The sequence below is a fragment of the Sinorhizobium sp. RAC02 genome (assembly GCF_001713395.1).
Classification (GTDB): Bacteria; Pseudomonadota; Alphaproteobacteria; order Rhizobiales; family Rhizobiaceae; genus Shinella.
The window spans coordinates 3,645,521-3,703,191 of sequence record NZ_CP016450.1 but is presented as its reverse complement, the minus strand read 5'-3'; the positions used below and the strand labels follow the sequence as shown (position 1 = coordinate 3,703,191).

The window sequence follows — 57,671 nt, the reverse complement described above, 5'->3', positions numbered from 1 at the left end:
CATGATCGCGGTGACCTGATCCTTCTGGTCGTAACCGATTTCGTAAGCCACCAGGCCGTTTTCCCGAAGATGATCGCCCGCCCCGGCGGCAATGGCGCGGTAGGCATCGAGCCCATCTTCGCCGCCATCCAGCGCCAGGATCGGATCGTAGAGCCGGACTTCATCGTCCAGCGTTCCGACCACCGAACGGACGATATAGGGCGGATTTGACACGATGATGTCGAACGCGCCGTCTATGCCTGCAAACCAGTCGCTCTCGACTGTCTCAAAGCGGTCGGCGACCCCATTTAGTTCGGCATTGCGCCTTGCCGTTTCAAGGGCGCCTGCCGAAAGATCGGCCCCAACGCCGGTCGCGCCCGGTACCAGGTCGAGCAGCGCGAGACAGATCGCACCAGTTCCCGTGCCGAGATCCAGGATGCGGCAGCGTCCCGTCTCGGCAAGGATGCGCTGTGCATGCGGCACGAGCGTATCGACGAGGATTTCGGTATCCGGCCTTGGCTCCAGCGTTTCGGACGAAAGCGCGAGGTCTAGCCGCGAGAAAGCCCGGTGGCCGAGGATGCGGTGCACGGGCTCACGCCTGATGCGCCGTTCGATAGCATCATCGATCACCTGCCGTTCCGCCCGATCGAGTATCCGGCCGCCTTCGGTTATGAAAGACGTCGATGTCAAAGCAAGCAGGCCCATGATCAAGGCCCGCGCATCTCCGGCGGCATCATTGACGCCCGCTTCGGACAGTCGGCGGCGCGCCGCCAACAGCACCTCGGCGAGCGTGTTGCCGCTCATCGGCCCTGTTCGCCAAGCTGCGCCAATTGACCGGCCTGATAGTCGGCGACCAGCGCATCGACGATTTCATCGATCTCGCCGATCATCATCCGGTCGAGCTTGTAGAGCGTCAGGTTGATGCGGTGGTCGGTCACGCGCCCCTGCGGGAAATTGTAGGTGCGGATGCGCTCCGAGCGATCCCCCGAACCGACCTGGCTCTTGCGGTCGGCGGAGCGTTCGTTGTCTGCGCGCTGGCGCTCGATGTCATAGAGCCGAGAACGCAGCACCTGCATCGCCTTGGCGCGGTTCTGGTGCTGCGATTTCTCCGAGCTCGTGACGATCAGGCCCGTCGGCAGGTGCGTGATACGCACGGCCGAGTCCGTCGTGTTGACGTGCTGGCCGCCGGCGCCGGACGAGCGCATCGTGTCGATACGAATGTCTTCCGGCCGGATTTCGATGTCGATCTCCTCCGCCTCCGGCAGCACCGCAACCGTCGCCGCCGACGTATGGATGCGTCCGCTCGCTTCCGTTTCCGGAACGCGCTGGACGCGGTGCACGCCCGATTCGAACTTCAGCTTGGCAAACACGCCGCGGCCGGTGATCGTCGCGATGATTTCCTTGAAGCCGCCGGCCTCGCCCTCGCTCGACGACAGAACCTCGACCTTCCAGCCATTGGCGGCCGCATAGCGCTCGTACATGCGGAAAAGGTCGCCGGCGAAGAGTGCGGCTTCGGAGCCGCCCGTGCCGGCGCGGATTTCGAGGATCGCGCTCTTCTCGTCGGCGGCATCCTTGGGGAGAAGCAGGATCTGCATCTCCTTTTCCAGCCCCTCAAGACGCTCCTTCAGCTCCGGCAGTTCCATGTCCGCAAGATCGCGCATCTCGCGGTCGGTCGTCTTGTCCTCGAGTAACGCCTCGAGGTCGGCAATCTCGCCGCTCACCTTCTGGTATTCGCGGATCTTCGTCACGACCGGCTGAAGCTCGGAATATTCCGAGGCAAGACGCACATAGGTCTCCGAATCCGGACCCGCCGACATACGCGCCTCGATCTCGCCGAAACGGCGTTCGAGTTCACGCATCTTTTCAACGGGAAGCTTCGCCACCGTTCAAACTCCAATCAAATCTTTAAAACGGGATGCCGTTCTCAGCCGCGAAATCGGTGAGAATCTGGCGGATCGAAGCCGTCGGCTTCAAATCGTCCAACGCCGGCATCAGCACCGCTTCGAGTTTTGCGGCATCAAGCGACAGCAGCATCGACTTCACCGGGCCGATCGCCGCCGGCGACATGGAAACGGAGCGGAAACCGATGCCAAGCAGCGCCATGGCGGAGATCGGCTTGCTCGCCATTTCGCCGCACAGCGTCACGGACGTATCGTTGCGCACGCCGGCGCGCACGATATCGCGCAGGATGCGCAGGAACGGGCGGCCAAGCGTATCGAAACGATCGGAGACGCGAGCATTGCCGCGGTCGACCGCCATCGCGAACTGGAAGAGATCGTTCGAGCCGACGGAAACGAAATCGACCTCGGCCATCAGCTCGTCGAGCTGCCACAGCAGCGCCGGCACTTCCAGCATCGCGCCGAATTGCAGCTTCTTCGGCAGCTGTTCGCCGAGCTTCGACTGCCGCTGGATTTCCTTCTGGAGAAGGTCGCGAACCTCCTTCAGCTCGGAGACCTCGGTCACCATCGGCAGCATCATGCGCAGATCAGCGCCCGCCGCGGCGCGCAGCATGGCGCGCAGCTGGGTGCGCAGCAGGCCCGGGCGATCGAGCGACAGGCGGATGGCCCGCCAGCCGAGCGCAGGGTTTTCTTCCTCCGCCGCGCGGAAATAGGGCACGACCTTGTCGCCGCCGATATCGAGCGTACGGAACGTCACCGGACGGCCGCCTGCCTGCTTCAGGACATTGCGGTAGAACGCTTCCTGCTCCTCTGCCTTCGGCATGGTCGAGGCGATCATGAACTGCAGTTCGGTGCGGAACAGGCCGATGCCGGAGGCACCTGATTCGTTAAGATGCGGCAGGTCGACCAGCAGGCCGGCATTCATCTGCAGATTGATCGCCTGCCCGTCCCGCGTCACCGGTTCGACGGCGCGTAGCGCGCGGTACTGCTCCTGCCGGCGGGCCCGGAAACGGACCTTCTCCTCGTAGGAGCGCTGGAGATCCTGCAACGGCCGCAAATGTATCCGTCCGTCTTCCCCGTCGACGATGATCGGATCGCCGTTTTCAGCAAGCGCCACCGCGCCCGCCGCCTGGCCAACCACCGGAATGCCCATGGCGCGTGCCACGATCACCACATGGCTGGTGACGGCGCCATCTTCCAGCACGAGGCCGCGCACATTCTCACGCGGATAATCGAGCAGTTCCGCAGCACCCATGGCACGGGCGACGACGATCGCATCGTTCGGGAAGTTGCTGGCGGAGAGTTTCGCGCCGTAGCCGGTCAGCTGCCGCAGCAGGCGGTTGGCCAGGTCGTCGAAATCATGCATGCGCTCGCGCAGATAGGGATCCGTCAGGCGGATCATGCGCGCCTTGGTCTCGCTCTGCACGCGTTCGACCGCCGCTTCCGCCGTCAGGCCGTTGCGGATCGCCTCTTCGAGCTTTCTGACCCAGCCGCGGTCATGCGCGAACATGCGGTAGGTTTCCAGCACCTCGCGATGCTCGCCCTCCATCGAAATTTCGCGGCGCGACAGCATGTCGTCGATCGAGATGCGCAGCGACCCGAGCGCTTCGGCCAGTCGACCGAGTTCGTGTTCGGAATCCTCGTTGAGCAGGTTGGTGACGACGATGCGTGGCTCGTGCAGCACGACATAGCCAAGGCCGATGCCCTCGCCAAAGCTCGAACCCTCGATCGAAACGGGGCGCGACAGGTCCAGCTCCAGGCCGGGCTTGGTGAGCTTCTTCAGCTCGCCGGTCGCCACCATTTCCGCAATCACCATCGCTGTCGTTTCGAGCGCCTCCACCTCGTCTTCGCGGTAGGTGCGGCTCGCCTTGTTCTGCACGACAAGCACGCCGAGCGCCCTGCCGGTTCGCAAGATAGGAACGCCGAGGAAGGAGTGGTAGATCTCCTCGCCCGTTTCCGGCAGATAGGTGAAGGCGGGATGGGACTGGGCGTCGGAAAGGTTCAGCGGCCGGGCGGATGCGGCAATCGTGCCGACGAGGCCCTGGCCCATTTTGAGCTGGGCCAGGTGAACGGCGCCGGGATTGAGACCTTCGGTCGCATAGAGTTCAAGGACACCGTCGGAGCGCAGCACATAGACCGAGCACACTTCCGCGACCATGTTCTGCGCGATCTGGCGCACGATCTGGTCAAGGCGCTCCTGTGGCTCGAGCGGCTCCGCCATCAGTTCGCGTAGCCGCTTGAGAAGAACGCGCGGACCCGCGGAGAGATCTCTCATCGCGTGGCGTCTCCCGAAAATGACGTTACCTCACCAGCGCTTGTCCGCGCTGGCGATCACAAGATCGGCGCCGACTCGGCTGGTCATTACTTCTTATCGAGACCGTACACGGAATGCAAAGTCCGAACAGCGAGTTCGGCATAGGCACCGTCGATCAGAATGGAAATCTTGATCTCGGAGGTGGTGATGGCCTTGATGTTGATGCCCTTGTCGGCCAGCGCCCGGAAGGCGGAAGCTGCGACACCCGCATGGCTGCGCATGCCGATGCCGATGACGGAGACCTTTACCAGGCCCGTCTCGTGCTGGATCACGTCGAAACCGACCTGTTCCTTGGCGCCTTCGAGAACCCTGAGCGCCTTCTCCATGTCGCCGGACGGCACGGTGAAGGTCATGTCCGTCTTCGAGCCGTCCTCGGAAATGTTCTGGACGATCATGTCGACGTTGATATGCGATTCGGCAAGCGGGCCGAAGATCGCGGCCGAAACGCCCGGCCGGTCGGCGACGCGGCGGAGCGAGATCTGCGCTTCATCCTTGGCATAGGCGATGCCGGTTACGACTTCCTGTTCCACGATCTCATCCTCATCACAAATCAGCGTACCGGGCGGGTTCAGAAGATCGCCCATGCCCGGCGCATCGGGGTCCTCGAAAGAGGAGCGAACGAAGGTGCGCACCTTGTGCACCATGGCGAGCTCGACCGAGCGCACCTGCAGAACCTTGGCGCCGAGGGACGCCATTTCGAGCATTTCCTCGAAGGCGATCTTCTTCAGGCGGCGGGCCTTCGGCTCGATGCGCGGGTCGGTCGTGTAGACGCCATCGACGTCGGTATAGATATCGCAGCGGTCCGCCTTGACGGCAGCGGCAATGGCGACGGCAGAAGTGTCCGAGCCACCGCGGCCGAGCGTGGCGACGCGGTTGTCCGGGCCAAGCCCCTGGAAGCCGGCGACGACGGCAACCTGGCCCTCGGCCATGCGGCGGATGATTTCCGTGCCGTCGATATCGAGGATGCGGGCCGCACCATGTGCGCTGTCGGTCTTGATCGGGATCTGCCAGCCCTGCCAGGAGCGCGCATTGATATCCATCGACTGGAGCGCGATGGCCAGAAGCCCGGCCGTCACCAGTTCGCCGGAAGCGACGATGGCATCGTATTCGCGCGCATCGTAGAAGGGTGAATTGGCGCCCGTGACCTTGGGCATGCCCTGCACCCAGCCGACGAGTTCGTTCGTCTTGCCGGACATGGCGGAAACGACGACGGCCACCTCGTGGCCGGCAGTGACTTCACGTTTCACATGGCGGGCCACATTGTGGATACGGTCGAGGTCAGCGACGGACGTTCCGCCGAATTTCATCACGATGCGTGCCATGAGTGTATACCGCTATTCCATATATACGCGCGAGCGCGCGGGAGAAACCGCGGGGTCTCTTAGCGGAAGACCCCGCGGTGTGCAATGCATGGAATCCGGCAAAAGATTTTGGGTCGCGCACTCAGGCCTTGCGGCCGATCCGGTAAACGAAGGCGGGCGGCACATTGCGCAGCGTGCCGCCGACCCTGACTGCCGACAATCCGAGACTATCGAGCACGGCGTGCGGCACCGGGCAGCGAAGACCATAGGTGAACTGATAGAGCGCCGCGCCCGCGCCGAGCCGGGCAAAGGTGCCCTCGAGGATCGCATGAACCGTCTGCGGCCGCATCGAGAGCAGCGGCAGGCCGCTGATAGCGGCGCCTGCATGATCCGGGCAGAACCGGGCGACATCCGTCGCGTCGATGCAGGCGATCTTCGCCTTCGGGAAACGCTGCTGGAGGAGAGCTGCAAACTCCGCCCCCTTCTCGACGAGCAGGATGTCCTCCTCCGCAACGCCACGCCGCAGCAATGCGCGTGTGAAAACGCCAGTGCCCGGGCCGAGTTCGATGACACGACCCGTTTCCGGTCCGATCTCGCGCACGATAAGGTCCGCCAGCGCCTTGCCCGACGGCGTGATAGAAGCGACCCGCAGCGGATCGCGGATCCACGCTCGGAAGAAATGGCAGCCATCCATCGTCAGTTCGGTCATTGCACGCGCTCCGGTCTCGCAGGGAAGGTCAAATGGGTCAGGTCTTCGGAAAGCCGCCAGAACCTTGCGGCGAGCTCGGGATCGGTCGCCGCGGGCAGCGGATGCACCAGGGACGGCGAACCGCGCATCTCGCGAAAACCATCCGGGCCGATGAATTCGCCGCCGAAAAGGCCCGCGGCGGTGGCCGCATAGAGCTGGTTCAGCACACCCTGCTCGGCATTCTGCGCGAGGAACCGGTTGCCGATGCGCATGAAAAGGCGCAGCACGCCAGAGGTCGCGTTGGTCTGGAGATTGGTATCGGAATAGCCGGGATGGGCGAGAAGGCTGATGATCGACAGGCCGGCCGCCTTCACGCGCCGGTCGAGTTCCAGCGCAAACAGCGCATTGGCGAATTTCGACTGGGCGTAGAAGGCCATGCGGCCGTAGTTTTTTTCGCCTGTCAGGTCCTCGAAATGGATGCGGCCCCGGCGGTGCAACTCCGAACTCACGGTCACCACCCGCGCATTGCTCGATGCGGAAAGCAATGGCAGAAGCCGCAACGTCAGGGCAAAATGGGCGAGATGATTGACGCCGAACTGGGTCTCGTGCCCCTGCCGCGTCAGCCCGTGCGGCGGCATCATGACGCCGGCATTGTTGATCAGGAGATCGAGCGGCCGGCCATCTGCGAGGACCGTATCCGCGAAGCCGGACACGTCGTCGAGGTCGGCAAGGTCGAGCCGCCGCAGCTCGACCGCTGCATCGGGTAGCTCGGCGCGGATACGGGCCAGCGCCAGCTGCCCCCTGCCCTCGTCACGCGCGGTCATTAGGACCCGCGCGCCCTTCCTCACCAGTTCCCGCGCCGTCAAAAAACCGAGGCCGCTGTTGGCCCCGGTGACGACGGCAAATCGCCCGGCCTGCTCAGGCATACCGGAGAGCGTCCACGGTTTCGTACCGGCCACGCGATCCGTGGTTGCCATGCCGTCTGTGCGCATTATGATACCTCGGACAAATCTGAACAGTGTTTACATTCTGCTAGCGCATAATCTTTACACTGTAAAGATAACAATCGCGTGAGACTGACGATGAACGAGAAAAAGACCGCCGAACGCGGCTATCACCACGGCGACCTGCGTGACGCGCTGATCAGGGCTGCCGATGCGCTTCTGGCCGAACGGGGCCTGGAGGGATTTACGCTGCGCGAAACCGCGCGCCGCGCCGGCGTCTCGCCCGCAGCCCCGTCCCATCATTTCGGCGGCACGGCAGGCCTGCTGACGGAAGTTGCAGCACTCGGCTATCAGGAACTCGCCAATCGCCTAGCCAGGGCGGGTAAAACGGGGACAGCCGCCGATCGTCTCAAGGCGCAGGGTGTTGCCTATGTGCGCTTCGCCGTGGATTTTCCCGGCCGCTTCCACCTGATGTTCCGCCACGACCTCCTGGTGAAGGAGCAGCCGTCGCTGGAACAGGCGACCGGACAGGCGTGGGATGCGCTGGAAAAGACCGTGCTGGCCATTCGTGGACAGCCCGAGGGCGCCGAACTCGACGCGGAGGGCGAGGCCATGCTGATCGGCATCTGGTCGACGGCGCATGGATTTGCCCACCTGACGCTCGACAAAAAACTCGCGCGCATCGACGCGTGCGGCGGCAGCGAAGCCGACATGCTGGAGACCATGTTCCCCGCCATCATCGATACGCTCTGGGTGAAAAAGCTCGGCTGAGACGAAAAGGCCCGCGCACCTTTCGGCACGCGGGCAAGGGATCGGATGATGATGGTTGCGGGCGCGCGAACGCCCGCTTACCGTCTTGCGTTACTTCTGCCAGCTCTTGACGAGTTCGTCATAGTTGACGGTGAGCGGCTTTTCCTTCTCGTTCTCGATCTTGAGCTGCGGCGCAATGTTGCCCTTTTCAGCGGCATCCTTGTTCCAGTAGGCAAGATCATGCTCTTCGGCGAGCTTCGGGCCGATATCGCCCTGGACGCCGGCGCGCTCGAGGCGTTCCAGCACCTTTTCCTGCTCGGCGCACAGCGAGTCCATCGCTTCCTGTGCGGTCTTGGCACCCGACGACGCATCGCCGATCGCCTGCCACCACAGCTGGGCCAGCTTCGGATAGTCCGGGATGTTCGTACCGGTCGGCGACCACTGCACGCGGGCCGGCGAACGGTAGAACTCGATCAGACCACCAAGCTTCGGTGCGCGTTCCGTAAACGACGGATGAGCAATCGAGGATTCGCGGATGAGCGTCAGGCCGGTATGGCTCTTCTTGACGTCAACCGTCTTGGAGACCACGAACTGCGCATAGAGCCAGGCGGCCTTGGCGCGATCGTCCGGCGTGGACTTCAGAAGCGTCCAGGAACCCACGTCCTGGTAACCGAGCTTCATGCCGTCCTTCCAGTAGACGCCATGCGGCGACGGCGCGAAGCGCCACTTCGGCGTGCCGTCCGCGTTGACGACCGGCAGACCATCCTTCACGAAGTCGGCGGTGAACGCCGTATAGGTGAACATCTGCTGGGCGATCTCGCCCTGCGAGGGAACCGGGCCGGATTCCGAGAAGGTCATGCCCTGGGCGGATGCCGGTGCATAGGCCTTCAGCCAGTCGAGATACTTCTGGATGGCATAGACCGAAGCCGGGCCATTGGTGTCGCCGCCGCGCGCAACGCACGAGCCGACCGGACGCGACTTCTCGTCGACCTTGATGCCCCATTCGTCGACCGGCAGACCGTTCGGCAGGCCCTTGTCGCCGTTGCCGGCCATCGACAGCCAGGCATCGGTGAAGCGCCAGCCGAGCGACGGGTCCTTCTTGCCGTAGTCCATGTGGCCATAGACCTTCTTGCCGTCGATCTCGCGGCCGGTGAAGAACTCGGCAATGTCCTCGTAAGCGGACCAGTTGACCGGAACACCGAGGTCGTAGCCGTACTTCGCCTTGAAGTCCGCCTTGTTCTTCTCGTCGTTGAACCAGTCATAGCGGAACCAGTAGAGGTTCGCGAACTGCTGGTCGGGCAGCTGGTAGAGGTCGCCATCCGGAGCGGTGGTGAACTTCAGGCCGATGAAGTCCTCGAGGTCGAGACCCGGATTGGTGACGTCCTTGCCTTCGTTCGCCATCCACTTGGTGAGCGAACGGGCCTGCTGGTAGCGCCAGTGCGTGCCGATCAGGTCGGAATCGTTGACATAGGCGTCATAGACGTTTTCGCCCGACTGCATCTGGGTCTGCAGCTTTTCGACGACGTCGCCCTCGCCGATCAGGTCGTGGGTGATCTTGATGCCGGTGATCGCGGTAAAGGCCGGAGCCAGCACCTTCGATTCGTATTCATGCGTGGTGATCGTTTCGGAGACGACCTTGATTTCCATGCCGGCAAACGGCTTGGCTGCGTCGACGAACCACTGCATTTCCGCTTCCTGGGCGGTGCGGTCGAGCGAGGACATGTCGCCGATTTCCGCGTCCAGGAACTTCTTGGCAGCATCCATGTCCGCGAATGCGGAGCCGGTAAACGCCAGCAGCATGGCCGCCGTCGTCGTCAGAAGTTGCTTTCGCATATTGATCCTCCCTTAGGGTTTTGCGATTGCATGCGATGAAGACCCCATTTCTCCCCGGGGCCTCCCTTCCCGATTGCCTAGACGAAGCGGAACACGCCGATGGCGTAGACCACGGACAAGGCAAGAGCCCACCACAGGTTGGCGCCGATCAGCCCCAACCATGCGAGATGAATGAACGCCGATCCGAGCAGCGACACGAACAGCCGGTCGCCGCGGGTCGTCTCGAAGCGCAGTATGCCGACGCGCGGATTGCCACCGGGGCTGGCATATTCCCAGACGCCCATCAGCGCGATCAGCGTGAAGATCGTCAGGAAGAACATCGCCGTCGGGAACGACCAGGCCATCCAGCCGCCGGTGATCAGCGGCGCGAAGAAATCGCGCTCGCCGTCCTTGACCGGAAGCCCCAGGAACAGGGCGCCGGCGATGACGACATAGAGGACGAGCACGGCAGCGAGTGCGACGGGCCAGCGCGTGTTGCGATTGACGATGGCAGTCATCAGACCCTCCCCAGGGCAAAGCCCTTGGCGATGTAATTGCGGACGAAGTAGATGACGAGCGCGCCGGGGATGATGGTCAGCACGCCGGCAGCGGCGAGCACGCCCCAATCCATGCCCGACGCCGAGACCGTGCGCGTCATCGTGGCGGCGATCGGCTTGGCATCCGTCGTCGTCAGCGTGCGGGCGATCAGGAGCTCGACCCAGGAGAACATGAAACAGAAGAAGGCGGCGACACCGATGCCGGACGCGATCAGCGGCACGAAGATCTTGGCGAAGAATTTGGGGAACGAATAACCGTCGATATAGGCGGTCTCATCGATCTCCTTCGGCACGCCCGACATGAAGCCTTCGAGGATCCACACGGCAAGCGGCACGTTGAACAGGCAATGCGCGATCGCAACGGCGATGTGCGTGTCGATCAGGCCGAAGGCCGAATAGAGCTGGAAGAAAGGCAGCGCGAAGACGGCCGGCGGCGCCATGCGATTGGTCAAGAGCCAGAAGAACAGGTGCTTGTCGCCGAGGAAACGGTAGCGCGAGAAGGCGTAGGCCGCCGGCAGCGCCACCGAGACCGAGATCAGCGTGTTCAAGACCACGTAGATGATCGAGTTGATGTAGCCGGAATACCAGGCCGGATCGGTGAAGATCACGGTGTAGTTCCGAAGCGTCGGGTTGACCGGCCAGAGCGAGAACGCCCCGGTGATTTCCGCATTCGTCTTGAAGCTCATGTTGACGAGCCAATAGATCGGCAGCATCAGGAAGACGATGTACAGCGTCGGAACCAGCCAGGACAGGCTGCGCTTGCTGTTGGCCCCGGCCCGGCTGCCGGCGCTGCTAGCAACGCTCGTCTGGATGGTGTTTGCAGTGGTTGCCTGTGAGGTCATGGTTTCCTCCCTCACGCCTGTTCGTCGCTGCTGGTCATGACCGTGTAGAAGATCCACGACAGCAGCAGGATGATCAGGAAGTAGATGATGGACATTGCCGCGGCGGGGCCGAGGTCGAACTGGCCGATCGCCATCTTGACGAGGTCGATCGACAGGAATGTCGTCGAGTTGCCGGGACCGCCGCCGGTGATGACGAAGGGCTCGGTATAGATCATGAAACTGTCCATGAAGCGCAGCAGGAAGGCGATCAGCAGCACGCGCTTCATCTTCGGCAGCTGGATGTAGCGGAACACCGCCCAGCGCGACGCGCCGTCGATCTTGGCGGCCTGGTAATAGGCCTCCGGGATCGACACCAGGCCGGCATAGCACAACAGCACGACAAGGCTCGTCCAGTGCCAGACGTCCATGACGATCAGCGTCATCCAGGCGTCGAAGACATTGTTGACGTAGTTGTAGCTGATGCCGAGCGCATCGAGCGTGCGGCCGAGCAGGCCGATATCGACGCGGCCGAAAACCTGCCAGATGGTGCCGACGACGTTCCACGGAATGAGAAGCGGCAGTGCCATCAAGACGAGGCAGACCGGTACGCCGAGACCCTTCTTCGGCATGTTCAGCGCAATCAGGATACCGAGCGGAATCTCGATCGTCAGAATGATGCCGGAGAACAGCAGATTGCGCCCGAGCGCCTGCCAGAAGCGGTCGGATTCCAGCACGTCGGAAAACCAGCCGACGCCGTTCCAGAAGAACTGGTTGTTGCCGAACGTGTCCTGGACCGAATAGTTCACCACCGTCATCAGCGGGATCACCGCCGAGAAGGCGACGAGCAGCAGAACGGGCAGGACCATGAACCAGGCCTTGTTGTTCCAGGTCTTGTTCATCGTCAGCCCTCCCTGCCGACACGCCAAGAATCGGCGTAGATGTTGATGGCGGTGGGATCGAAGGTCACGCGCGGATCGGCGGGAATTTCGCCATCCTCCGGCACGACGATGGCGATCGGCTTGCCGGCGAATTCGGCGCGCACGATCTTCTGCCGGCCGATGTCCTCGACCTTGTTGATCGAGACAGGCATGCCGTCACGCGAAAGCGCGATGAATTCCGGGCGGATGCCGAGCTCGGTCTTGGCACCGGCGGCGATCTGCGGCTTGTAGCCGAGGTCGAGCGTCTGCTCACCAACCTTGATGCTGCTGCCGTCGATGGCGGCCGGCAGCACGTTCATGCCCGGCGAGCCGATGAAGTAGCCGACAAAGGTGTGGCTCGGCTTCTCGAAGAGTTCGGCCGGCGTGCCGATCTGCACGATCTGGCCGTCATACATGACGACGACCTTGTCGGCGAAGGTGAGCGCTTCGGTCTGGTCGTGGGTGACGTAGACCATGGTGAAGCCGAACTGGCGGTGCAGCTTCTTCAACTGCGAGCGCAGTACCCACTTCATATGCGGGTCGATGACGGTCAGCGGCTCGTCGAACAGGATGGCGTTGACATCGTTGCGCACGAGGCCGCGGCCGAGCGAGATCTTCTGCTTCTGGTCGGCGGTGAGGCCGCGTGCGGTCTTTTTCGCCCAGCTTGCGAGATCGATCATCTCGAGGATTTCGCGCACCCGGCGGTCGACTTCCGGTTCCGCAACGCCGCGGTTGCGCAAGGGGAAGGCCAGGTTGTCGTAGACCGTCATCGTGTCGTAGATGACCGGGAACTGGAAGACCTGCGCGATGTTGCGCTGCTGCGTCGACAGGTACGTCACATCCTTGCCATCGAACAGGATGCGACCTTCCGACGGCTGCAACAGGCCCGAGATGATGTTGAGCAGCGTGGTCTTGCCGCAGCCGGAGGGCCCGAGCAGCGCGTAGGCGCCGCCATCGTTCCACTCGTGATGGACTTCCTTCAGCGAATAGTCCGCTTCCGACTTCGGCTTTTCGCCGTAGGCGTGGCGGATGTGATCGAGGGTGATGCGTGCCATGGTCTCCTCCTCAGGCCGCCGCGGCAGCCGGTTCGGCGATCGTCCTGCCATCCGTGCCGAACGCCATCAGGTGGCGCGTGTCGACATGGACGGTGATGATCGCGTCCGGCTCGATGTCGTGGATACCCGGCGAGAGCATGACCCAGCGGCTGCCCTCGAATTCGATGTAGATAAAGCTTTCCGAACCGGCGATTTCCGAGATCGCGGTGCGCACCTGAAGGTTTGCCGAGGTCGGATGCCGGCTCGTCAACGCCAGGTGATGCGGATGGAAGGCGATGGTGCAGGGGCCGTCCGGCAATGCGGCAAGATGCACCGGTACCGGCAGCACCGGTTTGCCACCCACTTCGAAATTGCCGCCGTTCTTCAGGACCTGCATGGTGTTCAGCGGCGGGTCTGCGAAAGTGCGCGCCGTGACGAGGTCGCTCGGATGACGATAGACGTCGATGGTGCGGCCGAACTGGGTGATGCGACCTTGCGACAGCGTTGCCGTGTTGCCGCCGAGAAGCAGCGCCTCGGAGGGTTCGGTCGTCGCATAGACGAAGATCGCGCCAGATGCGGCAAAGATCTTCGGCAGTTCGAGGCGCAGCTCCTCGCGCAGTTTGTAGTCGAGATTGGCGAGCGGCTCGTCGAGCAGGACGAGGCTGGCATTCTTGACGATGGCGCGGGCGAGCGCCGTACGCTGCTGCTGGCCGCCGGAAAGATTGAGCGGCGTGCGGTCGAGATAGGGCGTCAGCTTCAGCAGATCGGCCGCCTTGCGCACTTCACGATCGATCGTCGCCTTGTCCGCACCCTTGATGCGCATCGGCGAGGCGATGTTCTCGTAGACGGTCAGCGCCGGGTAATTGATGAACTGCTGGTAGACCATGGCGACGCCGCGCTCCTGCACGCGCACGCCGGTGACATCCTTGCCGTCGAACCAGACGGAGCCGGCGGTCGGCTTGTCAAGGCCAGCCATCAGGCGCATCAGCGATGTCTTGCCAGACAGTGTCGGGCCGAGCAGCACGTTGAGCGAGCCACGCTCGAGCACGAGGTTGGTCGGGTGGATATGCGTCTCCGCCCCCACCACCTTCGCGATGTTTCTGAGTTCAAGCATTCATAGTCTCCAATGTTCCTCCCAGCCACCGGATAAAGGGCGCTAGTGGGGAGCCGCCTGCGCGGCCACCATATAGTCCTCTAGCGCAGCCGCTTCCGCAGCCGAGAGATGCAATCCGCGTTTGGTCCGCCGCCACAGCACGTCCTCCGCGTGCCGGGCCCATTCTTCCTTCATCAACCAGCGCACTTCGCACTCGTAAAGGTCGCTGCCGAAATGCCGTCCAAGATCGTCGATCGTCTTCGCACCGTCCAGCATTGCCATCGCCCTTGTACCGTAGAGCCGGACAAGCCGGCGGGCATGGGCGGGCGCCAGAAAGGCAAAACGCGATGAAAGTGCCTTCACCTCGGCATCGAAACCATCGACCTTGAAGTCCCCGCCGGGCAGCCGGGACTGCGCGGTCCAACGGTCGCCCTTCGCGCCGATCGATTCCGAAATCTTCTCCAGCGCCGATTCGGCGAGACGCCGGTAGGTGGTGAGCTTGCCGCCAAAGATGTTGAGCAACGGCGCCTGGCCATCGCCACCCTCGATCTTCAGCACGTAATCACGCGTGGCTTCCTGCGCCTTGCTGGCGCCGTCGTCGAAGAGCGGACGCACGCCGGAATAGGTCCAGACGATATCCTCGCGCGTCACCGGCTCGGCGAAATATTCGCTCGCCGAAGCACAAAGATAGTCGATTTCCGCGTCGCTGATTCGAACATCTCGGGGATCGCCCTGATAGTCCCGGTCGGTCGTGCCGATCAGCGTGAACTCTTCCTGATAGGGAATGGCGAAGATGATACGCCCATCCGGGTTCTGGAAGAAGTAGGCGCGCGGATCGGAGAATTTCTTCTTCACGACGATATGGCTGCCCTGCACGAGGCGGACATTGTGCACATCGTTGCGGCCGAAGGCGGAGGAGAGAACCTTGTCCACCCAGGGACCGGCCGCGTTGACCAGCATGCGGGCGCGAAACGTCTCGCGGGTGCCGGTCTCGACATTCTCCGTCTCGACATTCCAGTGGCCGTTTTCGCGACGCGCGGTCACGACCTTGGTGCCGGTGCGGATGTCGGCGCCGCGATCGGCGGCGTCACGCGCATTCAGCACGACGAGGCGGGCATCATCGACCCAGCCGTCGGAATATTCGAAGGCCTTGCGGAAGAGTTTCTTGAGCGGGCCACCGGCGGGGTCCTTCGCGAGGTCCACCGTGCGGGTTGCCGGCAAAAGCTTGCGGCCACCGATATAGTCATAGAGGAACAGGCCGAGGCGGATGAGCCAGGCCGGACGCGGCCCGCCCTTCTGGAACGGCAGCACGAAACGCATCGGCCAGATGACGTTCGGCGCCATGGCCCAGAGCACTTCGCGCTCCATCAACGCTTCGCGCACCAGACGGAATTCATAATGTTCGAGATAGCGCAGGCCGCCATGAATGAGCTTGGTCGAGGCGGAAGACGTACCGGACGCAAAGTCCTTCATCTCGGCAAGCACGACCGAATACCCACGGCCCGCAGCATCGCGTGCAATGCCGCAGCCATTGATGCCGCCACCGATAACAAAAATATCGCGGATCACGTTGCCGTCCAAGTTCCCCTCCCATTTCGCATTGCACAATTCTGCGCAGTTGCGAAAGCATGAGGAGTTAAAACGAAAACATTTCGAATGTCAAACGAATGTAAGACTAATGCTGCTTTTGTGGTCTCATCCCTGCGAAGACGTTTCGATCAGGCGCACGTCATGCTCCTGGCAAATGTCGCGAATGCCCTCGAAGGGACAGGTATCGGTGATGAAGGTATGGACCTGCGACAGGTGGCCGATGCGCACCGGCGCGGTCCTTTCGAATTTCGTCGAATCCGAAACCAGGATGACATGGCGCGCATTCGCGATGATCGCCTGCGCCACCTTCACCTCGCGATAGTCGAAGTCGAGCAGCGCGCCGTCCTCGTCGATCGCCGAAACGCCGATCACCGCGTAATCCACCTTGAACTGCCGGATGAAGTCGACCGCCGCCTCGCCGACGATGCCACCGTCCGCACCGCGCACGACGCCGCCGGCAATCACCACCTCGATCGAGGGGTAGACGCGCAAGCGATTGGCAACGTTGATATTGTTGGTGATGACCATCAGTTCCTTATGGTCGAGCAGGGCCTCGCCGACGGCCTCCGTCGTCGTGCCGATATTGATGAACAGCGAGGAGTTGTCGGGGATCATGGTGGCGGCGGCGCGGCCGATCGCCTGCTTTTCAGGGGCTGCAATCGAGCGGCGCGCCTCATATTTCACATTCTCGTTGCCGCTCGGGAAGAGCGCGCCGCCATGAATGCGCGTCAACGCCTTGCTGTCGCAGAGGTCGTTGAGATCCTTCCTGATGGTTTGCGGCGTTACGGAGAAGCGCGCCGCAAGGTCCTCCACGAGCACGCGGCCCTCGACCTTCGCGAGATCGAGGATCTCCGCCTGGCGACCTGTGAGAAACATAGACCCCTCCCATTGCTTTCGTTTGGTTTCATAATATGCAAAAACGAAAGCACATCAATTGATCCGCTCTTCCTTCTTGGAGTGCGGGCATATTTTTGTGATACTGGCCGGGCATAGCAGACCACGGAGAGCACCGGGAGGACAACCATGTTTCATCCAGCCTTGTTCAAGGGCGCGAATGTCGTCGTCACCGGCGCAGGGCGCGGCATCGGTCTGGAGATCGCCCGGCAGTTCCTCGATTGCGGCGCCCATGTGCTGCTGCACGGCGGGCGCGCCGCTTCCGGCCCCCTGCCCGACTTTCTCGACATCGCGGTTGCTGAGGCCCGCGCCCATATCGTCTATTCGGATTTTCTCGTCGAAGGCGGCATCGGCGCGATCCTGCAGCGGGTGGACAGCCTCTTCCCGCATATCGACGTGCTCATCAACAATGCCGGCACCATGGTCGGACGCTTTCCGGCGGCGGACCTGACGGACGAACAGTACGACACCGTCGTGCGCCTCAACCAGACCTCCGTCGTCGAGGTGACGCGCGCGCTGCTGCCGTCGCTGCGCCGCGCGCCGCATGCCGCGATCGTCAACACGGTCTCGATCTCGGCGCTCACCGGCGGCAGCCCGGGCTCCGCCATCTATTCCGCCACCAAGGCCTTCGTCTCGACCTATTCCAAGGGGCTTGCCCGTGAATTGGCGCCGGACGGCATCCGCGTCAATTGCGTCTCGCCGGGTACGATCACCACCGACTTCCATGCGCGTTATTCGTCTGCGGACAAGCTGGAGGCGACGCGCAAGACAATCCCGCTGCAGCGCCTCGGCACAGCGGAAGACTGCGCGCCCGCCTATCTCTTCCTCGCTTCTGAGGCGCTGTCCGGCTACATCACCGGCCAGGTGCTGGAGGTCAACGGCGGTCAGCTCATCTGCTGAACGGCTCGCCCCGCACCCTCCCAGTCGATTCGCGCGGCGAAATTCAGCACCGGCTGCATCCTCGCCCCGATGTGTTGCGCGCTTGCGCCACACGCCCTTAACTGCGCTTAAAATCCGAGCACGCGCGCAATTTCCCTTTAAAAATTAACGTGTCGCGACACGTCGCCTTCGCCTGCAAATCCAGCCGTTTGCCGCATGCTCACAACACGTTTTGACGCGGCATGCCTCGCGCCAGCCAGGCCTGCAATTAACCCTTTGTTAACCATTTCTTCGATACACCGAAGCAACCGAAAATTAACCAAGATGACCGACGTGTTAACACAGCCACGGCCTATCCGCCTCAAGGGGCGATCCTTCCTTGCACTGTCCCTGACCCCGGAGCTTCCCTTCGAGGACTGGCTGGCACGGCTTGATGATCTGGCCCGGCGCTCCGCCGGTTTCTTCCTGCGCCGGCCGGTGATTCTGGACGTCGAAGGACTGGATATCGACCGCCAGCAGCTGCGCGACCTCGTTGGCGAACTCAGCGTCCGCAACGTGCGCGTCATGGGCCTCGAGGGCGCACGCTCCGCCCTGCTCGGTCCGGACCTGCCGCCGGCAATGACCGATGGCCGGCCGGCCGCGGATATCGAAGCGCCCGTCAGCGACCAGGCAGACCGGAGCCAGCACGTCGAAGCCGTAGCGCCCTCCAGCCCGCCCCCAACGCAGGCACCGGCACCGCAGGCCTCGGTCATGCCGTCGATGGTCGTCAACCGGCCGGTGCGCTCGGGACAGTCCATCTTCTTCCCCGAAGGCGACGTCACCATCGTCGGCTCGGTCGCATCAGGCGCGGAAATCGTCGCCGGCGGCTCGATCCATGTTTACGGCCCGCTGCGCGGCCGGGCGATGGCCGGCACGACGGGCAACGCGTCGGCGCGCATCTTCTGCCGCAAACTCGAAGCGGAACTGATTGCCATCGACGGGTTCTACAAGACCGCCGACGACCTGGAGCCGGACCTGCGCGGCAAGCCCGTGCAGATCTGGCTCGATGGCGAAACGATCAAGGCAGCGACACTCGGCTGAACCGAAACACATACACAGAACTGGAGAGGTCCATGGGCAAGGTAATCGTGGTCACATCGGGTAAAGGCGGCGTCGGTAAGACGACGTCGTCAGCCGCACTCGGCGCCGCGCTGGCACAGAGCGGCGATAGGGTCGTGGTCGTCGATTTCGACGTCGGCCTGCGCAATCTCGACCTCGTCATGGGGGCCGAGCGCCGCGTCGTCTATGACCTCGTCAACGTCATCCAGGGCGAAGCCAAGCTGACGCAGGCACTGATCCGCGACAAGCGCGTCGAGACGCTCTACCTGTTGCCCGCATCGCAGACCCGCGACAAGGACAACCTGACGCCGGAAGGCGTCGAGCAGGTCATCGCCGCCCTGAAGAACGCTTTCGACTGGGTCATCTGCGACAGCCCGGCCGGCATCGAACGTGGTGCCACGCTGGCCATGCGCCACGCGGACGTCGCGATCGTCGTCACCAATCCCGAAGTCTCTTCCGTGCGCGATTCCGACCGCATCATCGGCCTGCTCGATTCCAAGACACTGAAGGCGGAGAACGGCGAACGCGTCGAAAAGCACCTGCTGCTCACACGCTACGACGCGGCCCGCGCCGAGCGCGGCGACATGCTGAAGGTCGACGACGTGCTCGAAATCCTGTCGATCCCGCTGCTGGGCATCATCCCGGAAAGCATGGACGTGCTGCGCGCGTCGAACGTCGGCGCGCCCGTGACGCTCGCCGACGGCCGTTGCGCCCCCTCGCTCGCCTATTTCGAAGCGACACGCCGCCTCAAGGGTGAAAACCTCCCGGTCACCATTCCCGGCGACAAGCGCAGCTTCCTGGGCAAGATCTTCGGAAGGAAAGCGGCATGAACCTGTTCCGTTTCTTCTCCCGCACCCAGTCGGCCCCGGCCGCCCGTGAGCGGCTGCAGGTGCTGCTCGCCCATGAGCGCGCCTCCACCGGCGATTCGGACCTCGTCAACAAGCTGCGCGACGAGATCCTCAAGGCCATTTCCAAGCATATGCAGATCGACGACGAGAAGGTCAGCATCAAGATGGAACGCGGGGCCCAGGTCTCGACGCTCGCCGTCGATATCGAAATCCCGTTCAACGGGAACAAGAAGGCGGCCTGAGGGCCGCCTTTCCCATAGATCCGCATAGGGTGCCGCCTCGTTGCGGCCCACCGCGCACCACATCCCGGCGCGCGACGATGATCATGCGAATCTGCTCGCGCTTCCTTTCGCGCGAGCATTGTCGCCAGGGGCAGCAAAACCACAGTCAAAGGTTGCATTTTTTCACGATTGCTGGTTAACTCTCTCCTAATGTTGGGAGGTGGGTCATGGCAGTTGCAGAGGTTCTCGGCGCAGTCTTCCTAGGCGGCGTCATGGGGTTGATCGGCCAGGGTGCGCGAACAGTCATCGGCCTCAAGAAGCTTCACGACGAAAATGCCGCGAAGGGTCCCAACGAGCAGGATAGCTTCATTGCCAGCAGGCTGGTCATCAGCCTGTTCATCGGCTTCATCGCGGGCGTGGCAGCCGCGCTGCTGCTCGATCTGGGCAAGCTTGCCGCCATCACAGTCAACGACATCGACCTGCTGCTCGGCCTGGCGGCAGCCGGCTATGCCGGCACGGACATCATCGAGGCCTTCGTCGCCCGCCTGCCGACGCCGGCCGGTGGCGGCTCTCCGGGGGGCGGTGAAGGCGCGGCAACGGGCACTACGCCGACAAAGCCGCCATCGACCGTTGTCGTGAACGTCGCCGGCCAAACGCCCGCTGCCGACGTGCTTACAACTGCTGCGGTCACGGAGGCCGCCTTCAAACTCGACCTGGCCGACATCAAGACCAAGCTCGGTTCGATCACATCGATGATAACCGCTCCGGCGGTGGGAACGGGTGCCGCCGCCGCGGATGACGACAGCACCGATCTCATCAGCCCGACCCTGGTCAAGAGCATTTTCAACCCGGCGACACCGCTCGCCAATATCAAGACGCACCTGCCGTCCGTGCTTGCCGGCCTGCGCGAAAAGGGACTTGTCGACCGGGAAATGGTGCTGATGGCACTGGCGACCATTCGCGCAGAGACCGAAGGCTTCGTGCCCATCAACGAATTCGTCAGCAAATACAACACCAGCACGGTTCCGTTCGATAAATACGAACCGGGCACGAGCGTCGGCAAGAATTTGGGAAACACCCAGCCCGGCGACGGCGCACGTTTTCGCGGCCGTGGCTTCGTGCAGTTGACGGGCCGCTACAACTACAATCGAATCGGGGCCCAGATCAGCGCCAATCTGATCGTGACGCCGACATTGGCCAATGATTCCACGCTGGCCGGCCTCATCCTGGCGCAATTCCTGTTCAACAAGCAGGACGTCATCCGCAACGCCCTGTCGAGTGGAGACCTGAAGGCGGCGCGCCGGGCCGTCAACGGCGGCACTCATGGGTTCGATCGTTTCGAGGACACCTATACCAGGGGAGACGCGCTGCTTCCGGAGACCGCCACGGCGTGAGCCATCCAGCCGCCCTCGCGCGGTGACTTGCCGCCGGCGCCCCAATGCGCATATTTCACCTCGTCAATGATGAGGACTATGCGGCATGGCTGTTACCGATATTGCGACCCGTACCCATGATCACAATTTTCGGCTGGACCCTATCGTCCGCAGCCTGCTCGATACCGATTTCTACAAATTGCTGATGCTCCAGATGATCCGGCAGCTGCACCCGGACGTCGAAGCGACGTTCTCGCTGATCAACCGGACGAAGAGCGTGCGGCTGGCCGACGTCATCGACGAGGGTGAACTGCGTGCCCAGCTCGACCATGCCCGCAGCGTACGGTTCACCAAAAAGGAGCTGATCTGGCTGGCCGGCAACAGTTTCTACGGCAAAGCACGCATGTTCGGCCCGGATTTCATTGCCTGGCTGGCGGCATTCCGCCTGCCGGACTACGAACTGCGCAAGATCGACGGGCAATACGAGCTGCATTTCGACGGGCCTTGGACGCACACCACGATGTGGGAGATTCCGGCACTCGCTATCATCAACGAACTGAAGTCGCGCGCCGCGATGCGCGACAGGGGCCGCTTCACGCTCGATGTGCTCTATGCCCGCGCCAAGGCCCGGCTCTGGGAAAAGGTCGAGCGGCTGCGCCAGCTGCCGGATCTCGTCATCTCGGATTTCGGCACGCGGCGGCGACATGGTTTTCTTTGGCAGCGCTGGTGCGTGGAAGCCCTCAAGGAAGGTTTGGACGATCGTTTCATCGGCACGTCCAACGTGCTGCTTGCCATGGATGCCGATCTGGAAGCGATCGGCACGAATGCACACGAACTGCCGATGGTCGCCGCCGCACTCGCCGATGGCGATGCAGCGCTGGCCCAGGCGCCCTACCAGGTGCTGGAAGCATGGCAGCAGCACTATAACGGCAATCTGCTGATCGCGCTGCCCGACGCCTATTGCACGACCGCCTTCCTCGCCAACGCGCCGGACTGGGTTGCTGACTGGACCGGTTTTCGCCCGGACAGCGCGCCACCGATTTCCGGCGGCGAACAGATCATCCGCTGGTGGAAGGAGAAGGGCCGCGATCCGCGCGAAAAACTGCTGATCTTTTCCGACGGCATGGACATCGACACGATCGAGGAAACCTACCGGCATTTCCACGGCCGCGTGCGCATGAGTTTCGGCTGGGGCACCAACCTGACCAATGATTTTCGCGGCTGCGACCCGGACGGCGGCAATGGTCTCGACCCGATATCGCTGGTCTGCAAGGTGACAAGCGCCAATGGCCGGCCGGCGGTCAAGCTCTCCGACAATCCCGCCAAGGCGACCGGGGACCCGGCCGAGATCGAGCGCTACCAGCGCGTCTTCGGCGTGACGGACCAGGAAGCGCGACCGGTGCAGGTCTAAACCACATGGGCTGCCGGAATTGCCCTAAGCGCGTACATCGACGACGACGCGCCCCTTGACCTTGCCGTCGAGAATGGAGTTGGCCAGTTCCGGCAGATCCGAGAGCCGATGCTCGACCACCATGGATTCCAGCTTGTCCATCGGCAGGTCGGAGGCGATGCGGTTCCAGGCGTCGACGCGCTGGTCGTAGGGCCGCATCACGGAATCGATGCCGAGAAGGCTGACCCCGCGCAGCAGGAACGGAATGACCGTAAAAGACGGCACGGCAGCACCCGCCGCAAGGCCGACAGAGGCAACGGCGCCGTCATACTTCATCTGCTTCAGCACACGCCCCAGCATCTCGCCGCCAACCGCGTCGATCGCACCGGCCCAGCGCTCGGATTCGAGCGGCTTGCTGCTTGCCTCCGACAATTCGTCACGGCCGACGATCGTCTCCGCGCCGAGGCTCCTGAGATAGTCCGCCGTTTCCGGACGGCCTGTGACGGCGGCGACCGAATAACCAAGCCGTGCCAACAGTGCGACGCCAACTGAGCCGACACCGCCGGCGGCCCCCGTCACCAGCACATCGCCTTTCAGCGGCGAAAGCCCGGCCTTTTCCAGCGCGACGACGGAGAGCATCGAGGTGAGCCCCGCCGTGCCGATCGCCATCGCATGGCGCGTCGAAAGCGTGTCCGGCAGCGGCACCAGCCAGTCGGCCTTGACCCGGGCACGCGTCGCATAGCCGCCCCACCAGACCTCGCCGACGCGCCAGCCGGTCAGCACCACCCGGTCACCGGGGCGGTAGCGCGGATCGTCCGAGGCTTCGACGGTGCCGGCGAAATCGACGCCCGGCACATGCGGAAAGGCGCGCACCAGCCCGCCCTTGCCGTTGATGCAGAGCCCGTCCTTGTAGTTGAGCGTCGAATATTCCACCGCGACGGTGACATCGCCATCGGGAAGCCGCGAATCGTCGAGTTCCTGGATGGCTGCGGAGACTGCGCCATCCGCTCCCTTCTCGACCAGCAATGCTTGAAACGTCATGGCGTCCTCCTCGTGATCCTGTCGCTACGCCAGATATAGGGCGCGGGGCATTGGTGTCGCCACTGTTCTTTTGTATCAAGAGCAGGGAGGCGCGGTTCGCACATGATAGACAAGCTTGAATATTTCATCGCGCTCGCCCGCGAACGGCATTTCGCCCGGGCCGCGGAGGAGCTCGGCATTTCGCAGCCGACACTTTCGGCGGCAATCCGCCAGCTGGAGGAGCAGCTCGGCGTAATGCTTGTTGTCCGCGGTTCCCGCTTCCAGGGCCTGACACCGGAGGGCCAGCGTGTGCTCGAATGGGCGCGCCGCATCGTCGGCGACACCCGCACCATGCGCGAGGAAATGCGCGCCGCGCGAAAGGGCCTTTCCGGGCATATCCGCCTTGCCGCCATCCCGACGACGCTCGCCATGGTGCCGCACATCACCGCGCCGTTTCAGGAAAAGCACCCCGACGTCACCTTCTCCATCCTCTCGACGACCTCGATCAAGATTCTCGGCCTGCTGGAAAACCTCGAGATCGATGCCGGCCTCACCTATCTGGAAAACGAGCCGCTCGGCCGCGTCACCAGCGTGCCGCTCCTGCACGAGCACTATTGCCTCGTCACCGCCAAGGGTAACGCCTTCGCTGATCGCGAAACCGTGACCTGGCAGGAGGCCGGCAATATTAGGCTTTGCCTATTGACTGCCGACATGCAGAACCGTCGCATCATCAACCGCCACTTCGCCGAAGCAGGCGTTACAGTCGAGCCGTCGCTCGAAGCGAACTCGATGATCGTGCTGTTCTCGCATGTGCGCACCGGACGCTGGTCCAGCATCATGCCGAGAAATGTCGCAAAATCATTTGGATTTCCTGACGAAATAAGTATAGTTTCTCTTGTCGACCCTGAACCGCACCACACTGTCGGTCTCGTCGCCACCCACCGTGAGCCTTTCACGCCGCTCGTTTCCGCCTTGCTGCACGAAGCCCGTGTGCTGGCGGAAAAAGGGATCGATTGATAGGATTTTCCTATCAGCCAACGGCTTTGCTTTATTGACCCGCCGCCTCCGGACTGAGAAGCTGTCCGGATAGTCCGCGTGGATCGACAGGGTTCCGGTCTTCGCCGAGCAGTTTCAATGGTATCGGCGCGCCAGAACCCGTATAATCCTTGCGGTTCATTCGTGTCGGTTGGGAGGCCTGACCATGAATGTGCACGTGACCGGCGATATCGGAGCGAGAACGCTGGCAATTGTCAGCGACCTAAAGGGGCTCGAAGGGCCGCTTCTTCCCATCCTGCATGAAATCCAGGCCGAGTTCGGCTATGTCCCGCAGGAATGTCTGCCGGTCATCGCGACCGAACTGAACCTGTCGCGCGCCGAAGTGCATGGCGTCGTTACCTTTTATCACGATTACCGCGACCACCCGGCCGGACGCCATGTCCTGAAGCTCTGTCGCGCCGAGGCCTGTCAGTCGATGGGCGGGGACGAAATTGCCGAGCGCGTCAAATCGCTGCTCGGCATCGATTTCCACCAGACCACGCTGGATGGCGCCGTGACGCTCGAACCGATCTACTGTCTCGGACTCTGTTCGTGCGCACCCGCCGCGATGCTCGACGGCGAGGTGCATGGGCGGGTCGATGCGGACCTTGCCAGGGAACTTGTTGCGGAGGCACGCCGATGACCGTTCGCATCTACATTCCCCGCGATGCCGCCGCCCTTGCGCTCGGCGCCGACCGCGTCGCCAAGGCGTTGGCCCGTGAGGCGGATGCCCGCAAGCTCGACATCAAAATCGTGCGCAACGGTTCACGCGGCATGCATTGGCTGGAGCCGCTGGTCGAGGTCGAGGCCGCCGAAGGCCGCATCGCCTATGGGCCGGTAAAGCCATCCGATGTTGCCTCCCTGCTCGATACCGGCCTCCTTGAAGGCAAAGCCCATGCGCTCTGTCTTGGCGGAACGGAAGACATTCCGTTCCTGAAAAACCAGACCCGCCTCACCTTCGCCCGCTGCGGCGTCATCGATCCCGTCTCGCTGGACGACTACAAGGCCCATGGCGGCCTGAAGGGCCTGGAAAAAGCCATCACCATGGCCCCGGTCGAGGTCGTCAAGGAAGTCACCGACAGCGGCCTGCGCGGTCGCGGCGGTGCCGGCTTCCCGACGGGCATCAAGTGGAAGACCGTGCTCGATGCACCCGGCGACAGAAAATACATCGTCTGCAATGCCGACGAGGGCGACAGCGGCACCTTTGCCGACCGCATGATCATGGAGGGTGATCCCTTTGTGCTGATCGAGGGCATGGCGATCGCCGGCCTCGCGACCGGTGCCACCAAGGGCTACGTCTACACCCGCTCGGAATATCCGCACGCCATCGCCGTCATGAACGAAGCCGTCACCGTCGCGCGCGCCGCCGGCGTGCTCGGCCCGTCGGTGCTTGGCTCGGGAAGAGCCTTCGACATGGAAATCCGCGTTGGCGCGGGCGCCTATGTCTGCGGCGAGGAAACCGCTCTGCTCAACAGCCTCGAAGGCAAGCGCGGCATCGTGCGTGCCAAGCCGCCGCTGCCCGCGCTCCAGGGTTTTATGGGCCGTCCGACGGTCGTCAACAACGTCATCTCGCTCGCCTCCGTGCCCGTCGTCATGGACAAGGGTGCCGCCTATTACCGTGACTTCGGCATGGGCCGCTCGCGTGGCACGATCCCGCTCCAGATCGCCGGCAACGTCAAACATGGCGGCCTCTACGAAACCGCCTTCGGCCTGACGCTCGGCGAGATCGTCGATACGATCGGCGGCGGCACGGCCTCCGGCCGCCCGGTTCGCGCCGTGCAGGTGGGTGGCCCGCTCGGCGCCTATTTCCCGCGCGCGCTGTTCGACACGCCCTTCGATTACGAGGCCTTCGCGGCCAAGGACGGCCTGATCGGCCATGCCGGCATCACCGTGTTCGACGAAACGGTCGATATGCTGAAGCAGGCGCGCTTCGCCATGGAATTCTGCGCCGTGGAAAGCTGCGGCAAGTGCACGCCCTGTCGCATCGGCTCGACGCGCGGCGTCGAGACCGCCGACAAGATTGCCCAGGGCATCGAGCCGGAGAAGAACCGCGCGCTGCTCGCCGATCTCTGCAACACGATGAAGTTCGGCTCGCTCTGTGCGCTGGGCGGTTTCACGCCCTATCCGGTGATGAGCGCCATGACCCATTTCCCGGAAGACTTTTCGCCGGCCCCCCTGGTGGAGGCTGCGGAATGAGCGAGACAGAAAAGGTCAAAGGCCCGGCCTCCTACTTCCCGGCCATCGAGAAGAAGTACGGCCAGCCGATCGAACACTGGAAAGCGATCGTTCGCGCGCAGGACGGCAAGGCTCATATGCAGATCGTGGCGCTCCTCAAGGAAACGCACGGTCTTGGCCATGGCCATGCGAATGCACTGGTTGCGGCAACCCTCGCCGAGAAGACGTCGTAGAAACAACCCAAGTCGCCCGAACCCCTTTCGTGGCGCAAGAATTGACTGGAGGTTCCCATGTCCCTCGTCCCCGAAATCGACTACGGCACGCCCGCCTCTCGCGCGGAAAAGATGGTGACGCTCACCATCGACGGGAACGAGATCACCGTTCCGGAAGGCACCTCCATCATGCGCGCCTCGATGGAGGCTGGCATCAAGGTGCCGAAACTCTGCGCCACCGACATGGTGGATGCGTTCGGCTCCTGCCGTCTCTGTCTCGTCGAGATCGAAGGCCGCAACGGCACGCCTGCCTCCTGCACGACACCCGTGGCGCCCGGCCTCGTCGTCCACACCCAGACGGGCCGCTTGAAAGATATCCGCAAGGGCGTGATGGAGCTCTATATCTCCGACCACCCGCTGGACTGTCTCACCTGTGCTGCGAACGGCGACTGCGAATTGCAGGACATGGCCGGCGCAGTCGGCCTGCGCGACGTGCGCTATGGCTATGAGGGCGACAACCACGTCAAGGCCCGCAATAGCGGCGAGATCAACGCCAAGTGGATGCCGAAGGACGAATCGAACCCCTATTTCACCTACGATCCGTCGAAATGCATCGTCTGTTCGCGCTGCGTGCGCGCCTGCGAAGAGGTGCAGGGCACCTTCGCGCTGACCATCGAGGGCCGCGGCTTCGGCAGCCGCGTGTCGCCAGGCATGCATGAACATTTCGTCGAATCGGAATGTGTGTCCTGCGGCGCCTGCGTGCAGGCCTGCCCAACGGCGACGCTCACCGAAAAATCCGTCATCGAGATCGGCCAGCCCGAACATTCCGTCGTCACCACCTGCGCCTATTGCGGCGTCGGCTGCTCCTTCAAGGCCGAGATGCGCGGCGAAGAACTGGTCCGCATGGTGCCGTGGAAAGATGGCCAGGCCAATCGCGGCCATTCCTGCGTCAAGGGCCGCTTCGCCTATGGCTATTCGACCCACAAGGATCGCATCCTCAATCCGATGATCCGCGAAAAGATCTCGGATCCGTGGCGCGAAGTGACCTGGGACGAAGCCTATGCCCATGTCGCCGCCGAATTCCGCCGCATCCAGTACCAGTATGGCCGCGATTCGATCGGTGGCATCACCTCGTCGCGCTGTACGAACGAAGAGACCTATCTCGTCCAGAAGCTGATCCGCGCCGGCTTCGGCAACAACAACGTCGATACCTGCGCCCGCGTCTGTCATTCGCCGACCGGTTATGGTCTCGGCCAGACCTTCGGCACCTCCGCCGGCACGCAGAATTTCGATTCGGTCGAGCACACGGATGTCGTCATCGTCATCGGCGCCAACCCGACGGACGGCCACCCGGTCTTCGCCTCGCGCCTCAAGAAGCGCTTGCGCCAGGGTGCCAAGCTCATCGTCATCGATCCGCGCCGCACCGAGCTCGTCTCCTCGCCGCACATCAAGGCCTCCTATCACCTGCCATTGAAGCCCGGTACGAACGTTGCCATCGTCACTGCCCTTGCCCATGTCATCGTGACGGAAGGCCTTTATGACGAGCGCTTCATTCGCGAGCGTTGCGACTGGTCGGAATTCGAAGACTGGGCCGCCTTCGTCGCCGAACCACGGCACAGCCCCGAGGCGATCGAGCAGTTCACCGGCGTGGAGCCGGAAGCGCTGCGCGGTGCTGCACGTCTTTTCGCCACCGGCGGCAACGGCTCGATCTATTACGGCCTCGGCGTCACCGAGCACAGCCAGGGTTCGACGACGGTCATCGCCATCGCCAACCTCGCCATGGCGACCGGCAATATCGGCCGCGAGGGCGTGGGCGTGAACCCGTTGCGCGGTCAGAACAACGTGCAGGGCTCGTGCGACATGGGCTCCTTCCCGCACGAACTGCCGGGTTACCGCCATATCTCCGATGACGCGACCCGCGAGATCTTCGAAAAACTCTGGGGCGTCAAGCTCAACAACGAACCGGGCCTGCGTATTCCCAACATGCTGGACGCCGCCGTCGAGGGCACGTTCAAGGGCCTCTATATCCAGGGCGAGGACATCCTCCAGTCCGATCCGGACACCAAGCACGTCTCCGCCGGCCTCGCCGCCATGGAATGCGTCGTCGTGCAGGACCTCTTCCTCAACGAGACGGCGAACTACGCCCATGTCTTCCTGCCGGGCTCGACCTTCCTGGAGAAGGACGGCACCTTCACCAATGCCGAGCGCCGCATCAACCGCGTTCGCCGTGTGATGACGCCGAAGAACGGCTATGCCGACTGGGAGGTCACGCAGAACCTCGCCCAGGCAATGGGCCTCAACTGGAATTATACCCATCCGTCCGAGATCATGGACGAGATCGCCGCGACGACGCCGAGCTTTGCTCTCGTCTCCTACGACTATCTGGAGAAGATGGGCTCCGTGCAGTGGCCGTGCAACGAGAAGAACCCGCAAGGGTCGCCGATCATGCACATCAACGGCTTTGTGCGCGGCAAAGGTAAATTCATACGAACGGAATATGTCGCAACCGACGAGAAGACCGGCCCGCGCTTCCCGCTGCTGCTCACCACCGGCCGCGTGCTTAGCCAGTACAATGTCGGCGCGCAGACACGCCGTACGGAAAACGTCGTCTGGCACGAGGAAGACAGGCTGGAGATCCATCCGCATGACGCCGAAAACCGCGGCATCCGCGATGGCGACTGGGTGCGGCTTGCCAGCCGCGCCGGCGAGACGACGCTGCGCGCATTGGTCACCGACCGCGTCGCGACCGGCGTCGTCTACACGACCTTCCATCATCCGACGACGCAGGCAAACGTCATCACCACCGATTTCTCCGACTGGGCGACGAACTGTCCGGAGTATAAGGTGACGGCCGTGCAGATCTCGCCGTCGAACGGCCCGTCCGACTGGCAGATCGAATATGACGAGCTGGCACGCCGATCGCGCCGGATCGCCGGCAAGCTGGAGGCGGCAGAATAGGAACGCGCGTGCCGGAATTTTCCACCACGACCAAGGTTTCCGAGATCGCCCGCCGCAACGGGCGACTTGTCGAGGGAGAGCGTTTTGTGCCGGAGGAAACCCCGGTCGCCTTCTCCTATCTCGGCTCGACCCATGCCGTGATGATGGCGACGCCCGCCGATCTCGAGGATTTCGCCGTCGGCTTCAGCCTGACGGAAGGCATCATCAGCGATCCCGGTGAGATCGAAACCATCGAAGTGCTGGCGGAAGACAAGGGCATCGACGTGCAGATCCGTCTTGCCGATGTGCAGAACGATGCATTGACGGCCCGCCGCCGCCACATGGCCGGCCCTGTCGGCTGCGGCCTGTGCGGCATCGAATCGATCGAACAGGCAGTTCGCGTGACGCCATCCGTGCGTGCGTCAGAACTTACGCTCAGTGAGGATGAAGTGGCCGAGGCCGTGCGCCTGCTGAATGGCCAGCAGCCGCTGCACATGGTGACGCGCGCCGTGCATGGCGCCGGCTTCTACGTGCCGGGCACTGGACTGATTGCGGTACGCGAGGATGTTGGGCGGCACAATGCGCTCGACAAGCTCGTCGGTGCCGCGCGACGCGCCGGCCATGCCGGCAGCACGGGTGCTGTCGTCGTGACGAGCCGTGTGTCCGTCGAGATGGTGCAGAAGACGGCGATCATCGGCAGCCCCTTCATCATCGCCATTTCCGCACCGACGGCGCTCGCCATCCGCACCGCGGAAGAGGCGGGCATGACGTTGATCGCGCTGGTGCGCGGCGAGGAATTCGAGATTTTCACCGGTGCGGAACGCATCGTGTCCGGCGCCGGGCGGCGCATGGGCAACGCTTAGGAGATCAGCATGTCGGAAGGCAACAAACTCGTCAGGATGGCGAACCAGATCGCCACCTTCTTCCACTCGCAACCCGCCAGCGAGGGGCCGAACGGTGTGGCCACCCACATCAACAAGTTCTGGGAACCCCGTATGCGCCGACAGCTTTTCGATATCGTCGATAACCACGGTGGCGAAGGCCTCGATAGTCTCGTCCTGCAGGCCGTGCCGCTGATCCGGCGTCCAGCGCCTGCGGAAGTGCCGCCCGCTTTGGCCAACAGCGCGCCCGCTGCACACTGAGGCCCTGCCCTGAAACACCAACGGCCGGCATTGCTGCCGGCCGTTTTTTCATGCCGCGGTTCGCGCTCAGAACTCTTCCCAGTTCTCCGCTGCCGACGCCGTGGAGCCACGCGGCGCCCGCAGGGTGCGCGCTACGGCATGAAGCTGTGTTACGTGTGCCGGCGCTGAGGCTCGATGCGTCGGCTGCGCATTGCCGGCAAGTTTGAACCGGCGAATGAGCCCATGCAGTGCATCCGCCTCGCGGGCCATGGCGTGGCTTGCCGCCGTGCTTTCCTCAACCATCGCCGCATTCTGTTGCGTCGCCTGGTCCATCGAGTTGACCGACTGGTTGATCTCGCGAAGCCCGGTGGATTGCTCGCGCGAGGCCACGACGATCGCCGCCACATTGGTATGCACGTCATGGACCTGCGTCAGGATTTCCTGCAGGGCCCGCCCCGTCTCGTCGACCAGGGCGACACCGCTCTTCACTTGCTCGCCGGAGGTGGTGATGAGCGCCTTGATGTCCTTCGCAGCACTTGCGGAACGCTGTGCAAGCTCCCGCACCTCCTGCGCCACGACGGCAAAGCCCTTGCCGGCCTCGCCCGCCCGGGCCGCTTCCACGCCGGCATTCAGCGCCAGAAGGTTGGTTTGGAAGGCGATGTCGTCGATGACGCCGATGATGTTGGAGATTTCGCGCGAGGACTGTTCGATCTGCCCCATCGCGCCGATCGCCTTCTTGACGACCTCACCGGATTTCTCCGCACCCACCCGGGTCTTGGTGACCAGCGAACCGGCCTCGTCGGCCCGCCGGCTCGAATCGGCAACCGTCGTGGTGATCTGGTCGAGCGCCGCTGCAGTCTCTTCCACGGAGGCGGCCTGCTGTTCGGTGCGCTTGGCAAGGTCGTCCGCCGCCGAGCGGATTTCCTGCGCGCCGGACGCGATGGCATTGGCGTTGGTTTCGACTGTCCGCATGGTCTCGTGCAGGCCGGCGACCGCTTCGTTGAAGTCCCGGCGCACGGCTTCCATCGAGGGCACGAAGGGCGTGGCAAGGTTTTGCGTGAGGTCGCCTTCCGACAGCGCCTTCAGCGCGCCGCCAAGCGCATTGATCGCCGACATGCGCTCGGTGACATCCGTCGCGAACTTGACCACCTTGTAGACCCGGCCATTCAGGTCACGGATCGGGTTATAGGCGGCCTGGATCCAGATTTCCCGTCCACCCTTGCCGTAGCGCACGAATTCATTGGAGATGAATTGCCCGGCGGCGAGGTTCTTCCAGAAGTCCGAATAGGCCTGTGTCTGCACATAGGCGGGATCGCAGAACATACGGTGGTGCTTGCCGCGAATTTCCGAGAGATCATAACCGAGCCCGGCACAGAAATTCTCGTTGGCGTTCAGGATTTCGCCGGTCGGCGTGAACTCGATCACGGCCTGCGAACGGGAGATCGCATCGAGCTTGCTGGCATCCTCCGCCGCCTGCATCTTCGCTTCGGTGATGTCGGTGGCGAACTTGACGACCTTGTAGGCCTTGCCGCGACGAAAGATCGGATTGTACGACGCCTGGATCCAGATTTCTCCGCCATCCTTGCGCAGGCGCTTGTAGCTGGAGGCGTCGTATTCACCGCGCCCGAGGCGCGCCCAGAACTGCCGGTATTCCTCGCTCGCCGCGTAGCCCGCTTCGCAGAAGATGCGATGATGTTTGCCGACAATGTCCTTCAGGTCGTAGCCGAGTGCCCGGCAGAAGTTTTCATTGGCAGTGAGGATGTTGCCGGTAAGATCGAACTGGATCACGGCCTGCGAGCGCGACAGCGCGTCGATGATGTGGCCCGCATCCATGGATTTCGCGATTGAAAGCATGACCTGTCCCCTTGTGTGACAGCCACGGACCGCGTGGCGATCGTCGGTTGATGCGTTGGGGCACGGTCCGTGGCGAGGACCGTGTCTTGACTCTCAGAGATTCAATCCATGCGGGAGGTTTTTTGCCGGCCGCCGAAATGCGTGTCTACAATCCAAGATGGAGTGGCAGCCTTAACAATTGATGAAAGCCAGATGGCGAGTTTTAGATCTATTACATAACAATAACTTACAGAGTACGCTGGATAATAACGCTAACGTAACGTCAGGGAGACGGTTCTTTTCCGGTACGCTAATTCACTAAAAAGTTGCACTCGCTTCGGACAGAAAAAAACCGCCGTGCACAGGCACGGCGGTTTTTTCTCAAGCGAAACGGATGATTGCGTAGGGCGATCAGGCCGCCATGTCTTCCATGTCGCGTTCCTTGAACATGCGCGAAAGATTGAGGAAGCAGATCATGCCGTTCTCATGGGCAATAATGCCTTCGGCATAGGCCTTGTCGAAGGAGGTCGTTACCTCCGGCACCGGCTGGAGCTGCTCGCTGCGGATGGTCAGGATGTCGGAGACCCGGTCGACGACGAGGCCGACGACCATGCTGTGCACTTCGGCCACCACGATGGCGCTGCGCTCGTTGGCTTCCGTGCTCTTCATGCCGAGCTTGTGGGCAAGGTCGATAATCGGGATCACCGTGCCGCGCAGGTTCATCACGCCGATGACGTCCGGCGGCGAATGCGGGATCGGCGTGGACGGCGCCCAGCCGCGGATTTCGCGGATCGTCGTCGTCTTCACGCAGAATTCCTGATCATGCAGGCGGAATGCGATGATTTCGAGGGTGTCGCCGGCAAAGCTGGCCGTATTGATGGAGGTCATCGGGATCTTTCCAGGTTGGTCTGCGTCTTGCTCCAATCCTATGCACGCCCTGGTTAAAATCTTTCAAACGCCCGAACGATTGTTACGCCCCGAACGAAAGAAGGCCCCGCAATGCCGCGGAGCCCCCGGTTTTTCCAACCTCTGCAAACATCAGGTCCGCAGCACGGCCTCGAACTGTTCGAGCGCCCAGTCCACCTGGTCGCCGGTGATGACGAGCGGCGGCGCGATGCGGATCGTATCGCCATGGGTGTCCTTGGCAAGGATGCCACGCTCCTTCAGCGCCTCACAATATTTCCGCGCACCGCCAGCAGCCGGGTCGAGTTCCACGGCCAACATCAGGCCGCGGCCGCGCACGCCCTTGATGAGGTTGGAGCGGATGCCCTTGAGGCCGCCCTGGAAACGATCGCCCATGCGCTCCGAGTTGCCGATCATGTCTTCCTCGACCAGCACCTTCAGCGCCGCACGGGCAATGGCGCAGGCGAGCGGGTTGCCGCCGAAGGTCGAGCCGTGCTGACCCGGCTTCAGCACACCCAGCACTTCGCTGTTCGAAAGCACCGCCGAGACCGGATAGAAGCCGCCAGACAGCGCCTTGCCGACCAGCGTCATATCCGCCTCGATACCCTCATGCTCTTCGGCGAGCAGTTTCCCCGTGCGGCCAAGGCCGGTCTGGATCTCGTCGAGGATCAGCGTGATGCCATGTTGGGTGCAAAGTTGACGCACGGACGAAAAATAGCCGGCCGGCGGGATCAGCACACCCGCCTCGCCCTGGATCGGCTCAATGAGGAAGGCAACCGTATTTTCGTTGATCGCATCGCGGAAAGCCTCGAGATCACCGAACGGCACGTGGCGGAAGCCCGGCGCGAAGGGACCGAAGCCGGTGCGCGCATCCGGATCCGTCGAGAAACCGACGATGCCCATGGTGCGACCATGGAAATTGTTGTCGCAGACGATGATCTCGGCCTGGCCCTCCGGCACGCCCTTCACCTCGTAACCCCACTTACGCACCGCCTTGACCGCGGTCTCGACCGCCTCGGCGCCGGAATTCATCGGCAGCACCTTGTGCGAACCGGTGAGTGCGGCGATCTCTTCGTAGAAATGTGCGAGCTGGTCGTTGCGGAAGGCCCGCGAGGTGAGCGTCAGCTTTTGAGCCTGCTCGACCATCGCTGCAAGAATCTTCGGGTGGCAATGCCCCTGGTTCACCGCCGAATAGGCCGAAAGGCAGTCCAGATAGCGGTTGCCATCGATATCCCAGACATGGACGCCCTCGCCGCGCGCCAGCACCACATCGAGCGGCTTGTAGTTATGGGCACCGAGACGGTACTCGGTTTCGATCAGGCTTGCAGTCGACGGCGTCATAAAATCCTCCAGGGTTCAGGCGCTGCGGGTCGGCCGGTCGAGAATGCGGCGCCCGAAAAGGCTTGCGGTCAGTTCGACGAGAATGCGGGCGCTCTTGCCGCGGTCGTCGAGGAAAGGGTTCAGCTCGACCACGTCGAGTGAGGAGACGAGGCCGCTGTCGCAGAGCATCTCCATGATGAGATGAGCCTCGCGGAACGTCGCGCCGCCCGGAACGGTCGTGCCGACGCCGGGCGCCAGTTCCGGATCGAGGAAATCGACGTCGAGGCTGACATGCAAGAGGCCGTTCGCCGCTTTGATGCGCGCGATGATGTCGTGCATGATATGCGCCATGCCGGTCTCGTCGATCGAGCGCATGTCATAGACATTGACGCCGTGCTCGGCGATCTCTTCGCGCTCCCGCGCATCGACGGAACGGATGCCGACCTGGAAAACGTTCTTCGGATCGACCATCGGGCGACCGGCTTCGAGGATCGGCGCGAATTCGGCCTGGCCGCAGAAGAAGGCGACCGGCATGCCATGCATGTTGCCGGAGGGCGAGGTCGCCGGCGAATTGAAATCCGCATGCGCATCGAGCCAGAGAACGAAGAGCGGACGACCCTGATCGGCCGCATGCCGCGCCATGCCGGAGACGGACCCCATCGAAAGCGCATGGTCGCCGCCAAGTATCAACGGGAACTTGCCGCCACGGGCCGCATCATAGACGGCCGCGTCGAGCGCGCGCGTGAAGGCGGCGACGATCTGTAGATTGTTCGCCTTGGGATGGTTGGCAAGGTCACGCGCCGGTACCGGACGCAGATCGCCTTCGTCCGTCACCGTGTGCCCAAGCTCGATCAGGGTTGAATCGAGACCGGCGATACGTAGCGCCGTCGGCCCCATCGCCGCGCCGCGGCGGCCGGAGCCTTCTTCCAGAGGTGCGCCGATCAGCGCGATATGCTTGTTATTTTCAGCCATGGTTTCCCCGCAGATGCGTGCGTGCCGGTTTTCCGGTTTTGACCGATTATTGCCGGTCTCCTTGTTGGCAAAAAGATGAAAAACTGACAGATAGACGGTCGAATTCAGCAATTTGCAAAGCACTGGGGGACACAATGGTAAGTCTCGACGACCTAGACCACGCATTGATCGGCGCGCTGCGCCACAATGCCCGCACCCCTGTCTCCTCCCTTGCCGCGCTGACGGGCGCCTCGCGCGCGACGGTGGCGGCGCGGATCGACCGGCTGGTCACCTCCGGCACCATCGCCGCCTTCACCATCAAGACAGGTTCGGAACTGACGGGCAGTGGCGTGCGCGCCATTGTGATGATCGAGGTACACGGCAAGATGGCCGACCGGGTGGCTGTGCAGCTTCGCGGCCTGCCGCAGGTGCGCGCCCTTCACTCCACCAACGGCCGCTGGGATTTCATCGCCGAACTGGAAGACCGCGACCTCGGAACCTTCGACGAGACGCTACACCGCATCCGCCTCATCGACGGCATCACCGTCACCGAGACGAATATCTTGCTGAAGACGACGAAGAACGCGCTGACTTAAGCAAACGCCCCGGCTTAGGTCGCTCCCTCTCCTCCGTCATCGTCGGGCTTAACCCGAGGATGAGGCTACGTGCACGTGCACGGCCGCCTCAATATTCCTTCTCATAGAAGATACCCGCACCGGCGCTGCCGCCGCTGCCGGCCTCGCCGCGCAGCTTGAGTCCGCGGCCGACGTCGAGGTTGATCACCGCCTTGGCGCCGTTCGTCTCCGGATCCTGCTTCAGTTCGATATAGGTTCGCTCATTGAGATATTTTCCCGCCGAAACCGCCGCCCGGCCTTCCGAATCCGTCGTGATGTCGAGATCGTCGACGCCGAGCTTGCTGCGCAGGCTGTCGAGCAGGCCGGTCGAGCTGCCGCCGGCAAGCTGGCTGGCAGCCGAGGCGAGCTGGGCGATCTGTATCGCCGAAAGGTTCGACATCGACCGGTTGAAGATGAGCTGTGCCAGGATTTCATCTTGTGGCAGCGATGGCGATGAGGCGAAGGTGACCGTCGGATTGTTGGCCTGGCCCGCCACCGTCACCGTGATTTCCGTCGTGCCTGCCGAGCTGCCTGCAACGAGGTTGACCGTCGGCACCAGACCGCCGGCAAAGCCGATATGCGCGCTGGTGAAATCGAGGCGCCGCGTCAGGATTTCCATGCGCCCGCGCTCCAGCTCGAAGCCGCCCGACACGACGGGCGACGAGGACGTGCCGGTGATCTTCAGGCTGCCGCCGAGTTCCGCGTTGATGCCGCGGCCGCGCACGAAAAGCTGCCCGGGGGCTTCTATGGTCAAATCAAGCGCAATGCCACGCGAGGCGCCCCCGCCGCCGCCCTGATCGCGCTGGACGTCCGCGGTCATGCGCTTGACGTCGGCCGGCGCATTGCGGTGCTTGATGTCGATCTCGGAGAGCGAGGCCGGCAGTTTTTGCGGAATGGTGATGTTCGCCTTGTTGATACGCACATTGCCGCCCAGCGCCAGCGCGGCCACAGGCCCCTTTAGCGTCAGGTCACCGGCGACATTCGCCGTCACCAGCGTGCCATCGACATAGGTAATGTCGCCGAGCTTGACGGCCACATCGACCGGGAAGCCGCTTGCCGGGTCGATGCCGACGCGGCCACTCGCCGAAAGCTGGCCGCCGCTCGCAAGCTTGCCGGAAACGGTTTCGATCACCGCCTGGCGCCCGTCCATGGTGACGCGGATCGTCAGGTTTTCGACCGCGAGGTTGCGACGCACATCGACAAGGCGTGCGCCGCCCGCCGTGATGCTGCCGGTGATGGAAGGGGCTGCCGCCGTACCGCCGATGGAGACATCGACATTGGCATTGCCTGTCAGCACGAACCCCTGCGCGGACAGCTGGCCCTGCAGCAGGCCGAACGGCACCGTGCCGTTGAACTTGAGCCCGAGCGGCGTTGCACCACCGATGCCGACCGTGCCGCCGCCGCGGAAGGACAAGCCGCCACCCCCGGTGAGCACCGTATCGAGCCGCACCTGATTGTTGGCGAACTCACCCTTCGCATTGATTTTCAGTGCGCCGATGCCCGCGCCGCGGGTCTGGCTCGTGACGGCGCCGTCCCAGTCGAGCGCATAGTTGACGACGGGTGCCGCCGCCTTGCCCTTGACCGTCACTGTGCCGCCGATCGAGCCATCGGCCCCCAGGCCAGCCGCGAAATTGTTGACGAGCGCCGCCGGTAACGCATTGAGCCGCAGCGACAAATCAAGTGTCTCGCCCGCACGGCCGGAGATGGCGACGGAGCCGCGGCCCGCCTGGATGGTCAGCCCATCAAGCGCCGCAACGCCGTTGGTGACTTTGATCGTCGTCGGCTTGGCAAGCTTCAGCGCAATGCGCCGGGGTGCCGCCTCGACCGTCTGCAAGGCGATATCAAGGCCGCCGTCACGTTGGAGGACCTTACCCTTCGTCACGAGCGGCGCGCCATCGAGCCGGCCGGTCAAATCGAAATTGGTCGCCTGTCCTTCGCGCGAAAAATCGAGGCGCAGGGCCTCAATGCGGTTTTCACCCGAGGCAACACGTTCGGCGCGAACCGAGCCGGTGATCGCGGCGGTGGCAAGGTCGGCAATCTCGAGATCGACCGCGGGTTTGGTGATGCTCACTGCATCGCGCCGGATGGCGGAGCCCGAGGCCTGCACTGTGGCCGAGGTCTTGCCGTTCGTCGTCGCGATTTCCACGAGACCGGAAAGATCGCCGGCCGCCTGCTGGCCGGCCATCGCCGCGAGCAGGCCGAGATCCGGGAAGTCGAAGCGGATCGTACCATCGGGCATGAAATTCTGCGCGAGCGCCAGAGAGCCCTTCAGCGTGTTCGGGCCAATCTCAGCCTCAAGCACCGGTACGGAAATGCGACCGCCTTCCGATGTGATGCTGGAGCGCACGTTGATCGGCTGCCCATCGAGCGCGCCAGTGGCCGTCAGTTCACCGGAGGGGCTATCCGCAACGGCCTTGCCGGTCAGCGTCACCACGAGGTCACTCAGGGTGCGGCCGGACAGCGTCGCGCCGCTTGACGTGACCTTGGCCGAGACGTCGAGCCCCTGCACGGGGCCGGTGACCGACAGCTCGAAGGCTGCCTCGCCGGCGGCATCGGCAAGCAGCTTGCCAAGGTTCAGCACCTTGCCGGTCAGCGCAGCCTCCAGATTGCCCTTGCCGAGCGACACGGACCCCGCCGTTTCCAGCGTGCCGGACTTGACCTGGAGGCCTGAGACCTGAACCGCGCCATCGCTCGCCAGCTGAACCCGGCCTTCCATCGCAATCGTCGTATCGAACTTACCGGAAAGCGCCGGCGGCAGCACTGCAGGCAGTGCAAAGAGACGGAAATTGACGTCCGCCTCACGGCTTTCGATGCCGTAACGACCGGACAGCGTGCCGCCGATGCTGGCGCTTTCAAGCGTCGCGGGATCGAAGGCGATCTCGCTGGGCGAGACGTTCAGCGTGGTCACTAGCTTTACAGGCCCCTTCACCATGCGGTCGACATTGGCATTGGCAAAGGTCGTCGTGCCGGTTTCCAGCGTCGCGTCGATGCGGCCGGACTGGCTGGCCACATTGAAGGCGTCGCTCTTCGCCGAAAGCCGGATGTTTTCGATACGGCCGGCCGGCAGCTCCGCCGAAACGACGGTTGCGTTCGCCTCCAGCGCTGCGGCCGTCGCCTCGCCGGTCAGAGAAATATCGGCGCCCTCGATCAGCACGCGCGCATCGCCATCGGCAAGCGGCCAGCGGAAATCGATCGGGCCATCCTTACCGGCAAGCTTGACGTCGAGATCGTTCGCGCCCTTGGCGCTGACCGTGCCCGAGGCACCGAGCGTCATGGCGCCGGTCGAGATCGACCCTTTTTCGATGCGCAGCATGTCGGAACCGTCGAAGGCCGCGACCACGTCGATGCCGGTCTCGCCGGCAAACAGCGGGCGAAGCTGCGGCGGCATGAGGGCGTCGAAGGTGCCGCCGCCATTCAGCGCAACCGTATGCAGGCCCTCAGTCGAAAGATCGTGGCGGCCGTCGACCCGCAACATTTCGGTGCCGTCGAGGGATGCGGCAAGGCGCCCCGTCCATCGCGAGAGCGGACCATCCCCCGTCAAGCGGATCGCCACGGCAGGATCGTTCGGCAGCTTGAGCAGGGCGGCCAGCAGGCCCCCTTTCGGCTCGGCGACATCCGCTTCAAGCCGCAGCACGTTGTCGGCCGGATTGAACACGATATCCGCCACGACACGCGCATCCGGTCGCGCCATTTCAGAGGCGGAAAGTTTTACGGCGACGCTATCGGCCGTCGCGTTGCCGCTGCCGGTCACGACGAGGCGCTGGTCCCGTTTCGCGACCGTGCCGGAGACGAAGAGTTCCGGCACTTCCAGCCTGCCGATATGCACTTCGACCGGCAGGGTGAACGGCGTGTCGGATTTCTCAGTGTCGGCCTTCGGCTCCGGCAGGCGCAGCAGGGAAATGGAAGAGGCCGAGACACGCGTCGCATCGAAGCTGAAGAACAGCAGCTGGAGCGGCGACCAGTCGACGGCGAGGTCGCGGATCTCCGCATAGGTGCCCTTCGCGTCGCCGACGGTGATGGTGCCGGCCCGCAGCCTGCCTGTCAGCAGTCCGGACGGTTCGCTGATCGAAATGACCTGCCCGCTCGCCGCAGCGATCTTCTCCGCATAGGACACCGCAAACCGCGCGCCGGCATCGGTAAAACCGACAAAGCCGATGAGCGCGACAAGAACAACCAGAAGAACGGCAAGGCCGTAGCCGATATAGCGGAGCGTGGCGCGGAGAATTCGGGACAGCCTGTTCATGCTTCATCCATTTCGCGTGTGGGGAGCGCTGGGAATCGCTCCTCAACGTCTTGAATCCGAATCGCGCAGACGATCAAGAGTCTAGACGAAAATTGGGGCGGCAGTCAGAAGGACTGACCGATGCCGGCATAGATCCCGAACGAGGTTCCGCCGGGGTACTTGTTCAGCGGTACCGCCACGTCGAGCCGGAGCGGGCCGAATGGCGTCGCGTAACGCAGGCCGATACCGGCGCCCGCCCGGATGTCGCTGAAATCCGGCACTTCGTCCGTCGAGACCGTACCGACATCGATGAACGGCACCACGCCGATCGTCTCGGTCACGCCGATGCGAACCTCTGCCGAGGCCGCCACATAGGAGCGCCCGCCGAGCAGCTTGTCATCGCTGTTGCGTGGCGAGATCTCCTGGTAGCCGTAACCGCGCACCGTACCGCCGCCGCCGAGGAAGAAGCGCCGCGTCGCCGGAATGTCGGAAAGCTCGTTGCCGCCGATGATCGTGCCACCGGCGAGCTTGCCGGCGAGAACGACGCGATCTTCCGCACCGAGCGCCTGGTAGCCGGTGATCGCGCCTTCGAAGCTGGAGAAGAAGGTGCCGCGATAGGTCTCGTAGCTCGGCTTGGCGTTGAGCAGCAGCCGGTAGCCTTCGGTCGGGTTCAGCTTGTCGTCGCGGGTGTCGCGCACATACTCGATCGGGATGCTGGCCGTCAGGTACTTGTTCTTGCCGAAGGCGTCCTCGACATCGCTCCACATGAGCTCACCACCGGCACTCACCGTATCCCTGTCGGACAGCTCGACGCTGACACCAGCGGCAGCCGTGGTGGTGAACGCCTTGTAGGCGTCGGGATCGACGATCGAAGCCTTGAGGCTCGCATTGAACGTCGAGGCCGGGCCGAAGGCGCCGGGCTTGGAGAAGAGGATGGCCGTCGAATAGTCGAGATTGCCCAGATCCGACTCGCCGATCCGGTTGACCGATCCCTCGAGACGCAGCGACTCGGCTTCGCCAAACAGATTGCGGTGGCCCCAATAGCCCTGCAGGCCGATGCCGTCCGTGTTCGAATATTGCGCGCCGACACCGAAATAGCGGTGTTTGCCTTCCGAAACCTCGATGGTCATCGGCAGCGAACCGTCCGGCGCGAGCTTGTCGGCTTCGCGGATCGTCACACTGGAGAAGACGCCGAGCGTACGCAGCCGCTCCGCCGCTTTAGTCAGCGCCTCCGGCGAATAGGGTTGGCCGGCATTGATGCGGGAATAGCGCTGCACGAAATTCGCATCGACCGTCTTGGTGCCGGTGACACCAACCTCGCCGACGGGCGCCACCGGCCCGCCTTCGGCGGCGATGACGACATCCACCGTCTGCGTCTTGTGGTCTGCGGTCGCGTTGCGTTCGATCAGCTTGGCAAGCGGCCGTCCCTCGGCCTTGAGGTCCACGACGACCTTCTCGCCGGCCTTCAGGATGATGGTAGAATCTGCACGCGCGCCCGGCACCAGGCCGTAGTCCGCCGGATTGCGTCCCTCGGCATCGCCGGAAAACGCGACATCGCCGAAGGTGAAGACCGGGCCGGGCTCGACGCTGATCGTCACGGGGATTGCCCCACGCTGGCCGAATTCCGGGCTCGGTGGCAGGGAATCGAGGTCCTGTCCGTCGATGGTGACATTCACCACGCCGCCATAACGGGCGTTTTCGTAGAGGGCGGCGAGGATCCGGTCGCGATCATCACGCGCCTTGATGACGAGGCCGAGATCACCGGACACCGGCGTGCCTTCATCCTGCTTGAGACGCGCTGTGTTCTCGATGGCCTTCTTGAGGTCGTCGTCGTCGGTGCCGGGATTGAGCGTCAGCGTATAGTTGACCGGATCGATGACCGAGGTCGTCTCTTCCTCGTCCTCGAAGAACTTCATGCCGAAGATCTCGAAAGCCGACACCTGTCTAACGGATATCGGGCCGAACGCAAGTGCTGCAGCAACCGCGAGGGCGGTGCCAGCTCTCAGAAACGCAAAACTCTTTTCCGGCCGGTTCACTTTATCCCGCATCCGCAGCTATCCGTCGCCTTTTCCTTGGGTGCGGTGCGCGCGGCAGACCGACATGCTTCCGTCACAGACTTCAGGCGCTCCGATTCATCCGGAGCTCTCAGGCTAGAAAAGACCCTAACGCGTTAGGTTTTCTGTAATGTTAACGGCGGTTTTACACGGGCGGGAACGAGATTTGAAGCGCTTATCGGGATTTTCTGCTCCCGCGGAAAAGCAAAAGCCCCGGAACATGCCCGGGGCTTCGCATAGGTTGCGTGTATCGGGTTTCAATAACCCGACGGGCAACGGTCGATATAGCGACGGCCGTAGCGGTCACGATAGTAGCACTGGCCGGGCTGCTCGGAGACGCTGCCGATGACAGCACCCGAAACACCGCCGATGGCTGCGCCGACGGCCGCACCGCGAACGTCGCCGGTGATGGCGCCACCGATGATCGCGCCGGAGACAGCGCCGATACCCGCACCCTTTTCCGTCTGCGTGCAGCTGGCGACGGCCAGGCCGACCAGAACGAGCGCAATGACTTTCTTCATGAAGATGTTCTCCAAAGTTGAGTGGCGGCCGCGTTTTCCGGGGTCCGCACTATCCCCTTCTACTCAGATAACATACCGGGGCCGTCGTCGACGGTCAGGTTTGTCCGACGTTGAAAATATAGCCGGAAATAGGGAAGTCCATGGCGTACAACTATTTTTTTGCAGGTCGAATAAATATCGTTTCCGCTTCGTTTGCTTAGCCCCGGCAAAACCGGTCACGAGAAATTTCGCACCTGCCTGAAAGTACCGGTTGATCGGCGCGGCAAAACATCAAATGATATGACTGTTGAGGTTGCGCTGGCGGTGGAGGAACTGTCGTCGCATCCCTCGTTGCCGGAATGCAATGCACGCGAATTGAGAATGCTGGTGTCGTCTGATCCCCAGCCCGCGTCGTGAAGGCGCCCGCTGCATACTACCTTCGGATCGATCGACCCCAGCGGACAGGAACCGCCAGGGAGGAACGAATGGCGAAAGTGGCAATGACCGTCAATGGCCGGAAGGTGAACAAGGAGTGCGAGGACCGCACGCTGCTTGTCCACTTCATCCGCGACAATCTAAGCCTCACCGGAACCCATGTCGGCTGCGATACCTCCCAGTGCGGAGCCTGTGTCGTGCATATGGATGGCAAGGCGGTGAAAAGCTGTTCCATCCTCGCGGCCCAGGCCGCGGGGTCCGACATCCTGACCATCGAAGGCTTGGCTGCGAACGGCGAGCTTCACCCCGTCCAGGCCGCCTTCAAGGCCAATCACGGCCTGCAATGCGGCTTCTGTACGCCCGGCATGGTGATGACCGCGGTTGACATGATCAACCGCTACGGTGCGGAGCTCGACGAGAAGACGGTGCGCGAGAACCTCGAAGGCAATATCTGTCGATGCACCGGCTACCATAACATCGTGAAAGCCATCCTTGCTGCCGCCCAGGAAATGGGTGCGGCAGGGCGACAGGCTGCGGAATAACGCGCCGACGGCGGTCTCGCCGATGGCCGTGGCTGTGACGCAAGCGCCCGGCACCATTCGGCAGATCGCCTTCAGCAGGCCACGCAAACGATATCTCGGAGGAGATCAAGATGGGTGTCGAAGGCATCGGCGCGCGCGTCGCGCGAAAGGAAGACAAGCGGTTTCTCATGGGCCAGGGCCGCTATACGGACGATATGTCCGTGCCGGGCATGCGCTATGCCGCATTCGTGCGCTCGCCGCACGCCCATGCGAAGATCAGGAGCATCGATGCGTCCGCGGCGGAAGACATGCCGGGCGTCATCGCCGTGCTCAACGGCAAACAGATGCTGGACGACGGCATCGGCAACCTGATCTGTGGCTGGATGATCCACTCCAAGGACGGTTCGCCGATGAAGATGGGCGCCTGGCGTCCGATCGCGCATGAAACGGTGCGCTATGTCGGTGACGCCGTCGCCGTGGTGGTGGCCGACACGATGGGCGAGGCGCGCGACGCCGCCGAAGCCGTCGTCGTCGACTACGACGTGCTGCCCGCCGTCACCAGCGCGGTCAAGGCGCTCGAAGCCGGCCAGCCGCAGCTGCACCCGGAGGCACCCGGCAACCTGATCTACGACTGGCAGATCGGCGATGCCGACGCAACGGACGCAGCCATTGCCGCGGCAGCCCACGTCACCGAGATGAAGATCGTCAACAACCGGCTGGCGCCGAATCCGATGGAGCCGCGTGCCGCACTTGGCATCTACGATTCCGCCGAGGACCACTATACCTGCTACACGACGAGCCAGAATCCGCATGTCGCCCGCCTCGTGATGAGCGCCTTCTACAATGTCGCGCCGGAAAACAAGCTGCGCGTCATCGCCCCGGATGTCGGCGGCGGCTTCGGCTCGAAGATCTTCATTTATCCGGAAGAAATCGTCTGTCTCTGGGCCTCGAAACGCTCGGGCGTTCCGGTGAAATGGACCTGCGATCGCACTGAGGCCTTCCTGACCGATGCGCATGGACGCGACCATGTCTCGACGGTCAAGATGGCCTTCGACGCCAACAACCGCATCACGGCACTGAAGGTCGACACGATCGCCAATTTCGGCGCCTACATGTCGCTCTTCTCCTCCTCGGTGCCAACCTATCTCTATGCAACGCTGCTGTCGGGCCAGTACAACATCCCGGCCATCCACGCCAATGTGCGCGCGGTCTATACCAACACGGCCACCGTCGACGCCTATCGTGGTGCCGGGCGGCCGGAGGCAACCTATCTGGTGGAACGCACCGTGGAGACGGCGGCACGCGAACTTGGCGTCTCGCCGGCAGAGCTGCGGCGCGCCAACTTCATCCGCTCCTTCCCACACCAGACGCCGGTGATCATGAACTATGACGCCGGCGACTACGAAGCCTCGCTGGAGGCCGCCATGCAGGCGGCCGACTGGAACGGTTTCCCTGCCCGTAAGGCGGAAGCCGCAAACCGCGGCATGAAGCGCGGCATCGGCATGAGCTGCTACATCGAGGCCTGCGGCATCGCGCCCTCGGCTGCGGTCGGCTCGCTCGGCGCCGGCGTCGGCCTGTGGGAATCGGCGGAGGTGCGCGTCAATGCCGTCGGCACGATCGAGGTGCTGACCGGCTCGCACAGTCACGGCCAAGGCCATGAGACGACCTTCGCCCAGCTCGTCGCCGAACGCTTCGGCGTGCCGATCGACAGCGTCTCCATCGTGCATGGTGACACCGACAAGGTGCAGATGGGCATGGGCACCTACGGCTCGCGCTCCGGCGCCGTCGGCATGTCCGCCATCGTCAAGGCACTCGACAAGGTGGAGGCCAAGGCGAAGAAGATCGCGGCCCACCTGATGGAAGCCGACGAAAGCGACATCGTCATCGAAAACGGCGCGCTGAAGGTCGCCGGCACCGACAAGACGGTGCCATGGTTCCAGATGGCGCTCGCCGCCTATACCGCCCACAACCTGCCGTCCGGCATGGAGCCGGGCCTCAAGGAGGGCGCCTTCTACGACCCGGCCAACTTCACCTTCCCGGCGGGCTGCTACATCGCGGAGGTCGAGGTCGATCCGGACACCGGCAAGACCGAAATCATCCAGTTCGTCGCCGCCGACGATTTCGGCAACATCATCAACCCGATGATCGTCGAGGGACAGGTGCATGGCGGGATTGCGCAGGGCATCGGCCAGGCAATGCTGGAAGGCGTGCATTACGATCCGGAAACGGGCCAGCTCCTGACGGCAAGCTACATGGATTACACCATGCCGCGCGCCGACGACCTGCCCTCCTTCAACGTCTCGCACCAGAACACGCCCTGCCCGAACAATCCGCTCGGCATCAAGGGCTGCGGCGAGGCCGGCGCCATCGGTTCGCCGCCGGCGCTGATCAACGCCATAACCGATGCCATCGGCAACAACGACCTCAGCATGCCCGCAACGCCCCAGAAGGTCTGGGCGGCGGCGCGTGCTGCGGCCAACTGACGGAGGAAGCCATGTACGCAACGAATTACCATCGCGCATCCTCGATCGCTGACGCCGTCAAGCTGCGGTCCTCCTCGGACGAAGCGAAATACGTCTCCGGCGGCATGACGCTGATCCCGACCATGAAGCAGCGGCTGGCCGCTCCCTCCGACCTCGTCGATCTGCGCCACATCGCGGACCTCAAGGGCATCTCCGTCAATGGCAGCCGGGTCCGCATCGGTGCCGGCACGACGCATGCCGAGGTCGCCGCCTCGGGCGAGCTCAAAGCCGCCTGCCCGGCGGTCTGCCACCTCGCATCCCTTATCGGCGATCCGCATGTGCGCCATATGGGAACGATCGGCGGCTCGATCGCCAACAACGATCCCGCTGCCGACTACCCCTCCGCCATGCTGGCGCTGGGGGCGACGATCGTCACCAATGCGCGGGAAATCCTCGCCGACGACTTCTTCACAGGCCTCTTCGAGACAGCGCTGGAGGACGGCGAGATCGTCGTGGCGGTCACCTTCGACGCGCCCGCCAAGGCCGGCTACGCCAAATTCCCGAACCCGGCCTCGCGCTATGCGATGACCGGCGTCTTCGTGGCGAAGGCGGGAGATGGCGGCGTGCGGGTAGCGGTAACCGGTGCCGGCTCCGACGGCGTCTTTCGTCATGCCGGACTGGAGCAGGCGCTTTCCGCCAACTGGTCGGCGGATGCCGCATCCGGTGTGACTGTCGATGCCTCCAACCTGCTCTCCGATATCCACGGCAGCGCAGAGTATCGGGCGAACCTCGTGAAGGTCATGGCCAAGCGGGCGGTCGCGGCCGCCTGACTTCCACGAAAAAGCTGAAACTGGTTCGATTAAAAGGGCGGTTGAGGCCGTCCTTTTTTCATGCAGACTTGACATGCATCAACAGGAAATGGCCTTTGGGTGCCTAAGATACTTTGGAATGGTTCAAAGGTGGCGCCGATTTGCCGCAGCGGATACCGTTGCAGCGAAAGGGCGTCTGATATAGCCGATTGAACGACCGCCAACGACGATGGTGTCCGGCATCTGACCGGACAGGAGACTTCGGATGGACTTCGAGACCTACTTCAAGAACGAGCTGGATGGCCTGCATCAGGAAGGCCGCTACCGCGTTTTCGCCGACCTGGAACGCCAGAAGGGCAGCTTCCCGAAAGCGACCCGCTACACGGCGGATGGTCCGAAGGACGTCACGGTCTGGTGCTCGAACGACTATCTCGGCATGGGCCAGCACCCGAAAGTCATCGAGGCGATGAAGCTCGCCATCGACCAGTGTGGCGCCGGTGCCGGCGGCACCCGCAACATCTCCGGCACCAATCATCACCATGTGCTGCTGGAGCGCGAACTCGCCGACCTGCATGGCAAGGAATCGGCGCTGCTCTTCACCTCGGGCTACGTGTCCAACTGGGCCGCCCTCGGCACGCTCTGTTCGAAGATCCCCGGCATTATCTGTTTCTCCGATGCCGGCAACCACGCTTCGATGATCGAGGGCATCCGCCACTCGAAATGCGAGCGGGTGATCTGGAAGCACAACGACCTGAAGGATCTTGAAGCCAAGCTCGCCGCCGCCGACCCGCGTGCGCCGAAAATGATCGCCTTCGAATCGGTATATTCGATGGATGGCGACATCGCCCCCATCAAGGACATCTGCGACCTCGCCGACAAATACGGCGCGATGACCTATCTCGACGAAGTGCACGCCGTCGGCATGTACGGCCCGCGCGGCGGCGGCATTGCCGAACGCGAAGGCCTGATGCACCGCCTGACCATCATCGAAGGCACGCTAGGCAAGGCGTTTGGCGTGATGGGCGGTTATATTACCGGCTCGACCGCGCTTTGCGATTTCGTCCGCTCGTTTGCCTCGGGCTTCATCTTCACGACCTCCCTGCCGCCGGCGATTGCAGCCGGCGCCTGCGCCGCCATCCGCCATCTCAAGGAAAGCAAGGTCGAACGTTTCGCCCATCAGGAGCGTGTACGCCGCCTGCGCTCGGCGCTTGACCGCAACGGCATTCCGCACATGCCGAACCCCAGCCACATCGTGCCGGTGATGGTGGGCGATGCCGCCAAGTGCAAATGGATCTCGGACCTGATGCTCGACAATTTCGGCATCTACGTCCAGCCGATCAACTATCCGACCGTGCCGAAGAAGACCGAGCGCCTGCGCATCACGCCAACGCCGCTCCACACGGACGCCGACATCGACCACCTCGTGGGCGCGCTACATTCGCTCTGGTCGCGCTGCGCGCTCGCCCGCGCCGTCGCCTAAGCGAACGTAAGCAAAGCTTATCCGATAAGCCCGGCGGCCACCCGTCGGGCTTCTTCGTCTGCGGCAAAGACATCGTCCATGGAAGAGGCCGCCGGCAGATGGGTGAGCCTGTCCATCACCTGCTCGGCAATATCGGCCATCGACAGGAAACCGAGGCGCCCGCTGACAAAGGCGTGGAAGGCGACTTCCTCCGCCGCATTCATGATCGCGCCCTGCAAGCCACCACGTTCGAGCGCGGTGCGGGCAAGACGCAAGGCCGGGAACCGCTCCTCGTCCGGCGCTTCGAAATCGAGCCGCGAGAGTTTTGCAAAATCCAGCCGGTCGACATTCAGCGCCGAGCGCGTCGGATAGGTCAGCGCATAACCGATCGCCGTGCGCATGTCGGGTGCACCGAGCTGAGCGAGCACCGAACCGTCGATATACCCGACCATCGAATGGATGATCGACTGCGGATGCACGACAACCTCGATCTGGTCCGGGCGCACATCGAAGAGGTGCTTCGCCTCGATCATCTCCAGCGCCTTGTTGAACATCGAGGCGCTGCCGATCGAGATTTTCAGGCCCATCGACCAGTTGGGATGGGCGCGTGCGACATCTGCCGTGACGCCTGCCATCTGCTCGCGGCTCCAGGTGCGGAACGGGCCACCGGAGGCTGTCAGCACGATGCGCTCGACGGCGTGGCGCTGGTCGTCTTCCAAGGCTTGGAAGATCGCACTGTGTTCGCTATCGACCGGGATCAGCCGCCCGCCGCCCTGCGCGACGGCCTGCACGAAGAGATCACCGGCGGAGACGAGGCATTCCTTGTTAGCGAGCGCGATATCCGCGCCGCGCTTCGCCGCCGCAAGCGTCGGCGCAAGACCCGCCGTACCGACGATCGCCGCCATGACCCAGTCCGCGTCGCCGGACGCCGCTTCCAGCAGTGCTGATCGTCCCGCAGCCGCCTCGATACCGCTGCCCGAAAGGGCGTCCTTCAGATCCGCGTACCGGCTCTCGTCGGCCGTCACCACGAGGCGCGCACCGCAGTCGCGCGCCTGCGCGGCGAGCAGCTCGACATTGCCATTGCCGGTCAGCGCCACGACCTCGTAGCGCTCGCGCCCGCCGAGCTGGTGCACCACGTCGAGCGTGCTGGTGCCGATGGAACCTGTCGAGCCGAGAATGGTGATGCGGCGTTTCTGCCGCGCGTCCGGAGCCATGATGTTTTCCGCGGTTTTCTTGTTTTCTACAAATGGCTCTACAGGCGAAAGACGCCTGCAACAAGTCATCGAAATGCTGTAAAGCGAAGGCATGGCCGGTCTTCTGGAACCCGCGACTTGACCTTTTCGCCCGGTCGGCCATAACGTCCCGGCAAAGCGGTCTTCCGCCTGACGCGATTGGAGAAATCTGTGCACCGACGCCTGAGAGTATGGACCCTCGCATGCCTCGCCCTTTGGGCGGTGGCCCCGGCCTATGCCGACGAGCCGGTCCCGGGTGGTCTCGGCGGCACCTGGCTTGCCGAAGATATCGGCGGCAACGGTGTGATCGACGACCTTCAGACGACGCTGGAAATCAAGCCGGATGGATCCTATGGCGGCAATGGCGGCTGCAACACCTATCGCGGCAAGCTGAAGGTGCAGAACGGCAATATCGCCTTCGCCCCCGCCGCCGCGACGCGCAAGATGTGCGCGCCCGCCATCATGGACCAGGAGCAGAAGTTCTTCGACACGCTCGGCACCGTGACCTCGTGGCGCCTTGAAAACGGCATCCTGCATCTGACCGGCAAGGAAGGCGCCCCGGCGATCCGCCTAGCAGCCCTCAAGAACAACACGGACATCGTCATCCGCCTGCCCGGACCGGAACAGAGCGTGGCGCGCGAGACGCTGAACTACCAGTGTGACGCCGATCAGCGTGTGGTCGTCGAATACATCAATGTCGGCGCCAATTCGCTCGCCGTTCTGCGCATCGCAGACGAAACGATCATCGCTTCCAACGTCATGGCCGCCTCCGGCGCCAAATATACCGGCGACCGCTACGAATGGTGGACCAAGGGCGACGAGGCGACGCTTTACGACCTGACCAAGGGCGAGAACGCGCCGGGCGTCAACTGTAAGAAGACCGGCTGAACCGGAACCGGAGGGGACACGACATGCCCACATTCCAGGTCGGACAAAAGGTCGTCTGCGTCAACGATCGCTTCAAGAACGTCTCGATCGACCAGGGCATTCGCAAGGGGCAGGTCTACACGGTCCGCTGGGCCGGGCACTATCGCCACTATGTCGACGGTGATTTCTACGGCATCAAGCTGATGGAACTCTATCGCGGCAACGATGACGGCCCGGAAGGCTATGGCGCCACCGACATGCCCTTCCGCGCCAGCCGCTTCCGCCCGCTGGTCAGCGACCGCATCCGCAGCATGCTCGGCATAAAGGCGCCCACGCCGAAGGTCGTCGCCAAACCATCGGTCGTTCCGTCGATCAAGACCAAGCCGCGTGTCGTGACGCCCGAGCGCGAGAAGGAAGACGTCTGATCGTCTTCGTCCGGCACGCACCTCACGCCGGCAAACCTGACCTGACGACGTCGCCGGCCGACTGACGCACCACTTCCGAAATCTGCAAAAGCTGTTCGGCAAGGGGGCTGGTCTTGCGCCAGATCATGCCGATCGTTCTGGACGGTTGCGGAGCATTGAAGCGCGCGATCGATACGGTCGCCGAACGGGTTTCCACCGCCACGGCCATCTCCGGAATCAAGGTGATACCGATACCGGCGCCGACCATCTGAACCAGCGTCGACAGCGAACTCCCATCCATCAATTCCCGCGGGCGCTCCGTGTTTACCTTGCAGAAGGACAGTGCCTGCTCGCGAAAACAATGCCCCTCCTCAAGCAGGAGCAGCCGCATTTCGCTCAGCATGTCACGATTGGGAACCGGCTTCCCCTCGTCCTTGCCCGGCCGCACGAGCACGAAATCCTCGTTGAACAGCGCCACTTCGGTCAGCGATGGCTCGGAGACCGGCAAAGCGACGATTGCGGTATCGAGGCGGCCCTCCGTCAGCTCCTGCACCAGTTTCGCGGTTTGCGTTTCCCGCACATGGATGTCGAGCCCGTCATAAAGCCGGGTGAGATTGCCGATGATCGCAGGCAGCATATAGGGCGCGACGGTCGGGATGATGCCGATCCTAAGACGCCCTGCCAGCTGGTTCCTGGCCGCCCGTGCCACATCGCCCAGTTCGTCGACCGAACGCAGGATTTCCCGCACGCGCACGAGAAAGGCCTCGCCAAAGCTGGTGAGCCGGACCTGCCGCGCGCCGCGCTCGAAGAGATCGCTGCCGAGCTCCTTTTCGAGTTCCTTGATCTGCGTCGACAGTGCCGGCTGGGAAATCGAGCAGGCATCGGCGGCCCGTCCGAAATGATTGTGGCGCGCCATCGCTTCAAAATAGCGCAGTTGCCTGAGGGTAAAGTTCATCATAACCTTATCTTATCGCGCCGATCAATAAATCAAACTTAAATTTATGCCGGCCTTTTGCTAAGTCCCTATGTAAGGAGATGAACCTCAGGTCATCGCCCAGGGCGGGCGCGTCTTTTCGCATCCGCCAACACAACTCGGCCCCGGAGACGTGCCAAGGCCTCCGGCGGAACACCATTCAGATCAGACGGGAGAACAATCATGGATACGAAAGTCGAAACCGCGGGCAAGTGTCCGGTCGCCCATGGCGGGCGCATCGCAGCAGATTCGTCCATGCGGTCGAACCGCGACTGGTGGCCGAACCAGCTGAACATCAAGCTGCTGCACCAGTATTCCGCCCTGTCCAACCCGCTGGGTGAACAGTTCGATTATGCCGCCGAATTCAAGACCCTCGACTACGAGGCCCTCAAGGCGGATCTGCGCGCCCTGATGACCGATTCGCAGGATTGGTGGCCGGCAGACTTCGGGCACTACGGCCCGCTCTTCATCCGTATGGCCTGGCACAGCGCCGGCACCTACCGCATCTTCGACGGCCGCGGCGGCGGCGGCCAGGGCCAGCAGCGTTTCGCGCCGCTGAACAGCTGGCCGGACAACGTCAACCTCGACAAGGCCCGTCGCCTGCTCTGGCCGATCAAGCAGAAATACGGCCGGAAAATCTCCTGGGCCGACCTCTTCATCCTCACCGGCAACGTCGCGCTGGAATCGATGGGCTTCAAGACCTTCGGCTTCGCCGGCGGCCGCGCTGACGTCTGGGAGCCGGATGAAAGCACCTATTGGGGTTCCGAGACCACCTGGCTCGGCAGCGACAAGCGCTTCACCGGCGAGCGCCAGCTCGACAAGCCGCTATCGGCCACGCATATGGGCCTGATCTACGTCAACCCGGAAGGCCCGGAAGGTGTACCAGACCCGCTGGCAGCCGCACGCGATATCCGCGATACCTTCGCCCGCATGGCGATGGATGACGAGGAAACCGTAGCTCTCATCGCCGGCGGCCACACCTTCGGCAAGACCCATGGCGCGGGTGACGCAAGCCTCGTCGGCTCCGACCCGGAAGCCGGCACGATCGAACAGCAGGGCCTCGGCTGGGACAACAAGTTCGGCACCGGCAAGGGCGCCGACGCGATCGGCAGCGGCCTGGAAGTTACCTGGACGTCGACGCCGACGCGCTGGACCAACAACTTCTTCTGGAACCTTTTCGGCTACGAATGGGAACTGACGAAGAGCCCGGCCGGCGCCCACCAGTGGAAGCCCAAGCACGATGCCGGTGCGAACTCGGTGCCGGACGCCCACGATCCGTCGAAGCGCCATGCCCCCGCGATGCTCACCACCGATATCGCGCTGCGCGCCGACCCGGCCTACGAGAAGATCGCCCGCCGCTTCTACGAAAACCCGGATGCGTTTGCCGACGCCTTCGCTCGCGCCTGGTTCAAGCTGACCCACCGCGACATGGGCCCGCGCGCCCGCTACCTCGGCCCGGAAGTGCCGCAGGAAGAGCTGATCTGGCAGGACCCGGTCCCCGCCGTCGATCATCCGCTGATCGATTCCGCCGATATCGCTAGCCTGAAGCAGACGATCCTTGCTTCGGGCCTCAGCGTATCCGAACTCGTCTCGACCGCCTGGGCCTCCGCCTCGACCTTCCGCGGTTCGGACAAGCGCGGCGGTGCAAACGGCGCCCGCGTCCGCCTCAGCCCGCAGAAGGACTGGGCGGTCAACCAGCCGGCCCAGCTTGCCAAGGTTCTCGAAACGCTGGAAGGCATCCAGAAGGCGTTCAATGACGCGGCGAGCGGCGGCAAGAAGGTCTCGCTGGCCGATCTGATCGTGCTTGGCGGCTCCGCGGGTATCGAGACGGCGGCAAAGGCAGCCGGCCACGCTGTCGACGTGCCCTTCACGCCCGGCCGCACCGATGCGACGCAGGACCAGACCGACGTCGAATCCTTCTCCGTGCTTGAGCCGGTTGCGGACGGTTTCCGCAACTACGACACGTCGGATGCCAGCATCCCGGCAGAAGCCCTGCTCATCGACAAGGCCAATCTCCTGACCCTCACCGGTCCGGAACTGACCGTGCTGCTCGGCGGCCTGCGCGTGCTCGACATCAACCACGGCCAGTCCCAGCACGGCGTCTTCACCAAGCGCACGGGCGCGCTCACGAACGACTTCTTCGTGAACCTGCTCGACATGGGAACGGCCTGGAAGGCCGCATCGGACGACCAGACCGTCTTCGAAGGCCGCGACCGCCAGACCGGCGACGTGAAGTGGACCGCCACTCGCGCCGACCTCGTCTTCGGCTCGAACTCGCAGCTACGTGCTTTCGCCGAGGTCTACGGCGAAAGCGATGCGCAGGAGAAGTTCGTCAAGGACTTCGTTTCGGCCTGGAACAAGGTGGTCAACGCCGACCGCTTCGATCTCGTCCGGTCTTAAAGAAAAGCGGGCGCGGCTGGTCTCCAGCCGCGCCCGTCTTCATTTACCGCGATTACTCAGCCCGCAGCAGAGACATGCCTGAGGCGCGGTCGAAGAGATGCAGGGCCTCTTCCTTTGCGAAAAATGCGACCGGCGCGCCCGCCTTCGGCCGCACCGTTGCCGGAACCAGCGCACTGACCTCCTTGCCGCCGACCCGGAAGGACACAAGGGCGTCGTCCCCGTGGAACTCGACGAGGTCGATGACACCCGCAAGCCTGTTGGCAGCGCCTTCCACCCCCTCGCCTGCAACGAGCGCCGAGGGCCGCACACCGAGCGTGACAGCCTGCCCCTCCCTGAGATCGAAGCGCGCGCGGGACACCGTGAAGCGGACACCATCACCATCAAGCCGCCATGTCTCCGCATCCGCATGCGCCGTCACATCGACAAAATTCATGTTGGGCGTGCCGATGAAGCCGGCAACAAAAAGCGTGCGCGGCCGCTCGTAGATTTCCGCTGGCGTGCCGACCTGTTCGATCGCGCCGCCCTTCATCAACACGATACGGTCGGCGAGCGTCATTGCCTCCAGCTGGTCGTGCGTGACATAGACGGTCGTCGTCTTCAGCGCCTGGTGCAGGCGCGCGATCTCGACGCGCATGTGGTTGCGCAGCTTGGCGTCGAGATTGGAGAGCGGTTCGTCGAACAGGAAGACCCGGGGCGTCTTGATCATGGCGCGCGCAATCGCCACGCGCTGCTGCTGGCCGCCGGAAAGCTCCGTCGGCTTGCGCGAAAGGTATGGTTCCAGCCCGAGCGTTCCGGCCACGGCCTGGATGCGACTGTCGATCTCCGCCTTGTCGACCTTCATGCGCTTCAGGCCAAAGGCGATGTTGTCGTAGATCGTCATATGCGGATAGAGCGCGTAGTTCTGGAAGACCATCGCCACGCCGCGGTCGCGCGGCTCGAGATCATTGACGACGCGGCCGGCAATCGAGACCTCACCGCCGGAAATGTCCTCCAGTCCCGCGATCATGCGCAGTAGCGTGGATTTCCCGCAGCCGGATGGCCCGAGGAAGACCACGAATTCGTGGTCCGCGATCTCCAGGTTGAAATCGCGGATGACGTTGACGGCCCCATAGGCCTTGTCCACCCCGGCACAGACAATGTTCGCCATCAGTCAATTTCCCCCTTGTACGCGGATTTGCAGCTTCACATCCGTTGGCCGCGCCTCGGCCGCGCGCTCGAAGGCAGCGACGCTGTCGTGAAAGGCATAGGTGCCGGTGATCAGCGGCTTCAAGTCAACCTTGCCGGAAGCGATCAGCTCCAGCGCGCGGTCGAAGACATTGGCGTAGCGAAACACCGTCTCGACGCGGACCTCCTTGGAGATGGCGCCCGGCACGTCGAAGCGCACGGCATCGACCGGCAGCCCGACCAGCACGACGGCGCCGCCCGGCCGCACGAGATCGAACAGGCCCTCGAAGGCTTTGGCGCTGCCGCTCGCCTCGAATACCACGTCCGCACCCCAGCCCGTGGTCGCCTTGCCGATAGCCGCGGCGAAGGTTGTTTCCCTGAGGTTCACCGGCTCGATGCCCGGATAGGCCGCAGCAATGGCTAGTTTCTCAGCGCTGAAATCGGAGATCAGCACGCGGCTGCAACCGCCAGCCAACGCCGCCAGCGCAACCATGATGCCGATCGGCCCGGCACCGATGACCGCTGCCACATCCCCCGGCACGATGCGCGCGCGCGCCGCCGCCTGCATGCCGATGGCGAAGGGTTCGACCATGGCTCCCTCTGCAAACGAGACGTTGTCCGGCAGGCGATAGCTGAAAGCGGCGGGATGCACCGCATAGGGCGTAAGAATGCCATGCACCGGCGGCGTCGCCCAGAAGCGCACCGCCGGATCGACATTGTAGAGGCCAAGTTTCGAGGCGCGGGAGGACAGGTCCGGGATGCCCGGTTCCATGCAGACCCGGTCTCCGACTGCTAAGTGACGGACGTTTTCGCCAACCGCGACGATCGTGCCCGCCGCCTCATGGCCGAGCACCATGGGCGCGCGCACCACATAGGGACCGATCGCGCCATGGGTATAGTAATGCACGTCGCTGCCGCAGACGCCGACCGTGTGGATGGCGATCTTCACATCGTCCGGCCCGATTGCCAGCGGAAGATCGATATCGCGAAGGGCAAGCACACCCTTTTCTTCGAGAACCAAGGCTTGCATGGTTTAACTATCCTGTCGTCAATTGCTCTTGCGCCGGAAGGCATTGTTGAGGAGGCCGCTCAGGATGCCGATGAGCAGGAGCGGCGGGATGGAAAGCAGCACCACCGAGGCATTGAGAATGCCCCAGGGCACGTCACGGCCGAGCTGGGTGAGTTCCGAGGCGACGATCGGCAGCGTCTTGGCGTCCGAAGTCGTCAGCATCAGCGCGATCAGGAACTCGTTCCAGACCAGCACGAAGGCGAACGCGACGGCCCCGATCAGCGAACGTGAGGCAATCGGCAGCGCGATCAGCAGGAAGACCGCATAGGGGCCGTAGCCATCGACGCGCGCGGCCTCCTCGACCTCCTTCGGCACCCGGGCAAAGGCCGGCACGCCGAGCCAGATGACGGTCGCCAGCGTCAGCAGCGTATAGGTGACGATCAGCGACAGCCGCGTGTCGTAGAGGCCGAGATCGAGCCAGATGACCATCAGCGGGATGGCGACGGCCACCGGCGGCAGGAAGCGCAGCGACAGCACGAAGAACTGGATGTCGGCGGACCAGCGGTTCGGATAGCGCGCGATGGCGTAGGCCGCCGGCAGGCCGAGCAGCGCACCGATGAGGACCGAGCCGCCGGCGA

Annotated in this window: 49 protein-coding genes (2 of these 49 running past the window's edge); 22 read left to right on the top strand and 27 right to left on the bottom strand. The window is 63.3% G+C overall.

The window, feature by feature from the left end:
- From prmC to BSY16_RS17755, 6 genes are all read right to left on the bottom strand, one after another.
- Nucleotides 1–783, bottom strand: the 5' portion of a protein-coding gene (gene prmC / locus BSY16_RS17780) for a peptide chain release factor N(5)-glutamine methyltransferase (RefSeq protein ID WP_069060903.1). Its footprint begins 90 nt before the window's first position; 783 of the gene's 873 nt are visible here — the first part of the coding sequence; the start codon lies at nucleotides 781–783; its stop codon lies off the left edge, out of view.
- Nucleotides 780–1,862, bottom strand: a complete 1,083-nt coding sequence (gene prfA / locus BSY16_RS17775) for a peptide chain release factor 1 (RefSeq protein WP_069060902.1) — start codon at nucleotides 1,860–1,862, stop codon at nucleotides 780–782. The genes prmC and prfA overlap by 4 nt, the downstream gene beginning before the upstream one ends.
- 22 nt (nucleotides 1,863–1,884) lie before the next feature.
- The gene (gene ptsP, locus BSY16_RS17770) at nucleotides 1,885–4,152 is read right to left on the bottom strand and encodes a phosphoenolpyruvate--protein phosphotransferase (protein WP_069060901.1); all 2,268 of its coding nucleotides are present in this window, start codon (nucleotides 4,150–4,152) and stop codon (nucleotides 1,885–1,887) included.
- An 86-nt stretch (nucleotides 4,153–4,238) separates the two neighbouring features.
- Nucleotides 4,239–5,513 (bottom strand): aspartate kinase, encoded by a 1,275-nt coding sequence (locus BSY16_RS17765; RefSeq protein WP_069060900.1) that lies wholly within the window; start codon nucleotides 5,511–5,513, stop codon nucleotides 4,239–4,241.
- A 121-nt stretch (nucleotides 5,514–5,634) separates the two neighbouring features.
- Nucleotides 5,635–6,201, bottom strand: a complete 567-nt coding sequence (locus tag BSY16_RS17760; RefSeq protein WP_069060899.1) for a class I SAM-dependent methyltransferase — start codon at nucleotides 6,199–6,201, stop codon at nucleotides 5,635–5,637.
- Nucleotides 6,198–7,157, bottom strand: coding sequence for an oxidoreductase (locus BSY16_RS17755; RefSeq protein ID WP_150129995.1), 960 nt, complete (start codon nucleotides 7,155–7,157; stop codon nucleotides 6,198–6,200). The genes BSY16_RS17760 and BSY16_RS17755 overlap by 4 nt, the downstream gene beginning before the upstream one ends.
- A gap of 105 nt (nucleotides 7,158–7,262) precedes the next feature.
- Here BSY16_RS17755 and BSY16_RS17750 point away from each other — a divergent pair, with 105 nt between their 5' ends.
- Nucleotides 7,263–7,895, top strand: coding sequence for a TetR/AcrR family transcriptional regulator (locus BSY16_RS17750; protein ID WP_069060897.1), 633 nt, complete (start codon nucleotides 7,263–7,265; stop codon nucleotides 7,893–7,895).
- A gap of 90 nt (nucleotides 7,896–7,985) precedes the next feature.
- On the opposite strand, the gene BSY16_RS17745 is transcribed toward BSY16_RS17750, so the two are convergent.
- The 8 genes from BSY16_RS17745 to BSY16_RS17710 form a co-directional block, all read right to left on the bottom strand.
- A complete protein-coding gene (locus BSY16_RS17745) occupies nucleotides 7,986–9,707 on the bottom strand; it encodes an ABC transporter substrate-binding protein (RefSeq protein ID WP_069060896.1) in 1,722 nt (573 codons plus the stop codon).
- Between the two features lie 77 nt (nucleotides 9,708–9,784).
- Nucleotides 9,785–10,204: a DUF2160 domain-containing protein gene (locus BSY16_RS17740; protein WP_083242944.1), complete on the bottom strand. Its 420-nt coding sequence runs from the start codon at nucleotides 10,202–10,204 to the stop codon at nucleotides 9,785–9,787.
- Nucleotides 10,204–11,085, bottom strand: a complete 882-nt coding sequence (locus BSY16_RS17735) for a carbohydrate ABC transporter permease (protein WP_083242943.1) — start codon at nucleotides 11,083–11,085, stop codon at nucleotides 10,204–10,206. Before BSY16_RS17735 ends, BSY16_RS17740 begins: the two co-directional genes overlap by 1 nt.
- 11 nt (nucleotides 11,086–11,096) lie before the next feature.
- Entirely contained in the window at nucleotides 11,097–11,963 is an 867-nt protein-coding gene (locus tag BSY16_RS17730) for a carbohydrate ABC transporter permease (protein WP_069060895.1), read from the bottom strand.
- Between the two features lie 2 nt (nucleotides 11,964–11,965).
- On the bottom strand, nucleotides 11,966–13,036 hold the full coding sequence (locus BSY16_RS17725; RefSeq protein ID WP_069060894.1) for an ABC transporter ATP-binding protein: 1,071 nt from the start codon (nucleotides 13,034–13,036) through the stop codon (nucleotides 11,966–11,968).
- Between the two features lie 10 nt (nucleotides 13,037–13,046).
- Entirely contained in the window at nucleotides 13,047–14,129 is a 1,083-nt protein-coding gene (locus BSY16_RS17720) for an ABC transporter ATP-binding protein (protein WP_069060893.1), read from the bottom strand.
- Between the two features lie 42 nt (nucleotides 14,130–14,171).
- Nucleotides 14,172–15,689 carry a glycerol-3-phosphate dehydrogenase gene (gene glpD / locus BSY16_RS17715; protein ID WP_069060892.1) on the bottom strand — a complete coding sequence of 506 codons (1,518 nt, stop codon included), beginning with the start codon at nucleotides 15,687–15,689 and terminating at the stop codon, nucleotides 14,172–14,174.
- Nucleotides 15,690–15,803: 114 nt separating this feature from the next.
- Entirely contained in the window at nucleotides 15,804–16,574 is a 771-nt protein-coding gene (locus BSY16_RS17710) for a DeoR/GlpR family DNA-binding transcription regulator (RefSeq protein WP_069060891.1), read from the bottom strand.
- A gap of 147 nt (nucleotides 16,575–16,721) precedes the next feature.
- On the opposite strand from BSY16_RS17710, the gene BSY16_RS17705 reads away from it, so the two are divergent.
- From BSY16_RS17705 to pncB, 6 genes are all read left to right on the top strand, one after another.
- Nucleotides 16,722–17,492, top strand: coding sequence for an SDR family NAD(P)-dependent oxidoreductase (locus BSY16_RS17705; protein ID WP_069060890.1), 771 nt, complete (start codon nucleotides 16,722–16,724; stop codon nucleotides 17,490–17,492).
- 303 nt (nucleotides 17,493–17,795) lie between these two features.
- On the top strand, nucleotides 17,796–18,551 hold the full coding sequence (gene minC / locus BSY16_RS17700; RefSeq protein WP_069060889.1) for a septum site-determining protein MinC: 756 nt from the start codon (nucleotides 17,796–17,798) through the stop codon (nucleotides 18,549–18,551).
- A 32-nt stretch (nucleotides 18,552–18,583) separates the two neighbouring features.
- Nucleotides 18,584–19,399: a septum site-determining protein MinD gene (minD, locus tag BSY16_RS17695; protein WP_069060888.1), complete on the top strand. Its 816-nt coding sequence runs from the start codon at nucleotides 18,584–18,586 to the stop codon at nucleotides 19,397–19,399.
- On the top strand, nucleotides 19,396–19,659 hold the full coding sequence (gene minE / locus BSY16_RS17690) for a cell division topological specificity factor MinE (RefSeq protein WP_069060887.1): 264 nt from the start codon (nucleotides 19,396–19,398) through the stop codon (nucleotides 19,657–19,659). The genes minD and minE overlap by 4 nt, the downstream gene beginning before the upstream one ends.
- Nucleotides 19,660–19,865: 206 nt before the next feature.
- A complete protein-coding gene (locus BSY16_RS17685; protein WP_069060886.1) occupies nucleotides 19,866–21,032 on the top strand; it encodes a glycoside hydrolase family 19 protein in 1,167 nt (388 codons plus the stop codon).
- Between the two features lie 85 nt (nucleotides 21,033–21,117).
- Nucleotides 21,118–22,422 (top strand): nicotinate phosphoribosyltransferase, encoded by a 1,305-nt coding sequence (pncB, locus tag BSY16_RS17680; RefSeq protein ID WP_069060885.1) that lies wholly within the window; start codon nucleotides 21,118–21,120, stop codon nucleotides 22,420–22,422.
- Between the two features lie 24 nt (nucleotides 22,423–22,446).
- Here pncB and acuI read toward each other — a convergent pair whose 3' ends face one another.
- The gene (gene acuI / locus BSY16_RS17675) at nucleotides 22,447–23,442 is read right to left on the bottom strand and encodes an acrylyl-CoA reductase (NADPH) (protein ID WP_069060884.1); all 996 of its coding nucleotides are present in this window, start codon (nucleotides 23,440–23,442) and stop codon (nucleotides 22,447–22,449) included.
- A gap of 102 nt (nucleotides 23,443–23,544) precedes the next feature.
- Here acuI and BSY16_RS17670 point away from each other — a divergent pair, with 102 nt between their 5' ends.
- From BSY16_RS17670 to BSY16_RS17640, 7 genes are all read left to right on the top strand, one after another.
- A complete protein-coding gene (locus tag BSY16_RS17670) occupies nucleotides 23,545–24,438 on the top strand; it encodes a LysR family transcriptional regulator (RefSeq protein ID WP_069060883.1) in 894 nt (297 codons plus the stop codon).
- 184 nt (nucleotides 24,439–24,622) lie between these two features.
- Complete coding sequence (locus BSY16_RS17665) at nucleotides 24,623–25,099, top strand: formate dehydrogenase subunit gamma (RefSeq protein ID WP_069060882.1); 477 nt, start codon at nucleotides 24,623–24,625, stop codon at nucleotides 25,097–25,099.
- Nucleotides 25,096–26,652, top strand: coding sequence for a formate dehydrogenase beta subunit (locus BSY16_RS17660; RefSeq protein ID WP_069060881.1), 1,557 nt, complete (start codon nucleotides 25,096–25,098; stop codon nucleotides 26,650–26,652). The genes BSY16_RS17665 and BSY16_RS17660 overlap by 4 nt, the downstream gene beginning before the upstream one ends.
- On the top strand, nucleotides 26,649–26,864 hold the full coding sequence (locus BSY16_RS17655) for a DUF4287 domain-containing protein (protein ID WP_069060880.1): 216 nt from the start codon (nucleotides 26,649–26,651) through the stop codon (nucleotides 26,862–26,864). Before BSY16_RS17660 ends, BSY16_RS17655 begins: the two co-directional genes overlap by 4 nt.
- Before the next feature lie 57 nt (nucleotides 26,865–26,921).
- Nucleotides 26,922–29,801: a formate dehydrogenase subunit alpha gene (fdhF, locus tag BSY16_RS17650; RefSeq protein ID WP_069060879.1), complete on the top strand. Its 2,880-nt coding sequence runs from the start codon at nucleotides 26,922–26,924 to the stop codon at nucleotides 29,799–29,801.
- Nucleotides 29,802–29,809: 8 nt separating this feature from the next.
- Nucleotides 29,810–30,643 carry a formate dehydrogenase accessory sulfurtransferase FdhD gene (fdhD, locus tag BSY16_RS17645; RefSeq protein ID WP_069060878.1) on the top strand — a complete coding sequence of 278 codons (834 nt, stop codon included), beginning with the start codon at nucleotides 29,810–29,812 and terminating at the stop codon, nucleotides 30,641–30,643.
- Nucleotides 30,644–30,652: 9 nt separating this feature from the next.
- Nucleotides 30,653–30,922: a formate dehydrogenase subunit delta gene (locus tag BSY16_RS17640; RefSeq protein ID WP_069060877.1), complete on the top strand. Its 270-nt coding sequence runs from the start codon at nucleotides 30,653–30,655 to the stop codon at nucleotides 30,920–30,922.
- Nucleotides 30,923–30,988: 66 nt separating this feature from the next.
- On the opposite strand, the gene BSY16_RS17635 is transcribed toward BSY16_RS17640, so the two are convergent.
- The 4 genes from BSY16_RS17635 to rocF form a co-directional block, all read right to left on the bottom strand.
- Nucleotides 30,989–32,755, bottom strand: a complete 1,767-nt coding sequence (locus tag BSY16_RS17635; RefSeq protein WP_069060876.1) for a methyl-accepting chemotaxis protein — start codon at nucleotides 32,753–32,755, stop codon at nucleotides 30,989–30,991.
- 390 nt (nucleotides 32,756–33,145) lie between these two features.
- Nucleotides 33,146–33,622: a chemotaxis protein CheW gene (locus tag BSY16_RS17630; RefSeq protein WP_069060875.1), complete on the bottom strand. Its 477-nt coding sequence runs from the start codon at nucleotides 33,620–33,622 to the stop codon at nucleotides 33,146–33,148.
- Nucleotides 33,623–33,772: 150 nt separating this feature from the next.
- On the bottom strand, nucleotides 33,773–34,978 hold the full coding sequence (gene rocD / locus BSY16_RS17625; RefSeq protein WP_069060874.1) for an ornithine--oxo-acid transaminase: 1,206 nt from the start codon (nucleotides 34,976–34,978) through the stop codon (nucleotides 33,773–33,775).
- Between the two features lie 15 nt (nucleotides 34,979–34,993).
- Nucleotides 34,994–35,929 (bottom strand): arginase, encoded by a 936-nt coding sequence (rocF, locus tag BSY16_RS17620; protein ID WP_069061607.1) that lies wholly within the window; start codon nucleotides 35,927–35,929, stop codon nucleotides 34,994–34,996.
- A 134-nt stretch (nucleotides 35,930–36,063) separates the two neighbouring features.
- On the opposite strand from rocF, the gene BSY16_RS17615 reads away from it, so the two are divergent.
- Entirely contained in the window at nucleotides 36,064–36,504 is a 441-nt protein-coding gene (locus tag BSY16_RS17615) for an Lrp/AsnC family transcriptional regulator (protein WP_069060873.1), read from the top strand.
- A gap of 88 nt (nucleotides 36,505–36,592) precedes the next feature.
- Here BSY16_RS17615 and BSY16_RS17610 read toward each other — a convergent pair whose 3' ends face one another.
- The 3 genes from BSY16_RS17610 to BSY16_RS17600 all read right to left on the bottom strand — a co-directional run bounded on the left by BSY16_RS17610 (nucleotide 36,593) and on the right by BSY16_RS17600 (nucleotide 43,319).
- Nucleotides 36,593–40,765, bottom strand: a complete 4,173-nt coding sequence (locus tag BSY16_RS17610) for a translocation/assembly module TamB domain-containing protein (protein WP_069060872.1) — start codon at nucleotides 40,763–40,765, stop codon at nucleotides 36,593–36,595.
- Nucleotides 40,766–40,869: 104 nt separating this feature from the next.
- Nucleotides 40,870–42,792 (bottom strand): autotransporter assembly complex protein TamA, encoded by a 1,923-nt coding sequence (locus BSY16_RS17605; RefSeq protein WP_069060871.1) that lies wholly within the window; start codon nucleotides 42,790–42,792, stop codon nucleotides 40,870–40,872.
- A 263-nt stretch (nucleotides 42,793–43,055) separates the two neighbouring features.
- The gene (locus tag BSY16_RS17600; protein ID WP_069061606.1) at nucleotides 43,056–43,319 is read right to left on the bottom strand and encodes a YMGG-like glycine zipper-containing protein; all 264 of its coding nucleotides are present in this window, start codon (nucleotides 43,317–43,319) and stop codon (nucleotides 43,056–43,058) included.
- Nucleotides 43,320–43,783: 464 nt separating this feature from the next.
- Between BSY16_RS17600 and BSY16_RS17595 the strand changes: the two genes are divergently transcribed.
- The 4 genes from BSY16_RS17595 (at nucleotide 43,784) to hemA (ending at nucleotide 49,005) form a co-directional block, all read left to right on the top strand.
- On the top strand, nucleotides 43,784–44,275 hold the full coding sequence (locus BSY16_RS17595) for a (2Fe-2S)-binding protein (protein WP_069060870.1): 492 nt from the start codon (nucleotides 43,784–43,786) through the stop codon (nucleotides 44,273–44,275).
- A gap of 110 nt (nucleotides 44,276–44,385) precedes the next feature.
- The gene (locus tag BSY16_RS17590) at nucleotides 44,386–46,737 is read left to right on the top strand and encodes a xanthine dehydrogenase family protein molybdopterin-binding subunit (protein WP_069060869.1); all 2,352 of its coding nucleotides are present in this window, start codon (nucleotides 44,386–44,388) and stop codon (nucleotides 46,735–46,737) included.
- An 11-nt stretch (nucleotides 46,738–46,748) separates the two neighbouring features.
- Nucleotides 46,749–47,546 (top strand): FAD binding domain-containing protein, encoded by a 798-nt coding sequence (locus tag BSY16_RS17585; RefSeq protein WP_069060868.1) that lies wholly within the window; start codon nucleotides 46,749–46,751, stop codon nucleotides 47,544–47,546.
- 244 nt (nucleotides 47,547–47,790) lie between these two features.
- On the top strand, nucleotides 47,791–49,005 hold the full coding sequence (gene hemA, locus BSY16_RS17580; protein WP_069060867.1) for a 5-aminolevulinate synthase: 1,215 nt from the start codon (nucleotides 47,791–47,793) through the stop codon (nucleotides 49,003–49,005).
- A 17-nt stretch (nucleotides 49,006–49,022) separates the two neighbouring features.
- Here hemA and dxr read toward each other — a convergent pair whose 3' ends face one another.
- A complete protein-coding gene (gene dxr / locus BSY16_RS17575; protein WP_069060866.1) occupies nucleotides 49,023–50,198 on the bottom strand; it encodes a 1-deoxy-D-xylulose-5-phosphate reductoisomerase in 1,176 nt (391 codons plus the stop codon).
- Nucleotides 50,199–50,387: 189 nt separating this feature from the next.
- Here dxr and BSY16_RS32765 point away from each other — a divergent pair, with 189 nt between their 5' ends.
- A complete protein-coding gene (locus tag BSY16_RS32765) occupies nucleotides 50,388–51,104 on the top strand; it encodes an META domain-containing protein (protein WP_069060865.1) in 717 nt (238 codons plus the stop codon).
- Between the two features lie 23 nt (nucleotides 51,105–51,127).
- Nucleotides 51,128–51,508: a CAP-Gly domain protein gene (locus BSY16_RS17565; protein ID WP_069060864.1), complete on the top strand. Its 381-nt coding sequence runs from the start codon at nucleotides 51,128–51,130 to the stop codon at nucleotides 51,506–51,508.
- Between the two features lie 22 nt (nucleotides 51,509–51,530).
- Here the strand turns inward: BSY16_RS17565 and BSY16_RS17560 are convergent, their stop codons facing one another.
- Complete coding sequence (locus BSY16_RS17560; protein ID WP_069060863.1) at nucleotides 51,531–52,445, bottom strand: LysR substrate-binding domain-containing protein; 915 nt, start codon at nucleotides 52,443–52,445, stop codon at nucleotides 51,531–51,533.
- A 198-nt stretch (nucleotides 52,446–52,643) separates the two neighbouring features.
- Between BSY16_RS17560 and katG the strand changes: the two genes are divergently transcribed.
- Nucleotides 52,644–54,860, top strand: a complete 2,217-nt coding sequence (gene katG, locus BSY16_RS17555; protein WP_069060862.1) for a catalase/peroxidase HPI — start codon at nucleotides 52,644–52,646, stop codon at nucleotides 54,858–54,860.
- 52 nt (nucleotides 54,861–54,912) lie between these two features.
- Here the strand turns inward: katG and BSY16_RS17550 are convergent, their stop codons facing one another.
- The 3 genes in view from BSY16_RS17550 to BSY16_RS17540 are tightly spaced (at most 18 nt apart) and all read right to left on the bottom strand, a layout consistent with a single transcriptional unit that may run on beyond the window.
- Nucleotides 54,913–56,007, bottom strand: a complete 1,095-nt coding sequence (locus BSY16_RS17550; protein ID WP_069060861.1) for an ABC transporter ATP-binding protein — start codon at nucleotides 56,005–56,007, stop codon at nucleotides 54,913–54,915.
- Between the two features lie 3 nt (nucleotides 56,008–56,010).
- Complete coding sequence (locus BSY16_RS17545) at nucleotides 56,011–57,054, bottom strand: NAD(P)-dependent alcohol dehydrogenase (RefSeq protein ID WP_069060860.1); 1,044 nt, start codon at nucleotides 57,052–57,054, stop codon at nucleotides 56,011–56,013.
- Between the two features lie 18 nt (nucleotides 57,055–57,072).
- Nucleotides 57,073–57,671, bottom strand: partial view of a carbohydrate ABC transporter permease gene (locus BSY16_RS17540; protein WP_069060859.1) — the 3' portion only. The gene runs 214 nt beyond the window's last position; 599 of the gene's 813 nt are visible here — the last part of the coding sequence; the start codon falls outside the window, past its right edge; it ends in the stop codon at nucleotides 57,073–57,075.

Coding starts and splice junctions, on each gene's coding strand:
- ptsP (WP_069060901.1), bottom strand. CDS start 4,152: ATGAGAGATCTCTCCGCGGGTCCGCGCGTTCTTCTCAAGCGGCTACGC.
- BSY16_RS17765 (WP_069060900.1), bottom strand. CDS start 5,513: ATGGCACGCATCGTGATGAAATTCGGCGGAACGTCCGTCGCTGACCTC.
- BSY16_RS17760 (WP_069060899.1), bottom strand. CDS start 6,201: ATGACCGAACTGACGATGGATGGCTGCCATTTCTTCCGAGCGTGGATC.
- BSY16_RS17755 (WP_150129995.1), bottom strand. CDS start 7,157: ATGGCAACCACGGATCGCGTGGCCGGTACGAAACCGTGGACGCTCTCC.
- BSY16_RS17750 (WP_069060897.1), top strand. CDS start 7,263: ATGAACGAGAAAAAGACCGCCGAACGCGGCTATCACCACGGCGACCTG.
- BSY16_RS17745 (WP_069060896.1), bottom strand. CDS start 9,707: ATGCGAAAGCAACTTCTGACGACGACGGCGGCCATGCTGCTGGCGTTT.
- BSY16_RS17740 (WP_083242944.1), bottom strand. CDS start 10,204: ATGACTGCCATCGTCAATCGCAACACGCGCTGGCCCGTCGCACTCGCT.
- BSY16_RS17735 (WP_083242943.1), bottom strand. CDS start 11,085: ATGACCTCACAGGCAACCACTGCAAACACCATCCAGACGAGCGTTGCT.
- BSY16_RS17730 (WP_069060895.1), bottom strand. CDS start 11,963: ATGAACAAGACCTGGAACAACAAGGCCTGGTTCATGGTCCTGCCCGTT.
- BSY16_RS17725 (WP_069060894.1), bottom strand. CDS start 13,036: ATGGCACGCATCACCCTCGATCACATCCGCCACGCCTACGGCGAAAAG.
- BSY16_RS17720 (WP_069060893.1), bottom strand. CDS start 14,129: ATGCTTGAACTCAGAAACATCGCGAAGGTGGTGGGGGCGGAGACGCAT.
- BSY16_RS17710 (WP_069060891.1), bottom strand. CDS start 16,574: ATGTTTCTCACAGGTCGCCAGGCGGAGATCCTCGATCTCGCGAAGGTC.
- BSY16_RS17705 (WP_069060890.1), top strand. CDS start 16,722: ATGTTTCATCCAGCCTTGTTCAAGGGCGCGAATGTCGTCGTCACCGGC.
- minC (WP_069060889.1), top strand. CDS start 17,796: ATGACCGACGTGTTAACACAGCCACGGCCTATCCGCCTCAAGGGGCGA.
- minD (WP_069060888.1), top strand. CDS start 18,584: ATGGGCAAGGTAATCGTGGTCACATCGGGTAAAGGCGGCGTCGGTAAG.
- minE (WP_069060887.1), top strand. CDS start 19,396: ATGAACCTGTTCCGTTTCTTCTCCCGCACCCAGTCGGCCCCGGCCGCC.
- BSY16_RS17685 (WP_069060886.1), top strand. CDS start 19,866: ATGGCAGTTGCAGAGGTTCTCGGCGCAGTCTTCCTAGGCGGCGTCATG.
- pncB (WP_069060885.1), top strand. CDS start 21,118: ATGGCTGTTACCGATATTGCGACCCGTACCCATGATCACAATTTTCGG.
- acuI (WP_069060884.1), bottom strand. CDS start 23,442: ATGACGTTTCAAGCATTGCTGGTCGAGAAGGGAGCGGATGGCGCAGTC.
- BSY16_RS17670 (WP_069060883.1), top strand. CDS start 23,545: ATGATAGACAAGCTTGAATATTTCATCGCGCTCGCCCGCGAACGGCAT.
- BSY16_RS17665 (WP_069060882.1), top strand. CDS start 24,623: ATGAATGTGCACGTGACCGGCGATATCGGAGCGAGAACGCTGGCAATT.
- BSY16_RS17660 (WP_069060881.1), top strand. CDS start 25,096: ATGACCGTTCGCATCTACATTCCCCGCGATGCCGCCGCCCTTGCGCTC.
- BSY16_RS17655 (WP_069060880.1), top strand. CDS start 26,649: ATGAGCGAGACAGAAAAGGTCAAAGGCCCGGCCTCCTACTTCCCGGCC.
- fdhF (WP_069060879.1), top strand. CDS start 26,922: ATGTCCCTCGTCCCCGAAATCGACTACGGCACGCCCGCCTCTCGCGCG.
- BSY16_RS17640 (WP_069060877.1), top strand. CDS start 30,653: ATGTCGGAAGGCAACAAACTCGTCAGGATGGCGAACCAGATCGCCACC.
- BSY16_RS17635 (WP_069060876.1), bottom strand. CDS start 32,755: ATGCTTTCAATCGCGAAATCCATGGATGCGGGCCACATCATCGACGCG.
- BSY16_RS17630 (WP_069060875.1), bottom strand. CDS start 33,622: ATGACCTCCATCAATACGGCCAGCTTTGCCGGCGACACCCTCGAAATC.
- rocD (WP_069060874.1), bottom strand. CDS start 34,978: ATGACGCCGTCGACTGCAAGCCTGATCGAAACCGAGTACCGTCTCGGT.
- rocF (WP_069061607.1), bottom strand. CDS start 35,929: ATGGCTGAAAATAACAAGCATATCGCGCTGATCGGCGCACCTCTGGAA.
- BSY16_RS17615 (WP_069060873.1), top strand. CDS start 36,064: ATGGTAAGTCTCGACGACCTAGACCACGCATTGATCGGCGCGCTGCGC.
- BSY16_RS17610 (WP_069060872.1), bottom strand. CDS start 40,765: ATGAACAGGCTGTCCCGAATTCTCCGCGCCACGCTCCGCTATATCGGC.
- BSY16_RS17605 (WP_069060871.1), bottom strand. CDS start 42,792: ATGCGGGATAAAGTGAACCGGCCGGAAAAGAGTTTTGCGTTTCTGAGA.
- BSY16_RS17600 (WP_069061606.1), bottom strand. CDS start 43,319: ATGAAGAAAGTCATTGCGCTCGTTCTGGTCGGCCTGGCCGTCGCCAGC.
- BSY16_RS17595 (WP_069060870.1), top strand. CDS start 43,784: ATGGCGAAAGTGGCAATGACCGTCAATGGCCGGAAGGTGAACAAGGAG.
- BSY16_RS17590 (WP_069060869.1), top strand. CDS start 44,386: ATGGGTGTCGAAGGCATCGGCGCGCGCGTCGCGCGAAAGGAAGACAAG.
- BSY16_RS17585 (WP_069060868.1), top strand. CDS start 46,749: ATGTACGCAACGAATTACCATCGCGCATCCTCGATCGCTGACGCCGTC.
- hemA (WP_069060867.1), top strand. CDS start 47,791: ATGGACTTCGAGACCTACTTCAAGAACGAGCTGGATGGCCTGCATCAG.
- dxr (WP_069060866.1), bottom strand. CDS start 50,198: ATGGCTCCGGACGCGCGGCAGAAACGCCGCATCACCATTCTCGGCTCG.
- BSY16_RS17565 (WP_069060864.1), top strand. CDS start 51,128: ATGCCCACATTCCAGGTCGGACAAAAGGTCGTCTGCGTCAACGATCGC.
- BSY16_RS17560 (WP_069060863.1), bottom strand. CDS start 52,445: ATGATGAACTTTACCCTCAGGCAACTGCGCTATTTTGAAGCGATGGCG.
- katG (WP_069060862.1), top strand. CDS start 52,644: ATGGATACGAAAGTCGAAACCGCGGGCAAGTGTCCGGTCGCCCATGGC.
- BSY16_RS17550 (WP_069060861.1), bottom strand. CDS start 56,007: ATGGCGAACATTGTCTGTGCCGGGGTGGACAAGGCCTATGGGGCCGTC.
- BSY16_RS17545 (WP_069060860.1), bottom strand. CDS start 57,054: ATGCAAGCCTTGGTTCTCGAAGAAAAGGGTGTGCTTGCCCTTCGCGAT.